This is a genomic window from Sphingosinicella soli, from assembly GCF_014199685.1.
Taxonomy (GTDB): domain Bacteria; phylum Pseudomonadota; class Alphaproteobacteria; order Sphingomonadales; family Sphingomonadaceae; genus Sphingosinicella; species Sphingosinicella soli.
Map to the genome: position 1 here is coordinate 1 of NZ_JACHNZ010000026.1, position 54881 is coordinate 54881.

Below are 54881 nucleotides of genomic sequence, written 5' to 3' on the forward strand. Positions count from 1 at the left end.
CTGCTCTTCCGTAAACCTCAGTCGCTTCATCGTCCGTCCTTCCATCAGGGCCGGACTCTAATCACGCGTGGAGGAAAATCAGGGGGTCACGTCACACACTTATTCAATTGTAGCTACAAAGTCACGGATATTAGGTTGTTGCTTCTCAAGTTGAGATTGATTCACAACTTGACTCCGTCCTGCAAACATTTTCGGACCCGCCTTAAGGTTGCAGATAGGAATGCCTATTGCACCAGATACAACAGATGCGGTGTTCGCATCATTTATTTGCTCCTCAAACATTGCCCGAAAAGTTTGGCGATTTACAGGTGCTTGAGCAGTCCCTGGGTGTATTGCGAAGAGACCAGGATTGGCTTGATAGACTCGATAAACCTCTGAAAAAATCTCAAGAACAACATTTTTGAAAGCACTTGCAGAACTGTTGTTCATCTGGGTTAATCGATTTCCAACGTAGGAGTATATCTGCGGAAGCGCCATCCGAAACTGCTGGATATTACGATAGAATAACGATTGCACCTGACCAGGACGGCGAGAGATGCCATACACGAGAGACAAAACTGATCGCACAGCCCTTTTTGATGATCCATCAGCGGAGAATGGAATTATTAATCGATCGGCGGCAGATAGGGCTAACTCGGTATAAACGGTAAAACTCGGATTACAGTCAATGAAAACTGTAATACTATCTTGGTTCCAAGATTTTCGAACATCTTCTGTGAGATTTCGGATCCATGTGTGAACTATTTGCCAAGAGTTTCCCGGACCTGCAGTGCAGGCCAGTTGAATACTAGATGACTGTAACTCAAGATCTTCATCGCCGCAGATAAGATAGAGGTTCCCCGGTATGTAGGGGTTGATAGTCTTGACGTGGGTGAGATAGTTCGCACCAGTGTGTGTCCAAGTATGGGCTGACAATTCGATCGGCAATGTATCCGGATATCGTGCGGGGGGGGAGTCGCCCCAGACAGGCCTTCTAACGCTGCTTCGCCACGCTCTATACCCCCCAGAAGCATGCATGATGAGTTGGATTGCGGGCACAGGTCGATAACTAAAACCTTTTGGTCGCGGTGCGTCCTTGCGTACTCAGACGCGACTTGGAATGTCAGGTAACTCTTCCCGACCCCTCCTTTGTTATTCCAGAGTGCATAAACCGACATGCCGTGCCCCTTGAACTTCGCTGTGTTAAACATCCTTGCCATAGGCGTGCATGTTAGTGGTAAAAATTCTTTTCGAGCGCTCGGGGCATGCACATCCCCAAGCTAAGCAGATAGAACGCAATTTTATCACGTCGGCTTCGGCTACACCCCCAATACAAAGAGAATAGCGTCATTCACGTGTTGCTGAACGATTACAAACGGCCTTCTGGACTCATATCTGCCAAAGGCGCGTCCGCAACTGGATCGCAAAAAAGCTTAAACGCTCGTCAATGGACGAGCGTGAAGGGCTTTTTTGTTTCGTTAAAAGTCCCCTCAAACCGGCACCGCCGTCTTGTACACAATCGGCCGCAGCGCAAAACTCGTCGTCACCTGCGCCACCCCCTCGATACGCGTGAGCCGCCGCAGCACGTCCTCGAAATCCGAGAGCGAGGGGACGAGGACGCGGAGCTGGTAGTCGGCTTCGCCGGTCATCAGGTAGCATTCCATCACCTCCGGGAAATCGGCGACGGCGGTTTCGAAGATGGCGAGGTGTTTTTCGTCCTGCTGGTTCAGCCGCACGCGCACGAAGGCGCTGATCGTGAGGCCGACATGATCGGGGCTGACCAGCGCGACATAGCCGGTGATGATGCCCGCCGCCTCCAGCTGGCGCACGCGGCGCAGGCACGGGCTCGGCGACAGGCCGACCTTCTCCGAAAGCTCCTGATTGGTGATGCGCCCGTCTGCCTGCAGGCATTCGAGGATTTTGACATCAAGCGCGTCGAGCGGCGGGGTTGGCATAAAATTTCTTCCTGACGGTTTCGGGCATTCGTTTCTGCCAAAACAGGCCGCCTGTCGAGCCCATTTCGCAAGGACCGCGCGGCCTTCGGCGTAATATACGGATAGCCGGCACAGTGCGCGGAGCGACAAGATGACGGTGACGGTTTCCAGCCCCGATACGGTGAGCACGCTCGAAGACCTGGAGGCGCGGCTGCGCTGGCTCGCCGCGTGGACGATCCACAACGCCAACCACATCCGCGAGAACGTGGACGGCATCAAGGTGGGCGGGCATCAGGCGAGCTGCGCTTCGATGAGCGCGATCATGGCGGCGCTGTATTTCCATGCGCTGGGGCCCAACGACCGCGTGGCGGTGAAGCCGCACGCCGGGCCGCTGCTCCACGCGATCCACTACATGCTGGGGAACGAAAGCCTCGACAAATTGAAGGCGTTTCGCGGGCTCGGCGGCGTGCAATCCTACCCTTCGCGCACCAAGGACGTGATCCCGGTGGATTTCTCGACCGGATCGGTGGGGCTCGGCGTTGCGATCACCGCGTTCGCCAGCCTGGTGCAGGACTATATGGTCGCGCACGGGCTGATGGCGGAGGCCGACACGGGCCGCATGATCGCGCTGATGGGCGACGCGGAACTCGACGAGGGCAATATTTATGAATGCCTGATCGAAGCGTACAAGCACGACATCCGCAACTGCTGGTGGATCGTGGACTACAACCGCCAGTCGCTCGATGCGACCACCGCCGACCGCATGTTCCGCCGCTTCGACGACATCTTCGAAACCTGCGGCTGGCGCGTCATCACGCTGAAGCACGGGCGGCACCAGCGCGCGGCCTTCAAGGAGCCGGGCGGGCAGGCGCTCGCGGACTGGATCGACAATTGCCCCAACGCCGAATATGCCGCGCTCACCTATCAGGGCGGGGCGGCGTGGCGCGCGCGGCTGGAGGCGGACATCGGCAGCGTGCGCGGCGTGAAGGCGCTGCTTTCCAGGCGCGACGACGCGGGCCTTGCCGAGCTGATGACGAACCTGGGCGGGCATTGCCTCGAAACGCTGACGGACGCGTTCGACGGGGCGCAGGACGACCGGCCGACGATTTTCATCGCCTACACGATCAAGGGCTACGGCCTGCCGCTCGCTGGGCACAAGGACAACCATTCCGGGCTGATGACGCCGGGGCAGATCGCCGAACTGCGCAGCCGCCTCGGCATCGCGGAGGGCGAGGAGTGGGAACCTTGGGCGGGGCTCGGCGGCAATGCTGCCGCAGCGGCGAAGGCGATGCTGGAGGCCGCGCCGATCCGGCAGAGCAAGGACGCGCGGCCGATCGATTCGGTGCCCGTGCCGACGCTGGAGGCGCCGCGCGAGGCGGAGCAATCGACGCAGGCGGCGTTCGGGAAGATCCTGTTCGAGCTTTCCAAATCCGGGCACCCGCTTGCCGCGCGGATCGTGACGACGTCACCCGACGTGACGGTCTCCACGAACCTCGGCGGATGGGTGAACCAGCGCGGGCTGTTCCGGCGGCAGGATCTCGCCGACGTGTTCCAGAAGGCGAAGATCCCTTCCGCGCAGAAATGGTCCGGCGCGCCCGCCGGGCAGCATATCGAACTGGGCATCGCGGAGAACAACCTGTTCCTCGTGCTCGCCGCGCTCGGGCTTGCGGGCGATCTGTTCGGGGAGCAGCTGATGCCGGTGGGCACGGTGTACGACCCCTTCATCGCGCGCGGGCTCGATGCGCTGAACTACGCCTGCTATCAGGACGCGCGCTTCATGCTGGTCGCGACGCCGTCGGGCGTGACGCTGGGGGCCGAAGGCGGGGCGCACCAATCGATCAACCCGCCGCTGATCGCGATGGGCCAGCCGGGGCTGACGCACTACGAACCCGCGTTTGCCGACGAGCTGGCGCTGATGATGGAACACGGTTTCCGCCACATGCAGGCGGCGGACGGCGGATCGATCTATTTCCGCCTGACGACGCGCACCATCCTGCAGGCGCGGCGCGAGGACGATGCGTGGCAGGCCGACGCGCTGAAGGGCGCATACTGGCTGCGCGCGCCCGCCGAGGGCAGCGAGGCGGCGGTCGTGGCGATGGGCGCGGTGATGCCCGATGCGATCGCGGCGTGGGAATTGCTGGAAGCGGACCTGCCGGGGCTCGGGCTGCTCGCCGTGACATCCCCGACGCTGCTGCACCGCGACTGGAGCGCGGCGCGCGCGGCGCGCTGGCAGGGGCGCGCGAAAGAGACGTCGCACATCGAAACGCTGCTCGCCGCGCTGGCGCCGAACGCGGGGCTGGTGACGGTGCTCGACGGGTCTCCGGCGGCGCTGTCGTGGCTCGGCGGCGTGCGCGGCCACCGCGTCAGCCCGCTCGGCGTCGATCGCTTCGGGCAGACCGGCAACCTTGCCGATACGTATCGCATCCACCGCCTGGATGCGGACGCGATCGTGGAGGCGGCGGCGGAACTGTTTCTCTGAATCAGGCGGGCGCGCAGGTGCTGCGGCGGCGCAGCGCATCGATCGCGGCGAGATCGCGCGGGCTGGTGACGAGGATGCGGATGAGCGCGATGCCCTTGCCGCCCGGCACCGCGAGCGAACCGCCCGCGCCGTCTTTCGACAGCACGAGCGCATGGCGCCCGCCCTGCACGGCGCGGTCGTTCACCGAGAGGATGTTGTCGGTGTTCGCATCGAACACGGAAAGCGACCAGTAGCGCCGGGGCGGCACGAACGCATCGATCGCCACCTGCCCCTTCGCCAGATCGAACACGCAGAGGCTGTAGGCAAGATCGGGGCTGGGGCGCACGATCTGGCGGCTTTGCGCGCCGGGAAGCCCCTGATGCTGCATCGTGTTGATGCCGCCCGCGCCGAGCCTGTCCATCGCCTTCGCCATGATGACAGGGGGCGCTGCCCAAAGCGCCGCCACATAAGTACTCATGGCGACGAGCGCGGCGAGCGCGAGCGGACCGAGCCATCTCATGCGCACGCGACCTTCTCGATTTTCGGCAGGTTCGCGCGGTCCGGGCGGCCGATGATCGCGGGATCGGGGTTGTACGCGCGCAGCGTGAGCGCGAAGTGCGCCTGCCCGCCGGTCGGCAGCCAGCCCGCTCCCGCGCCCGTCGGCGCGACATCGAACGCGAACGCGTCCGGACCCGCGCGCGGCACATTGCGCATGTGGAAGCTGAAGCGCCGCTCCGCGTTCGCCACGAGGAAATGATCGGCGCCGTAAAGCGTGACGCTCCACCAGCGCGCCTGCGGATCCGCCCCGCTCACGCGGTAGCGGCAGCGCCCGTCGAGCGGTGCGCCCGCGCTGTCTTCCCCGGCGTTGAAGTAGACCGCTTCCTTCGCGGAGAGCGCGAGCAGCCCGGCGACGGCGACGCCCGCGCGCGTGCGCAGATCAGCGTCGGCGGAGCCGGTGAAGGCGGAGGTTTCCCACGGGCCCGATTTCGCGGCCCCGCTGCCGAGCCCGCCGCGCACGGAAAGCCACGCGCCGCCGAGGCCAAGCGCGACCCCCGCGACACCTGCCAGAAGCCATCTGCCCTGCCCCATCATGCCGCGCAGCATGACACGCGGCGGGGCGACGCCGAAACTGGCTTATTTGCTGGCCCGGAGCGCCGCCTGCGCCGCCGCGAGGCGTGCGATCGGCACGCGGTAGGGCGAGCAGCTGACGTAATCGAGCCCGACCTTTTCGCAGAAGTGGATCGACGCCGGATCGCCGCCATGCTCGCCGCAGATGCCGAGCTTGAGCCCGTCGCGCGCCGCGCGGCCGCGCTCGGCGGCCATGCTGACAAGCTGCCCGACGCCGTCGATATCGATGCTGACGAACGGATCCTTGGGCAGCACGCCCTTGTCCACATAGGTGGAGAGGAACTTGCCCGCATCGTCGCGGCTGATGCCGAGCGTGGTCTGCGTGAGATCGTTGGTGCCGAACGAGAAGAACTCGGCCTGCTGCGCAATCTCGCCCGCCATCAGCGCCGCGCGCGGCAGCTCGATCATCGTGCCGACGAGATAGTCGAGCCGCTTGCCACCCGCTGCGAAAACGGCCTCGGCAGCCTTGTCGACCACAGCCTTCATCAGCTCGAACTCGCGCGTCGTCATCACGAGCGGGATCATGATTTCCGGCACGACCGCTTCGCCCGTCTCACCGGCGACGGTGAGCGCCGCCTCGATGATGGCGCGCGCCTGCATCTCGTAGATTTCCGGGTAGGTGATGCCGAGACGGCAGCCGCGATGGCCGAGCATCGGGTTGAACTCGTGAAGCTCCGAAACGCGGCGCTTGAGCACGTCGATGGAGACGCCGGAGGCCTGCGCGACCTCCTGATAATCTTCCTCGCGGTGCGGCAGGAATTCGTGCAGCGGCGGATCGAGCAGGCGGATCGTGACGGGGAGCCCCGCCATGATGCGGAAGATCTCGATGAAGTCGCTGCGTTGCTCGGGGAGCAGCCGTTCGAGCGCGGCGCGGCGACCCTTTTCGTTTTCCGACAGGATCATCTGACGCACGGCGGTGATGCGCGCGGGATCGAAGAACATGTGCTCGGTGCGGCACAGCCCGATGCCCTCCGCGCCGAATTCGCGCGCCACGGCGCAGTCGGCGGGGGTTTCGGCGTTGGTGCGCACCTTCATGCGGCGGCCCTTGTCGGCCCACACCATCAGCGTGCCGAAATCGCCCGCGAGCTGCGGCTGGATCGTGGCGACCTTGCCCGCCATCACCTCGCCGGTGCCGCCGTCGATGGTGAGCGTATCGCCTTCGTTGAAGCTGCGCCCGCCCACACGCATGACGCGCGATTCCATATCGATGCTGAGCGCGCCCGCGCCCGAAACGCAGGGCCGCCCCATGCCGCGCGCGACCACCGCCGCGTGGCTGGTCATGCCGCCGCGCGCCGTCAGGATGCCGCGCGCCGCGTGCATGCCGTGAATGTCTTCAGGCGAGGTTTCGACGCGCACGAGGATGACATCCTCGCCGAGCGCGGCCAGACGCTCCGCCTCGTCGGCATCGAACGCCATGATGCCCGACGCCGCGCCGGGGCTCGCCGGGAGGCCGGTCGTCACCACGTCGCGCACCGCCGAAGGATCGAGCGTCGGGTGCAGCAGCTGATCGAGCGCGCCGGGCTCGACGCGCAGGATGGCTTCTTCCTGCGTGATGAGGCCTTCCTCGGCCATGTCGACGGCGATCTTCAGCGCCGCCTTCGCGGTGCGCTTGCCGCTGCGCGTCTGCAGCATCCACAGCTTGCCGCGCTCCACGGTGAACTCGATATCCTGCATGTCGCGGTAGTGCGTTTCGAGCAGATCGAAGACGTTCGCGAGTTCGGTGAACGTCTCGGGCATCGCCTCTTCCATCGATGCCGCCCGCGCGCCCGCCGCCTCGCGCGCGGCTTTCGTCAGATACTGCGGCGTGCGGATGCCCGCGACGACATCCTCGCCCTGCGCGTTGATGAGATATTCGCCGTAGTAGGCGCGCGTGCCGATGGCGGGGTCGCGGGTGAACGCCACGCCGGTCGCCGAGGTGTCGCCCATATTGCCGAACACCATCGCCTGCACGTTCACCGCCGTGCCCCAGTCCGCCGGGATATCGTTCAGGCGGCGATAGACCTTCGCGCGCTCCGACTGCCACGAGCCGAACACGGCGGCGACGGCGCCCCAGAGCTGCTCCATCGGATCCTGCGGGAAGGGCTTGCCCAGCGCCTCTTCCACCTTCGCCTTGTAGACGCCGACGAGCGTGCGCCAGTCTTCCGCATCCAGATCGGTATCAAGGCTGACGCCTTTGTCTTCCTTGGCGATCTCCAGCGCGTCTTCGAAGATGTAGTGATCGATGCCGAGCACGACATCCGAATACATCTGCACGAACCGGCGATAGCTGTCCCACGCGAAACGGGCGTCGCCCGACGACGCGGCCAGCCCTTCGACGGTGGTGTCGTTGAGGCCGAGATTGAGCACGGTATCCATCATGCCCGGCATCGAAACGCGCGCGCCCGAGCGCACCGAGACGAGCAGCGGATCGCCGGGATCGCCGAAGCGCTTGCCGGTGATGCCCTCGATATGCGCGAGGCCGCTCGCGACCTGTTCGCGCAGGCTGTCGGGGAAGTTCTCGCCCGCCTCGTAATAATGCGCGCACATCGGCGTGGAGATGGTGAAGCCCGGCGGCACCGGCAGGCCGATCGAGGCCATGCCGTCGAGATTCGCGCCCTTGCCGCCCAGCAGATTCTTGTCGCCCTTTCCGCCATCGGAAACGCCGCCGCCGAACCTGTAAACCCACTGCGTCATGATCGCTCGCTTCCTTGTTTATCGTCGGCAGGAGAAGAAGTGCCTGCCGCTACCCCTCAATCCTTGAGAAATCGGCAACCCGGTGCACCGCAGCGCGCACCCGCTCAAGCAGCGCGAGACGAAACGCGCGCCGGGCGGGATCGGCATCGTTGACGGTGACGGTTTCGAAAAACGCGTCGATCGGCGCGCGCAGCAGCGCAAGCGCCGCCATCGCGCCTTCGAAATCCTCGTCGGCGACAGCGGCCTCCGCCTTCGGCGCGGCGGCGGCGAGCGCTGCGATGAGCGCGGCTTCGGCGGGTTCGGGCGGGTAGGCGGGCGCGTCCGCGCCCCCCTCGTCCTTCCGGCGAAGGCCGGAATCCATGCCCACGGCCCCATGGGCCCCGGCCTGCGCCGGGGTGACGGGGAGCGAACCCTTCTTCGCCTCGGCCTTCAGAATGTTGGCAGCACGCTTGTATCCCGCGAGGAGATTGGCGCCGTCATCGGCGCCAAGAAACGCTGACAAAGCATTCGCGCGTGCAGCCACACGATCCAATCGTCCATCGTCGCGGGCTTCCCACCGACGCGACGCTTGAACGAAATCATGTCTGACACCTTTCTCTCGTTGCTGAACTGCGAGGCGTTCAAGGAGAAAATCGAGTGCGATTGTTATCAACTTTCGGCGCTCAATCTGGGGGTCTGAGAGCTTTTGCGACGGATCGCTTTGACCCAACCAAAACTCAATCGGCGCATCAGTCAGTATTCTGAGATTATTGTTCAATACGAGATTGATAATGGCCAGCGCAGCACGTCTCAATGCGAACGGGTCTTTAGAACCCGTTGGCAGTTCTCCGATGTCGAAGAACGCCAGCAACGTATCCAGCTTGTCCGCCAAGCTCACCGCCACCGTTACCGGCGCAGTGGGCACCTCGTCGCCCTGCCCGACCGGCTTGTAGTGGTCGCGGATGGCGGCGGCGATTTGGGGGTCCAGACCCTCTTCGCGGGCGTAGTAGCCGCCCATCAGGCCCTGCAGTTCGGGAAACTCGCCGACCATGCCGGTGGTGAGGTCGGCCTTGCAGAGACGCGCGGCCTGCTCGGCGAGATCGGCCAGTGATGAGCGGGTCTGCCCCTCCCCTTCAGGGGAGGGGTTGGGGTGGGGCGTGGACGGGTTCGTCGACGATGGCGTTTGAGGCGCTGCCCCACCCCCGGCCCCTCCCCTGAAGGGGAGGGGGGAGGCGGAAACGATGCCCTCTTCGACGAGCCAGCGCGCGAGCTTCGCCACGCGGTCCACCTTGTCCGCCACCGTGCCCAGCTTTTCGTGGAACACGATCTCGGAGAGCTTCTCCGCGTGGCTCTCCAGCGATTTTTTCTTGTCCTGCTCCCAGAAGAAGCGCGCATCGGAAAGCCGCGCGGCGAGCACTTTCCGGTTGCCCGCGACGATCGACGCGCCGCCGTCGCTCGCGACGATGTTCGCGGTGCAGACGAACGCGGGAGCGAGCTTGCCGCCCGTGTCGCGGCAGACGAAATACTTCTGGTTCTTCGCGGCGGTGAGCTGGATCACCTCGGGCGGCACGTCGAGGAACGCGGGATCGAAGTGGCCGAGCAGCGGCACCGGCCATTCGGTGAGGCCCGCATTCTCCTCCGCGAGCGCGGCGTCTTCGACGAGCGCGAGGCCCGCGTCCGCCGCGAGGCGCCTGGCGCCCTGCGCGATGATTTCGGCGCGCTCTTCCGACGAGACGATCACATGCGCGGCGCGCAGCTTTGCGGCGTAATCGTCCGCATCCGCGATCTCGATCGCGCCCGACGACAGGAAGCGGTGGCCGAGCGTCGTGCGGCCCGACGCAACGCCCGCGATTTCCAGCGGCACGACCTCGCCGCCGAAGAGCGCGACGATGCCCTTCAAGGGCCGCACCCAGCGCAGCGATTCGGTGGAAAGGCTCGCCGCGCCCCAGCGCATCGATTTGGGCCACGGGAACGCGCGGACGACGGCGGGCACGGCCTCGGCGAGCACGTCCGCCGTCTTGCGGCCGGGCTTGGCGATGACGGCGAAAAACACGTCGCCGCGCTCTTCAAGCTGCTCGCGCGTCAGGCCCGTTTTGCGCAGGAAACCTTCGAGCGCCTGCGGCGGCGCGGAGGTGCGCGGGCCTTTCAGCTCTTCGGAGACGGCATCGGTCTCGGCGGGGAGCCCGCGCGCGATGAGCGCGAGGCGGCGCGGCGTGACGAAGGTTTCGATGCCCTCTGCCTTCAGCCCCGCGCCCGCGATTTCGGCGGCAAACAGCCGCGCAAGATCAGCGGCGGCCTGCCGCTGCATGCGCGCGGGGATTTCCTCGCTGAACAGTTCGAGCAGGAAGTCGGCCATCATGCCGTCTCCAGCCAGTTATTTGTCTTCATCCAGCTTTCGCACGCGCCCTTGGCGAGATCGCGGACGCGGCCGATGTAGGCCTGGCGCTCGGCCACGGAGATGACGCCGCGCGCATTCAGCAGGTTGAAGATGTGGCTCGCCTTAATCGCCTGTTCGTAGGCGGGGAGCGGCAGATCGTTATCCAGCAGCGTCCGGCACATGCCCTGCGCGTCCTTGAACTGGCGCAGCAGCGCATCGGTATCGGCATGTTCGAAGTTGTAGGCGCTCTGCTGCTTCTCGTTGGCGAGGAACACATCGCCGTAGGTGACGCCGGCATCGTTGAAGGCGAGATCGTAGACGTTGTCGACGCCCTGAATGTACATGGCGAGGCGTTCGAGCCCGTAGGTGATCTCGCCCGCCACGGGCTTGCAGTCAAACCCGCCGACCTGCTGGAAGTAAGTGAACTGCGTCACCTCCATGCCGTCGCACCAGACTTCCCAGCCGAGGCCCCACGCACCGAGCGTCGGGCTTTCCCAATCGTCCTCCACGAAGCGGATGTCGTGCTTGGCGAGGTCGACGCCGATGGCGCGCAGACTGTCGAGATAGGCATCCTGAATGTCCGCCGGGCTCGGCTTCAGGATCACCTGGAACTGGTAGTAGTGCTGCAAGCGGTTCGGGTTCTCGCCGTAGCGGCCGTCGGTGGGGCGGCGCGATGGCTGCACATAGGCGGCGTTCCACGCATCGGGCCCGAGCGCGCGCAGCGTGGTGGCGGGATGAAACGTGCCCGCACCCATTTCCATGTCGTAGGGCTGCAGGATCACACAGCCCCGATCACCCCAAAAACGCTGAAGCGTAAGGATGATGTCCTGAAAACTGAGTGCCACGCGCGTCCGCCCTTCGCAGGTGCAAAAAAGTCGGGTCGCGTCTAACCGGCGCGGGCCGTTCCGGCAAGCATCACGGTCTTCAGAAGTGCATGGCCAGCGACATGGTGAGCGCATCGTTGGCGTAACCTGAGCCGCCCTCGCGGTCGTAGTTGACACCGAGCGCCGTGCGCCCCCCGACGTAGTTCGCACTTGCACCCGCGCGCCAGCCGCTGTCGAGCGAGGACTTCGATTCGAGGTAGAACGCCGTGCCGGTCGCCAGGAACTGCCCCTCGGTGGCGATCGTCGTGTCACCCGCGAGGCGGTAGATGTACGCGCCGCGCATCTCCAGCCACAGCTCGCCGTCGCCGAGCGGGATGCCGTAGCCGAGCGCCAGCTTCGAGGTGCCGCGCACCAGATCGAACGACACGCTCTCGATATCCAGATTGAGCGCATCGGCGCCGTCTTCGGTGTAACCGTCCTGCTTCACCTTCAGGACATTGATGTTGTTGCTTGGCGTGACGCGCAGGCGCCCGCCGAGCGGCATTTCGTAGCCGACGGTGAGGTTGCCCGAAATCTGCGAGCCCGAGAACTTCGCCCCCGCCTCGCGGTCCAGCCCGCCGAAATTGATGACGCGGCGGCTGCGATAGTCGTTCATCGCATAGCCGGCGGTCGCATCCACGAACAGGCGGCCGAACTTGATCGTCGTGTAGATATCGCCCTGCAGATTCTTGACGACGAGCGGACTGTCGGAGAGCCCGTCCGGCTTCACTTCGCTGGAAATGAAGCTGAGCCCGCCGCCCAGCGCCGCGCGCTCGCCGATCAGATAGTCGCCGCCCGCCGTGAGGCCGTAGGAATTGCCGTCGAAGCCCGGATCGCTCTCGCGGTCCTTCTTGCTGAAGAAGTTGCCGGTCTGCTGGATCCACACGCCGAAGCGCGCGCGCTCCACCGCATCGACACCGCCGCCTTGGAACGACTGGCGGATCGTCTGCATGCGGTGGCCGAGCACGCCGAAACCGGCGTCCTGATTGGCGATCAGCACGCGCGCCGCCGCGCTGCCGAACGTCGTGGGCGTCAGCTGGCGCACGGCGGCCTGCACCGAGGCTTCGTCGCGCAGGTTGTTGACCGCGGTGGTCAGCGCCTGCTCCGAGGCGAGCGCGCCGATCGAGGCTTCGTAGATCTTGCTGTATTCGGCGCCGAGCCCCAGCTCGCTGCCCGCCTTGCGCCGCAGATCGAGGCTGATCGCGTTGGCGCCGACGGTCACGTCGTCGACGGCGTAGATATAGGGCACGCTGTCGGCCGTGAGGATCGTATCGGGATGATCGGTGGTGATGCCGCCGCCGGCCGTCACGACATTGATCGTCCGTTCACCGGCCAGAAGATCGGTGATGTTCAGCTCGATCGTGCTCGTGCCCGTGAAATTCGCCGCGCCCGCGACGTCGAGCCCGGTGAAATCGGTGCCAACATCGAGAATGATCCGCGATGCGCCCGAAGCGTTCAGGCTCTGGAGCGAAAGCCCGTCCTGGCTGGAGAGATCGAGCGTGCCGCCGGTCATGCCGAGCGCGAGCGTGCCGCCGGTCGCCGAGAGCCCGCCGGACACCGTACCGCCGCTGATGTTGAGCGCATTCGCGCCACCGCCGAAGCTGATCGCCCCGGTGATCGTGCCGCCCGAGACGTTCATCGTGTCGCTGCCCGCGCCGAGGCGCACCGCGCCCTGGATCGTGCCGGAATTGTTCACCGTGACCCCCACCGCGCTTGCCGAGGTGTCGATCGCATAGGCCGAAACATTCTCGCCGCTGCCCGCGACGGCCTGGATCGTGCCGCTGTTGGTGATCGAGGAGATGCCCGCCGCCGAATAGATGCCGTACGCCGTGCGGTTGTCGCCGTTCGAGGACGCCTGGATGGTGCCGCTGTTCGTCACCGAACTGACCGACGCGCCGGAATCGAGGCGGATGCCGTAGGCATTGCCGCCCGCGCCGAATGTGCCGTCGCTGTTCGCGGTGCGGCTGCCGCGCACGGTGATGCGCCCGCCGTTCACGATTTCCGGCGCGATGCCGCCGTCGCCGACGCGGATGCCGCTTGCCGCCGCGTCGATCGCCGAGGCGGTGATGCCCGCGCCCGCCTGGTTGCTGATGCCGCCGCCGACGCTTGCCGTGAAGCCGTTGCCGCCCGTGACGCGGATCGCATCGGTCTCGCGGCCCGCCGTGCTGCCGCTGACCGTGATCGACGAGCGGTTGATGATGCCGTAGGCGTCCGCGCCCGTGCCGACATTGCCGACGACGGTGTTCGCCGTGCCGGTCGCGCCGGGGGACACGAGGATCGCAGGCGCGCCGCCGAGCGCGGTGATGTTGCCCGCGACCAGCGTATGCACGGCGGTGTCGACATCGGCCGGAGCGACGCGATCGCCGTCTTCATCGACATAATAGCGATCGTTGACGAAGCCGCCGCCGACGCTGCCCGAGATGAGAACGCTGGCCTTGCCTGCCACCGCCGGGACAACATCGCCTTCCGAATCGGTGGTTTGCGCCTGCCCGGTGCCGATGGTGCCGGTATTCGCGATACCGCCGCCGACGATGCCGGACACGGCAAGCCCGCTGCCGTCCGCGCCGGTGGCGGACACGCCGCCCGTCAGCGTGACGTCGCCGGTTACTTCGCCGGAAATCGAAACCGCGGTCGAGCGCGCGCCCGTGACCGAAACGCCGTTCAGATCGAGGTCGCCGTCGAGCCGAGAGGTGACTGAAACGCCCTGGGAATCGGTGCCGCTGACGGTGATCGTGCTGCCGCTGCCGCTGACGACATTGCCGGTGAACGTGCCCGCCCCGCCGATCAGCAGGCCGACATTGTTGCTGCCGGGCGTTTCATCCTCTTCAACGGCCGCGATCGTGATCGCACCGTTGTTGGTGATCGTGCCCGAAAGCCCGCCGCCGGGTGCGACGACGGCGATGCCCGTGCTGTTCGACAGCGCCTCCACCGCGACCGTCCGGCTCGCGTTCACCGTCACGCTGTGGCTCGAATCGACCGTGATCGCCGTGCCGCTCGGCACCTCGACCGTGCCGTCGACGATGACATTGCCGGGGCCGCTGCTAGCGTTCGACGTGACGATCGGCGTGTTGCGCGTGCCCGTGACGGTAAGGTCTGCAGCCGCTGCGGGTCCGGCGGCAAGCGCGATCAGGGAAACGCCGGCAATGAAAGGCGTGGCGCGGAAGGTGCTGCGAAACGTGCTCATGGGGCCCTTTCAGATACTGCCGACGGCGCTGTGCATACCATCGGGCCACCCCCATTCGGGCCGGACGGAACGCCGCACAACACCGCCTGCCCGGCGCTTTTGGAACGCTAATGGCCGATAGTGCCAAGCCCTGCCGTCGTCAATGGTCCGGCCCCTGCCCGCCTACCTGACGAAGCCGCCAGCGTGTCTTTGTGCAACAGGTTTTGATAGCTTCGGCGCGGGAGGACCAGAACCGCCATGCATCCACATGTTTTTGCCGAGAAGACCCCCGACAAGCCCGCGATCATCATCGCCGAAACCGGGGAAACGCTGACCTACCGGGCGCTCGAGGCGCTTTCGAACCGGGTCGCGCAGCTGATCCGCGCGCACGGGCTGAAACGCGGCGACGTGATCGCGCTGATGATGGAAAACAGCCTGGAGTTCATTCCGATCTGCTGGGGGGCGCAGCGCTCCGGCATCGTTTTCACCGCCATGTCGACCAAGCTGGGGCTGAGCGAAGCGCAGTACATCCTATCGGATTCCGGCGCGAAGATGCTGTTTGCAAGCCCCGGCCTCGCCGACGTCGCGGCCCGGCTGGAGGTGCCGGGGCCGCGCTTTGCCGTGGGCGGCGCAATCGCGGGGTTCGCGGATTTCGGGCCCGCCGTCGCGGCGCTGCCGGAGACGCGGATCAGCGACGAATCGCAGGGCCGCGACATGCTGTATTCGTCCGGCACGACGGGTCGCCCCAAGGGCGTCACCGGGCCGCTGCCCCAGGGCCCGATCGACGAGGCGACCCCCCTCTTCATGCTGACGAAGGCGCTCTACGGCTTCGGCGAGACCATGATCTACCTTTCGCCCGCGCCGCTCTATCACGCCGCGCCGCTGCGCTATTCGATGGCGGTGCACCGATCGGGCGGGACGCTGGTGGTGATGAAGACGTTCGAGCCGGAGCGTTATCTCGCGCTCGTCGCGCAGTATCGTATCACGCACACGCAGCTTGTGCCGACGATGTTCGTGCGCATGCTGAAGCTGCCCGACGACATCCGCGCGCGCTGCGATCTTTCAAGCCTGAAGGTGGCGATCCATGCCGCCGCGCCCTGCCCGGTGGAGGTCAAGCGCCGGATGATCGACTGGTGGGGCGAAACCATCCACGAATATTATGCCTCCACCGAAGGCACCGGGTTCTGCGCGGTCGGCCCGCAGGAGTGGCTGAAGAAGCCCGGCACGGTGGGCCGCTCGCTTCTGGGAGAGATCCGCATCCTCGATGCGGACGACCAGCCGCTGCCGCCGGGCCGCGAGGGCCGCATCTATTTCGCGGGCGGCGGCGGGTTCAGCTATCACAACGACCCCGAGAAGACGAAGGACGCCCAGCATCCCGATCACGGCGCCACCTTCGGCGACATCGGCTATGTCGACGAGGACGGCTATCTGTTCCTGACCGACCGCGCCGCCTACATGATCATCACCGGCGGTGTGAACGTCTATCCGCAGGAGGCCGAGAACGTGCTCGTCATGCACCCCAAGGTTGCGGATGTCGCGGTGTTCGGCATCCCCCACGAGGAGATGGGCGAGGAGGTGAAGGCCGTCGTCCAGCCGCGCGACTGGGCGGACGCGGGCCCGGCGCTGGAGGCGGAACTGATCGCCTTCGCGCGCGCGCAGCTGAGCCACGTGAAATGCCCGCGCTCCATCGATTTCGACCCGGCACTGCCGCGCCACGACACCGGCAAGCTGTACAAGCGCCTGCTGAAAGACCGTTACCGGCAAGCGCAATAGAAAAGGGGCGCCCGCAAGGACGCCCCTCTCTTCACATGTTCGCGTGTCGCTATTTCCGGCGACGACGCAGCATGCCCACACCCACGAGGCCGACACCCAGCAGCCCGAGCATGCCCGGTTCCGGCACGTCGATCACCGGCGGTTCGGGATCGGGGTCCGGCGCGACATCTTCCGTAATGCCCGCATAGAGCACCATGCTCTGGCTGTAGTTGTAGAAACCGAAGGAGCCGTTGTCGAAGGACGCCAGACCCGCTTCCGCAGCGGTCAGGCTGATCTCGATATTGCCGTCCACCTTCACCTGGATGAGGTCGGGCAGGAAGATCAGGTCGAACGTGTATTCGGTGTTGTCGTCCCAGCCCGTCGATCCGAGCGTGGTCGCGCGTTTCAGCTCGTTCACGACGCCGACGTGTCCCCAGAAATCATATTCCGAAGCCGCAGCGGCGTTGCCCGACACATGCGAGATCGAAAGGCCTTCATAGGCCTGATTGCCGGAGAACTGGTCGAACTGCTTCCAGTCGATCAGCATGAAATCGGCGCTCGACGAATTGATCTCGCCGTCGCTGTAGCCCAGCACGAAGCCGACATAGTCGTCATCGCCCGTGGTCGTGACCGTGATCGTCCCGGAAAGCGCCAGGCCCTGAGCATTCGCGCCGTCCTGGAAGAAGATCGTGGGCAGTCCGTTGACGGTCTGCAAAACCGCATCGTTGCCGGGCTGCACGATCCAGTTGGAGTTGCCGGGCGCATCGTCCTGCACGTCGGCCTGCCAGCCTGTCAGATCGACCGGCGCGGCCATCGCCGGTGACGCCGCGAGCAAGGCGGCCCCTGCCAAAATTCCAAAACGCATCTTACGTCCCCTTACAGTTTACCCGCGAACCAGCACGCGCGCCGCTCTCGCGCTGCAGGATCGATGCCAGTTCAGGGAATTTGGCGAATTTTCAATATGAAAATCCAATTCCGCAACGAAGCCAGGATTTCGATTTGTAAAGAATCCCGACACCGCTGGTTATGCGCGGGGCGCACCCCTATGTACCCAATATGCTAGCCAGATTGTTCACGGCGCTCGGCGCCCTCTTCCTCATGGCCTGCAACGGTGAAACGTCGCAGGCTCAAAACGAAACCGCGAGCGCACCGGTGGCTGCAGCCGCCGCCGCAAGCAACGGAAACGGTCCGGGACTGTGGCGGGTGAAGGACGACGACACCACCATCTATCTGTTCGGCACGATCCACATGCTTCCCGACGGCACGGACTGGCTGAAGCCCGTGATCGCCAAGGCGTTCGACGCCTCCGACACGCTCGTGCTCGAAGTGCTCGGCACCACCGACCCGAAGGTGACAACGCCGATCATCATGGAAATGGGCTACACGCCCGGCCTGCCGCCGCTCGCCGAGCGCGTGCCGGAGGACGACCGCGACGAGCTTGCCGCGGCGATCACGCACGCGGGCGTACCGCCGCAGGCGCTCGATGCGATGGAAACCTGGCTCGCCACGATGTCGCTTTCCACCGCGCGTATCCAGAAGCTCGGCTACGGCATCGAAGGCGGCGTCGAATATCGGCTTTCCACGCGCGCCGCCGCGCAGCGCAAACGCATCGAGGCGCTGGAGACGATGACCGAGCAGCTCGGCTTCTTCGATACGCTGCCCGAGGCGGAGCAGCGCACGCTCCTCGTCAACTCGCTCGACGACATCGAAGAGATCGACCGCGTCATCAAAAGCGCGGTCAACAGCTGGCTGACGGGCGACGTCGACGGGGTCGCCGAACTGCTGGAAGACGACACGCGCGATTCGCCCGGCCTTGCCAAGCGCCTGCTCACGGACCGCAATCTCAACTGGTCCAACTGGATCGAAAAGCGGCTCGAATCGACACCCGGCACCGTGTTCGTCGCCGTCGGCACCGGGCACCTTGCGGGCAAGGACAGCGTGCAGTCCATGCTGGAGGCCAAAGGGCTGAAGGTCGAGCGGCTCAACTAGCGCCGAATCCCTTGCTTTTCCGGGCTTCGGCGTGTACGGGCACCGCTTCCCGAGCGGCTGGTCATCCCTGGAGGCGGCCGCAAGGGATTGAACACATGGAGAGATACAAATGAGTGAAGCGCTGAAGCTCGCGGCTGAAGCGCGCGACCGGGCTGGCAAGGGAGCCTCCCGTGCAATCCGTCGCGAAGGCCGCGTACCCGCCGTGATTTACGGCAACAACAAGGAACCCGTGCAGGTGCATGTCGAGGCGAAGGCCCTCGTCAAGATGCTGCAGACCGGGCACTTCCTGAACTCGGTCGTCGAGGTCGAGGTCGGCGGAAAGTCCGAACGCACGCTGCCCCGCGACGTGCAGTTCCACCCCGTCACCGACCGCCCGATCCACGTCGATTTCCTTCGCCTGTCGAAGAATGCGACCGTCACGGTCGCGGTTCCGGTGCGCTTCACCGACGAAGAAGAATCGCCCGGCATCAAGCGCGGCGCGGTGCTCAACATCGTGCGCCATGAAGTCGAGCTGATCTGCCGTGCCGACGCGATCCCCGACGATCTCGTCGCCTCGCTCAAAGGCCTCGACGTGGGCGAATCGATCCACATCTCGGCGTTCACGCTGCCGGCCGGCGCCAAGACCGTGATCGACGACCGCGACTTCACCGTCGCAACGATCGTCGCACCGTCTGCGCTGCGCTCGACCGAAGACAACGAAGCGGCAACCGCCGAAGACGCCGCGGCCTGACCTTAGAACGCCCGGCGCTCGCGCCGGGCGTTTCTTCACGCGATGCAGCTTTTCGTCGGCCTCGGCAATCCGGGGAGCGACTATGCGCTCCACCGGCACAACGTCGGCTTCATGGCCGCCGACACGATCGCCGATGTCTACCGGTTTCCGCCCTGGATGAAGAAGTTCAAGGGGCTGATCTCCGACGGCCGCATCGGCGACGCGCGCATCCTGCTGCTGAAGCCGCAGACCTTCATGAACGACAGCGGCCGCAGCGTCGGCGAGGCGATGCGCTTCTACAAGCTCGCGCCCGGCGACGTGACGGTGTTCTACGACGAACTCGATCTCGCGCCGATGAAGGTGAAGGTGAAGACCGGCGGCGGCGCGGCGGGGCACAACGGCATCCGCTCGATCGCCCAGCACATCGGCGAAGACTTTCGCCGCGTGCGCATCGGCATCGGCCACCCCGGCGACAAGGCGCGGGTGACGGGTTACGTGCTCGGCAACTATGCGAAGGCGGAAATGGAGCCGCTCGCCGACCTGCTCGGCGCGGTCGCGCACGAGGCGAAGTGGCTGGCGGCGGGCGACGATGCGCGCTTCATGAGCGACGTGGCGCTCGCCCTTCAAACGAACGGAAAGGCCTGATCTGATGGGTTTCAAATGCGGTATCGTGGGCCTGCCCAATGTCGGCAAATCGACGCTGTTCAACGCGCTGACCGAAACGGCGGCGGCGGCGGCGGCGAACTTTCCGTTTTGCACGATCGAGCCCAACGTGGGCCAGGTGCCCGTGCCCGATCCCCGGCTCTACATGCTCGCGAAGATCGCCGGATCGCAGAAGATCATCGAAACGCAGCTTGGCTTCGTCGATATCGCCGGCCTCGTGCGCGGCGCCTCGAAGGGCGAGGGGCTCGGCAACCAGTTCCTCGGCAACATCCGCGAAGTGGACGCGGTGATCCACGTGCTGCGCTGCTTCGAGAACGGCGACATCACGCATGTCGACGGCCGCGTCGATCCGATCTCCGACGCCGAGACCGTCGAGACGGAGCTGATGCTCTCCGACATCGAGAGCCTTGAGCGCCGCGTGCCCGCGCTCGTCAAGAAGGGCCAGGGCGGCGACAAGGAGGCGAAGGTCGCCGGGGTCGTGCTCGGCCGCGCGCTCGACGTGCTGAAGGAAGGCAAGCCCGCACGCGTCGTGGAGACGAAAGACGAGGAAGAGGCCCGCGTGCTCGCGCAGGCGCAGCTGCTCACCGCCAAGCCCGTGCTCTACGTGTGCAACGTCGGCGAGGACGAAGCCGCGACGGGCAACGCGCTTTCCGAAAAAGTCGCCGCCAAGGCGAAGGCCGAAGGCGCGGCGAGCGTCGTCATCTCCGCCGCGATCGAGGCGGAGATCAGCCAGATGGACCCGGCCGACCGCCCCGACTTCCTCTCCGATCTCGGGCTCACCGAAACCGGCCTCGCCCGCGTGATCCGCGCCGGCTACGACCTGCTGCATCTTATCACCTTCTTCACCGTCGGCCCCAAGGAAGCCCGCGCCTGGACAGTCGAAACCGGCGCCACCGCCCCCAATGCCGCAGGCGCCATCCACACCGATTTCGAAAAAGGCTTCATCCGCGCCGAAACCATCGCCTACGATGATTTCGTAAACTTCAACGGCGAGCAGGGCGCGAAGGAAGTGGGCAAGCTGCGCCTTGAAGGCAAGGAGTATCTGGTGAAGGACGGCGACGTCCTCCATTTCCGCTTCAACGTCTGACCAAAGGACGAGCCGTGACGAACGCCGTGAAATACCTGGACGACATGAAGGTCGGCGACCGCGCCGCCTTCGGCAGCTACCCGGTGACGCGCGAGGAGGTGCTGGACTTCGCCGCGAAGTACGATCCGCAAGCCTTCCACCTCGATGACGCCGCTGCCGCGAAGACGCATTTCGGGCGCCTGTCGGCAAGCGGCTGGCACACCTGCGCGATGACGATGCGGATGATGGTGGAAGGCCTCACCGTCGGCGGCCAGGCCTCGCTCGGCTCGCCGGGCATCGACCAGATCCGTTGGTTGAAACCGGTCTACCCCGGCGACACGCTGCGCGTGGAAACCGTCATCACGGAGATCCGCCCGTCGCGCAGCAAGCCCGACATCGGAACGGTGCACAGCGATATCACCGTGTTCAACCAGTCGGACGCGCCGGTGATGACGATGAAATCGATCGGCCTGCTGAAGCGCCGCCCTGCCGAAGCATAGCACGGCGAGAGCAGCGATGGCCCATCGACGACTGCAAAGTGCTCCGATCGTCGTACCGGCGTTCGGTGGGATTACGGGCGCTGTGGCCGCTGTCATTGTGAAATCCGTCCTCGCCTCATAAGGTGGTGCTATGGCAGGAAATTCCACTAGACTTCTTGCAATGGCCGCAGCTGTCGCGCTGGCAGGATGTTCCGTACAATATCCATTTGATGGCGCGCGATTTTGCTTTGCTTCAATGGACGAAGCGGACAAGTTAAAGAGCGTCCTGAACAGTGTTTCGAAAACACACGAGCTTTCTTTCGTAGATGATTCGATTGGCGTCAGGAAAGATCTTGTTATGCTTGAAAGTCCGCTTGCCGATCAGCCCATTATTTACCTTTTAATAGATGACGACGCTTGGTTTCCGGCGAGTGGTCCAATCATGATAAGTAACCTTGGCGCATCGTCGCCACGAGATGTTCGTGTCAGCTTTTTCCAAATGACTTCGTGGTTTGGCTCCAACGCAAAGACAGATGAAATTGCGAGCGATGTGAAAACCGCCCTTTCGAAGAACTGGACACTGGCAGGTTACACAGGTTCCAAACCTGAAGATGAAGCACCGCGGTGTTAGGGTCCGCTATCGGGTCGTAAGCAGACCTGATCTTACCGCGCTCATGCCTGCGGGAAACAAGCGCCGTCGCCGCAACCCGCCGCTCCTAGTCGCCTTGGAATTCCATCAGCGCCACCGGCTCTACCCCTGCGGCGCGCAAGCGATCGGCGCCGCCCAGAGCAGGCAAGTCGATCACGAACGCCGCCTGCGCGACGATGCCGCCCGCGCGGCGGATGAGTTCGGTGCCGGCAAGCGCCGTGCCGCCGGTGGCGATGAGATCGTCGACCAGAAGGATACGCGCGCCCGGCGCGCAGGCGTCCGCGTGCATCTCCACCCGGTCCTCACCGTATTCGAGCGCGTAGTTGACGCCGATCACTGCGCCGGGAAGCTTGTTGCGTTTCCGGATGAGCAGCACGCCCGCATTCAGGCGCGGCGCCAGTGCGGCGGCGAAGACGAAGCCGCGCGCCTCGATACCCGCAATGAGATCGAAGGGGCCGCTGACAGCCGCCGCCATCCTGTCGATGGTCGCCGCGAAGCCCGCAGGATCGAGCAGCAGCGTGGTGATGTCGCGAAACAGGATGCCGGGCTTGGGGTGATCGGGAATGGTGCGGACGAGCGCGCGGAGATCGGCGTTCGCGGTCATTTCATCACCCGGCCCGCCACGCCGCGCAGCCTCTCGACCGTCGGCTGCGGCCAGAGCGCAGGATCGGTGATGAGCGCGTGGTCGAGCGCATGGTCGCAGCCCTGCGGGCATGCGGACACGGGGCGCCATGCCGCCGCGATCGCAGCGACGAGAGCACTCGCGTTCGCGCTGTTGCCGTGCATGACCTCCAGAATATCCGCGACGTTGGCGCCTTCTTCCGCAGGGCGCCAGCTGTCGTAGTCGGTGACCATCGCGACGCTCGCGTAGCAAAGCTCCGCCTCGCGGGCGAGCGCGGCTTCGGGCATGTTGGTCATCCCGATCACATCGAAGCCCGCCGCGACATAGGCGCGCGATTCGGCGCGCGTTGAGAATTGCGGGCCTTCCATCGCGAGGTAGGTGCCGCCCGACACGAACGGGATGCCGAGCGTTTCCGCCGCCGCCGCAACCCGCGCGCCGAGCGGGCCGCACACCGGATCGGCGAGGCTGACGTGCGCGACGATGCCGTCGCCGAAGAACGACTTCGCCCGGCCGCGCGTGCGATCGACGAACTGATCGACGAGCACGAAGGTGCCGGGGCTGAGCGCTTCCTTGAAGGAGCCGCAGGCCGAGAGCGAGAGCACATGCGTGCAGCCCGCCGCCTTCAGCGCGGCGATGTTCGCGCGGTAGGGAACCTCGGACGGCGTCAGCCGGTGGCCGCGACCGTGGCGCGGCAGGAAGACGAGATCGACCTGCCCGAGCCGCCCGAACAGCAATTCGTCGGAAGGTGCGCCGAAGGGCGTTTCGACGGGGCGCTGCTCGACATCGGTGAGCGACCCCAGGGCATAGAGCCCGCTGCCGCCGATGATGCCGAGCTTGTCTCCCATCGCCCGGCCCCGTGCTAGTGCTTCAACCCGGCCCAGACCCGGCGGTAGCTCATGTAGGCGAGGCCGGTGAGGAAGAGCAGGAACACGATCACACCGACGCCTGCCCGCTTGCGCGATTCCATCTTCGGCTCGGCCGCCCAGGTGAGGAACGCCGCGACGTCCTGCGACATCTGATCGACGGTCGGTTCGGGCTGGCCTTCCGCGTATGTCACCTGGCCGTCGCTGAGCGGCGGCGCCATCGCGATGGCAAGGCTGTGGAAGTACGGGTTGTAGTGCAGCGGCGCTTCGGGGCGGCGATCCGCCGGGAAGTTCGCCGGAACGTCCGCATAGCCGCTGAGGAGCGAATAGAGGTAGTTCGAACCGTCGTGGCGCGCCTTGGTGATGAGCGAAAGATCGGGCGGCAGCGCGTTGTTGTTCGCGGCGCGCGCAGCGACTTCATTCGCATACACCAGCGGAATCTTGTCGGACGGGATTCCGGGACGCGTCGCGGCCTCGCCCGTGTCCGGGTTGATCATCGGCACTTCGATCACCCAGTTCTTGGCGATCGCCTTCACCTCGGGCTCCGAGAAGCCGATCTCGGCGAGGTTGCGGAATGCGATGCGGTTCAGGCTGTGGCAGGAGGCGCACACCTCTTTGTAAACCTGGAAACCGCGCTGCAGCTGAACGCGGTCGTAGGTGCCGAAGATGCCGGCCGACGACCATTTCACCTGCTTGGGGTCCTTGTGAAAGGCGTAGGTCGGATCGACCTCGACAGCCTCGCGCGGCGCGAGCGCCGCGAACAGCAGGACCGCGCAGAAAACGGCGCCGATAGCGATTCCGAAAAGACGAACCATGACGTCGTGTCCCTTATTCGGCCGGCTGCGCCGCGGTCGCGGCGGGCGTTTCATTTTTCTTGCTGAGCACCGCTTCGGCGATCGAGTTGGGCAGCGGCAGCGGCCGCTCGATGCGCGAGACGATCGGCAGGATGATGAGGAAGTGCGCGAAGTAGTACATCGACGCGATCTGGCTGATCCGCACGTAGGGCTCTTCCGCAGGCGCGCCGCCGACCCAGCCGAGAATGGCGAGATCGAGCATCAGCACCCAGAACAGCTGCTTGGAGACCGGCTTGTAGCGGTTCGACTTGACGTTCGAACCATCGAGCCACGGCAGGAAGAACAGCAGCAGGATCGCCGCGAACATCGCGAGCACGCCCCACAGTTTCGCCGGCAGGATGAAGTCGATCGTGAAGGCGCGCAGGATCGCGTAGAACGGCCAGAAATACCATTCGGGAACGATGTGCGCCGGAGTCGAGATCGGGTTCGCCGGGATGTAGTTGTCCGGGTGGCCGAGGAAATTCGGCAGGAAGAACACGAACACCGAGAAGGCGATCAGGTACACGCCCGCGCCGAACAAATCCTTCGAGGTGAAATACGGGTGGAACGGCAGCGTATCGGCCGGCCCCTTCACGTCGATGCCCGTCGGGTTGTTCGAACCCGGAATGTGCAGCGACCAGATCTTCAGGATGACGACGCCCGCGATCACGAACGGCAGCAGGTAGTGCAGGCTGAAGAAGCGGTTGAGCGTGGCGTTATCCACCGCGAAGCCGCCGAGCAGCAGCGTCACGATGCTCTCGCCGACCAGCGGAATGGCCGAGAACAGGTTGGTGATGACGGTCGCGCCCCAGAAGCTCATCTGGCCCCACGGCAGCACGTAGCCCATGAAACCCGTGGCCATCATGAGCAGCAGGATGACGACGCCCAGCATCCAGACCAGCTCGCGCGGCGCCTTGTAGCTGCCGTAGTAGAGCCCGCGGAAGATGTGGATGTAGACCACGATGAAGAAGAAGCTCGCCCCGTTGGCGTGCGCATAGCGCATCAGCCAGCCGTAGTTCACGTCGCGCATGATATGCTCGACCGAATCGAAGGCGACGAGCGTGTTCGCGCCGTAGTGCATCGCCAGCACGATGCCAGTGACGATCTGGATCAGCAGCGCGAGACCGGAGAGAACGCCGAAGTTCCAAAGGTAGTTGATGTTGCGCGGCACCGGATAGCCCGCGCCCACGCTGTTGTAGACGAGACGCGGCAGCGGCAGGCGCGAATCCAGCCACTGCATGAACGGGTTCTTCGGCTGATAATGGTTGGCCCAGGGAAAGCTCATCGCCGGTTATCCAATCTGAACGCGCGTGTCGGACATGAAGGCATACTCGGGCACCTCGAGGTTCGTCGGAGCCGGGCCTTTGCGGATGCGCGCCGCGGTGTCGTAGTGCGAACCGTGGCAGGGGCAGAAGTAGCCGCCGTAGTCGCCGCGATTCTCGCCTTCCGCCGCGCCGAGCGGGACGCAGCCGAGGTGCGTGCAGACGCCCAGCGTAATGAGCCAGTTCGCCTTGCCTTCCTTGGTCCGCTCGGCCAGCGTCTGCGGATCGCGCAGATCCGAAACGGGCACCTTGTTGGCCTCCGCGATCTCGACGGGGGTCAGGTTGCGCACGAACACGGGCTTGCCGCGCCAGTTGAGCTTGATCGCCTGCCCGACCGCGACCGGCGCGAGATCGACCTCGACCGAGGCGAGCGCCAGCACGTCGGCGGACGGATTCATCTGGTCAACGAGCGGCCATACGGCCGCCGCAGCGCCGACGCCGACAAAGGCGCCGGTTGCGACATGGATGAAGTCGCGGCGACGCACGCCTTCATCGGTGATCGGATGACCGGTGGTGTCTTCGACTGTCGTCATTCACTAACCCCGCGAGCGGGAGAAATTCGGGCATGCTCCGCCCGAACGCCCCCTTAGGTTCGATGCTTGCGGGCCTGATAGCCGCCGAGAGGCCCAAACCGCAATGGGCAAAATTGGCGCATTGCTGTCGCGGCGTGCCTGAGCTAGCGGACAGCGCCATGCGCATCGCCCTGTTCGAGCCCGATCTGCCGCCCAATGTCGGCACGCTGGTGCGGTTTGGCGCGTGTCTCGGCCTTGCCGTCGACATCATCCGCCCGTGCGGCTTTCCGCTGGGACGTGAGGCACTCCGCCGCAGTGCGATGGACTATTTCGACCTGGCCGATATCCATATCCATGCCGATTGGGCCGCGTTCCAGCGCGATGTGCCGGGCCGGCGCGTGCTGCTGACCACGAAAGCCTCGCAGCCGTTCCATGCCGCGCGCTATGAAGCGGAGGACGTCTTGCTGCTCGGGCGGGAATCGGCGGGCGTGCCGGATTTCGTGCACGACGCGGCGGCGCTGCGCGTGTGCATCCCCATGCGCGCCGGGCTGCGGTCGCTGAACGTCGCGCTCGCCGCCGCGATGGTGGCGGGCGAAGCGCTGAAACAGACAGGACTTTACCCGCGATGACGACCTTCGATGCCCGCCAGACCGCCGCCGCAGACTGGTTCCGAGACCTGCGCGACCGAATCTGCGCGGCGTTCGAGGCGATCGAGGACGATCTGGGCGGCGAGGCCGCGCCGGGCCGCTTCGAACGCAAGAGCTGGGACCGCGCGGACCACAGCGGCGCGGCGGGTGGCGGCGGCACGATGTCGGTGATGAAGGGCCGCGTGTTCGAGAAGGTCGGTGTCAACATCTCCACCGTCCACGGCGCGTTCGACCCGGAGTTCGCGAAAACCATTCCCGGCGCCGCAGACGACCCGCGCTTTTTCGCCGCAGGCATCAGCCTCGTCGCGCACATGGTGAATCCGCGTGTGCCGGCCGTTCACATGAACACGCGCTACCTCGTCACCACCAGGGCGTGGTTCGGCGGCGGGGCGGACCTCAATCCCCCGATTCCCGTGGAAGCGGACACCGCCGACTGGCACGCGGCGTTCCAAGCCTGCTGCGACCGGCACGATCCCGCATACTTCCCGCGCTTCAAGGCCTGGTGCGACGACTATTTCTTCATCAAGCACCGCGGTGTGTCGCGCGGCGTGGGCGGCATCTTCTACGACCAGCTCGCGAGCGGCGACTGGGATGCGGACTTCGCCTTCACGCGCGACGTGGGCGAAACCTTCCTGAACACCTATCCGAACCTCGTGCGCCGCCACATGCACGACGAATGGACGGCGGAAGACCGCGCGCGCCAGCTTGCCTACCGGGGGCTCTATACGGAGTTCAACCTCGTCTACGACCGCGGCACGCTGTTCGGGCTCAAGACCGGCGGCAACATCGACGCGATCCTGATGAGCCTGCCGCCCGTCGCGACCTGGAGCTAAGCGGCCAGCTGGCGGTAGATATTGGCCGACAGCACCGACACGAAGACGCTGAACACCGCGCCGACGATCGAAATCAGCAGTTCGGTGGGGAACGACGGATCTTCGGGGCTGCCGCCTGTCGCGGCAAGCCCGAGCGCACCGACGAGGCCGCTCAGAATCGCGAAGATCAGCACGAAAATCGCAAAAATCGCGAAGATGCGCCCGACATTTCCCGCCGTCAGCGCCCAGCTGCGGCGCAGCGCATCGACCGCGCGCGCATCTTCGGAAATGATGATGGCGGCCAGCAGCGACAGACGCAGCGCGACATAAACGGCAATCGCCGTGAGCAGAAGCAGCAGCACCGACGCCCCGGCCGACGCCTGCGCCCCGATCGACGTGTAGAAGACCGCGACGGGCATGAAGACGACGAGCACCGCGAGACTGGCAAGGATGATTCGCGGCGCCAGACGGGCCGCGCGGCGTATCGCTCCGCCCGGGTCGATACCGGGAAACAGCACCAGCAGCACGATCGCGGCCTGCCCGATCACACCGATCAGCCCGCCGACAGCCTGCGCGATCTGCGCATTCTGATCGCCGAGCGCATTCGCATCCGCAAAGCGCGCAATGAGCAGCGACGGCATGAACACGAACGCAGCCGCGGGCAGCGCGAACTCGCCGAAGCGGCGCTGCACGTCAGAGACCGTATCGGTCCAGGCCTTGCCGATCATCAGCGCCACGCATCACCCCCTTGAAAAATCGCCGTTTCAGGCGGCGTGCTGAACGCCCTTCTCGGCGAGCAGTTCGTGGAGTTCGCCCGATTCGAACATCTCCATCATGATGTCGCTGCCGCCCACGAATTCACCCTTCACGTAAAGCTGGGGAACCGTCGGCCAGTCGCTGAACACCTTAATGCCCTGGCGCAGCTCGGCGTCCTGCAGAACGTCGGCGCTGTCGTATTCGACGCCGAGATGCTCCAGAATCGCGATGGCGCGGCTGGAAAAGCCGCACTGCGGAAACAGCGGCGTGCCCTTCATGAACAGCACCACGTCGCTGCCGTTCACCTTCTCGGCGATTCGCGTGTTGATATCGGTCATGTCTTGCTCCTCGTCCGGTTCAGGCCGGAACCTCGGTGGTCAGCTGCAAGGCGTGCAGTTCGCCGCCCATGCGGCCGCCGAGCGCCGCATAGACCATCTGGTGCTGGCGAACGCGCGTCACGCCCCGGAATGTCTCCGAAACCACGCGCGCCGCATAATGGTCGCCGTCCCCGGCAAGGTCGGTGATCTCGACCACGGCGTCCGGCAGCGCCGCCCGGATCATGCCCTCGATCGCGCCTGCATCCATCGGCATGGCGGCGTCCTCAGACTTCTTCGATGAACTGGCGGCGCGCCTCGACGAGCTTGTCTTCCATCGCGCGGCGCACTTCGTGCTCGGTGACCTCGACGCCTTTGGCGGTGAGATCTCCGTAGACCTTGCGGAACACGTCGTCGTCGCCAACTTCCTCGAAGTCGGCGGCCACAACCTCGCGTGCGTAGGCATCCGCCTCGGCCGTCGTCAGGCCCAGCTTTTCCGCCGCCCAGTTGCCGAGCAAGCGGTTGCGCCGCGCCGTGACCTTGAACTGCAGCTCGGCATCGCGCGCGAAGCGGTTCTCGAAAGCCTTCTCGCGGTCGTTGAGATTGGTCATGAGGGGCGTCTGTCCTTCCTTGGCTGACGAGCCGGGTTGTCGGGGCTTAGATAGAGGCGCACCGTGCCCGGTTCAACTGCAAGCCGCATGCGTGATGGTTGAAGCTTTTACGGCCCGACCTCGGGCGTCCTTGCATTGTCAGCCCCGCAGCCTTCCGCTATGGCGGGTGGTGTGTTTCCCCGCCTCGGGCGCGCGCCGATCCAGGTGCGAACCGGGGCGGTGCTTTTTCAAGACCCCGAATCGAGAAGGTCCGCCGATGTCCCGCCGCCGCCAGATCTATGAAGGCAAGGCCAAAATTCTGTACGAGGGGCCGGAACCCGGCACCATCATCCAGTATTTCAAGGACGACGCGACCGCGTTCAACGCCCAGAAAAAGGGCACGATCAGCGGCAAGGGCGTACTCAACAACCGGATATCCGAGCATATCTTCACGCTTCTCGGGCAGATCGGCATTCCCACGCACTTCATCCGCCGCCTCAACATGCGCGAGCAGCTGGTGCGGCAGGTCGAGATCATCCCGGTCGAGGTGGTGATCCGCAACGTCGCCGCCGGTTCGATCTCGAAGCGGCTCGGCATCGAGGAAGGCACGGCGCTGCCCCGCACCATTCTTGAATATTACTACAAGGACGACGCGCTCGGCGATCCGATGATCACCGACGAGCACATCGCGTGCTTCGGCTGGGCGAGCCAGGAAGAGATGCACGACGTCGCCGACATGGCGATCCGCATCAACGACTTCATGTGCGGCCTGTTTGCGGGCGTCGGCATTCGCCTGATCGACTTCAAGCTGGAATTCGGCCGTCTTTGGGACGGCGACTACAGCCGTGTCATTCTTGCCGACGAGATCAGCCCCGACGGCTGCCGCCTGTGGGACAGCACCACGAACGAAAAGCTGGACAAGGACCGTTTCCGCCAGGATCTGGGCGGCGAGGTGGAAGCCTATCAGGAAGTCGCCCGCCGCTTCGGCCTGCTGCCGGAAGGCTCGGTCTCCACCGTCCTCGACCTCGACGAGCACCGCAAGGCGCGCGGCAAGAAAGACAGCTGACGCCCTGACCTTTCAGGGGGTTCAGCGGCGTTTAGCGCGCTTCTTCTTGACCTGATAGCCGCAGATGATGCCGAACAGGAACGCGCAGAACAGCGCGATGTGCAGGTTCGTGCCGCGCATCTGGCCGAGGACATCCTCGTAGTAGACGAACAGCGCCACGAACATGGAGGCGGCGATAAGGCCCATCAGCCGTCCTTTCTCCATGCGGATATGATGCCGAACAGAAACGAGGCGACAAGCGTAAGCTGAACTTCCTGATCGTGCGTCAGCCACGGAAAGATGGAACCGCCGACGAACGTCTCGGCGGTTGCGAACAGCAGCACGAACAAGGCAATGGCAAGATAGTCCACGCGCCCCAGACCCCGAACTGAAAATGACCCGACGCTCATCATAGGCGCACAGGCTTAACAAAACCCTCATCTGCGCCCGCACACGCCCTATTTGGGCGTTGCGGCGCGGCGCGCGGAGCGTCATAAGGCGCGCCATGAAGGCCAAAGTCTATGTCACGCTGAAAAACGGCGTCCTCGATCCTCAGGGCAAGGCGATCAGCCATGCGCTCGAATCCCTCGGCTTCGATGAAGCCCGGGATGTGCGGCAGGGCAAGTTCATTGAGCTGGAGCTTGCCGACGGCACCAGCGAAGCGCGCATCGAGGAGATGTGCCGCAAGCTGCTCGCCAACACCGTGATCGAGAACTACCGGATCGAGATCGCCTGAGATGAAGAGCGCGGTCATCGTCTTCCCGGGCAGCAACTGCGATCGCGACATGGCGGTCGCCCTGCGCGAAACGACGGGACGCGCGCCCGCGATGGTCTGGCACCGCGAAACCGAACTGCCGGATGTCGATGTGATCGCGCTGCCCGGCGGCTTCTCCTACGGCGACTATCTGCGCACGGGCGCCATTTCCGCGCAATCGCCGATCATGGCCGCCGTGAAACAGGCCGCCGCGCAGGGCCGCTTCGTGCTTGGCGTCTGCAACGGCTTCCAGGTTCTTACCGAAACCGGCCTGCTGCCGGGCGCGCTGATGCGCAACGCCGGCCTGGACTTCGTCTGCCGCGACGTGCCGCTGACGGTGGAGAACGCACAAACGGCGTTCACGTCGGCTTACAAGGCGGGCGAGACGATCCGCATTCCGGTTGCGCACCACGACGGCAATTATTTTGCCGACGCCGCCACGCTCGACCGGCTCGAGGGCGAAGGCCGCATCGTCTTCCGCTACGGCGAAGACGTGAACGGGGCGCAGCGCCGCATCGCGGGCATCGTCAACGAAACCGGCAAAGTGCTCGGCATGATGCCGCACCCGGAACGCGCCATCGAGGCCGTGCAGGGCGGAACCGACGGCCGCCGCCTGTTCGAAGGCCTTGTGCAGGCGTTCGTCGCCGCGTGAGCGGAGCGGGCAATATGGCCGGCCCGCTGATGATTTTCGGCAGTCCGCGGTCCGGCACGACCTGGGTCGGCTCGCTGTTCGATTCGCACCCCCGTACGCTTTACCTCCACGAGCCGGACGTCATCGAGAAGGAGCCCCGGCTTCCGTTCGTTCCCTACGGAGAGCTGCCGACCGATATCGACCGGATCACGCGCGACTATTTCGAGCGGCTGGCGCATAATCGTTCGCTGCGCAGCGTTCACACGCCGACGCTGTTTCCCAAGACCTACCGCAGCGGTATCGCCGATCAGGCGCGCGCCGCGATCGTGCGGGTGATGCGTGCGGTCGATGCCGTGCTTCCGGCCGTCGGTCGCAGCCGCAGTCTGCAGGTTCCCGACTTCACCGCCGAGGGCGACGCCCCGTTTCTAGTGATGAAATCGGTTGATTCGATTCCCCGCCTGCCCGTGTTCGCCCGCGCGCTGCCCGGCGTCAAATTCATCTACATCGTGCGTCATCCGTGCGGCGTCGTCTCTTCGAAGCGGCGCGGCGCGGAACTCGGCAAGATGGGATCAGCGACGCTCTATTCGGATGTTCTGGCCTTGCCGCCCGCCCGCGCCGCCGGGCTCGACAAGGCTCGCGCCGACGCCATGACCGATATCGAGAAGCTGGCGTGGGATTGGCTTATCACCAACGAATGGGTTTACAGCGAGGTCGCCGCGCTCCCCAACGTCTATACGCTGGTCTACGATCGGCTTGCCGCCGATCTCGACACTGAATCGGTGCTGCTCTTCGATTGGGTGGGCCTCGACCGGCCGGCGCAGGTGCAAGCCTACTTCGATCGCCTGCGCGGCATCGACGGCACCGGCGACCGCTATTTCAGCCTCAATCAGAACCCCGCCAAGTCGGCATCCAAGTGGCGACAGGAATTGAACGCCGAGGCACAGGAAACGGTCGGTTCAATCGTCGCGGGTTCCGCTGTCGGCAAGCTGTTCGGCTACTGATCCGTCTCACACTGCGTCATGGCCCCACTGGCGCTCTATGCGTCCGTCGATGTGCCGCACCGCGACCCAGTCCCCGCCCGCGAGCGTATCGTCTTCGATCAGATCGATGACGGCGTCGGCGATGTCTTCCGGCTGGCACATGGCGTTTCCCGCCAGGATCGGCGCCATCCACGGCGCATAATCGCCGTCTGCCCCGGTCTTCCTGAGGATCGGGGTGTTGGTGAGGCCGGGGAGGACGCCCGCAACGCGTACGTTCCAGTCTGCCTTCAGCGGCGCGCAGCAGCGCGTGAACATCATCACGCCCGCCTTGGCCGTCGCATAAAGCGCATCGCTGAACCCCGTGCCGAGCGCGACGGTCGATACCGTGTTGATGATGACGCCGCCGCCGCGCACGCGCATGGCCTGCGCGGCAAGCTGCGTGGCGATCACGAGCGACGACAGGTTCACGTCGATCATCCGCCGCAGTCCGCGCACGTCTGCCTCGGGAAACTGCGGCGCGCCTGAAACAATGCCGGCGTTGTTGAACAGGATGTCGCAGCCGCCCCGCGCCATCAGGCTGCCGAACCAGCGTTCCACGGCAAAGAGATCGGAAAGTTCGAGGCGCACGGTGTCGGCAGCGGCCCCTGCGGCGCGCACGCGCGCCTCGGTTTCGGCCATGCCCTCCGCGTCCACATCAACAATAAGGATGCGGGCCGCGCCCTTCCGGGCCAGCTGCACCGCCGCAGCCTGCCCGATTCCCGCCGCGCCGCCCGTGACGATCGCCGTCTTGCCCCTGATCTCCACGCAATTCTCCCCGTTTCGCCCCCGGTCCGCCATCGGATTTGACAACGGCGGCAATATACATAGATATCTAAGTAAATGCGAAAGCATATTGGGAGGGAAAACTATTGGCGGACGCGGCAGCGCCAGCTCCAGAGCCACCGATCACGGAGGCCAAGCTCGCAAGACAGCGCCTCGTCGCGCTGTGGATGCTCACGATCATCGGCACGATCAACTTCATCGACCGGCAGATCCTTTCGGTCCTGATCGAGCCGATCCGCGCCGAGATGCAGTTCACCGATACCCAGTTCGGACTGCTGACGGGGCTCGCCTTCGCGCTCTTCTACGCCATCGTCGGCCTGCCGATCGCGATGATCGCGGACCGCTGGCACCGGATCCGCCTGATCGCCGTATCGTGCTTCGTGTGGAGCGGCTTCACCGCGCTCTGCGGCATGGCGAACTCGTTCGGTCAGCTCGCGGCGGCGCGGTTCGGTGTCGGGATCGGCGAGGCGGGCGGCACCGCGCCCTCACTGTCGGTGCTTGCCGACTATTATCCGCCCGAAAGGCGCCCGCTCATCATCGGCATCTTCACGGCGAACGGCCCGCTCGGCGTGTTCATCGGCGCGACGTTCGGCGCGTGGGCCGCAGTGCATATCGGCTGGCGCGGCGCGTTCTTCGCGGTTGGAATCATCGGCCTCGTCGCGGCGCCGCTTCTGCTGCTGCTCGTGCGCGAACCGGCACGCGGGCGCTCCGATGCCCCCCATGCGGACACCGCCGCCCCGTCGTTCAAGGCGAGCATGACATTGTTCTTCCGGCACCGCAGCCTTCGCCTGCTGCTCTTCGCGAGCGGCCTCGCCGCCTTCGTCAGCTACGGGATGCTGAACTGGATACCGGCCTTCCTGATGCGCACGCAGGGCATGCCTCTTGAATCGCTTGCCGTATGGTTCGGTCCGGCGGCGGGGTTTTCGATGGCACTGGGCATCTGGGGCGGCGGCGCGCTTGTGAACCGGGCCGCGCGAACGAGCGCGCGCGCCTATGCGCTTATTCCCTGCGCCGCGACGGTGGTGATGATCCCCACGTTCATCGCAGCGCTGCTGGCACCGGGCTGGGAATGGTCGCTGGCGCTGATGATCGTGCCGATGATCTGCTGCACGATCTATGTCGCGCCCGCGATCGCGCTCGTTCAGAACCTCACGCCGCCGCGCGCCCGCGCGACGGCGGCGGCGATCCTGCTGCTGGTGTTCAATCTGGTCGGGCTGGGCGGCGGGCCGCTGTTCATCGGCATGATTTCCGACGCCGTCACGCCGACGATGGGGACCGAAAGCCTGCGCATCGCGCTGCTCTGCGTGATGCCCGCCGCCGCAATCGCCGCAATCGCCCAGTTCGCCGTCTCGCGTGCCGTGGCCGAGGATTTCAGAACGATGCAGGCATGAAGGATATCGCGGGCAAAACCGCGTTCATCACGGGCGGCGGCAGCGGCATCGGGCTGGCAATGGCCCGTGCCCTCGCGCGCGAGGGCGCCCGCATCGTGATCGCCGACATCGACGAGGGACGGCTTCAGGCGGGCGCCGACACGCTCGCCGCCGACGGGGCGGAGGTACTGCCGGTTCGGCTCGACGTCACCGATCCGGCATCCTGGACCGCCGCGAAAACCCGGACCGATGCGTTCGGGCCGGTCAGCATCCTGTGCAGCAACGCCGGTGTCGGCGGCGGCAGCGGCGTCTTCGAAACCTACGACCCGGCCGTGTGGCGCTGGAACTACGCCGTCAATGCCGACGCGCATCTTCACGCCTGCCGCACGTTTCTGGGCGACATGAAGACGCGCGGGGACGCGGCGCACCTGGTCATCACCGTTTCGATGGTCGCCATCGTGCCGCCGCCGATTTCGGCCGCTTACATAAGCTCCAAATATGCCGCGCTCGGCATCGGCATGGCGCTGAGGAACGAGCTTGCGGGCACGAACGTGGGCATTTCGGTGCTCTGCCCCGGCATGGCCGCCACCGCGATCGTCGAGACGACGCGCGCGCTCCGCCCGGCTCTGCGCGAAGCGGGCGATGCTGCAGCGACCTCGCAGGCGATGCAGGCCGTGCTCGCGGGCGGTATGCCGCCCGGACCGATCGGCGACCATGTCGTCCGCGCGGTCCGCGCCGGGGAGTTCTTCATCTTCACGCATCCCGAATGGAAACCGCTCGTGGAGCGGGAGCATGCGATGATGCTCGCGGCCTTCGGCGCTTCGGCGGATCCGCGCTACGCAGGCGACGACATCGAGGCCGTGGTCGCCGCCAACCGCCGAACACCACATCCTCAGGAGACCGGCCAATGACCGACGATGACATGCGCACGCTCGCCAAGCACTTCTTCGACGCCGTGGAACGGGGCGACGTGGCGACGCTCCGCAGCTTTTATTCCGACGATGCCCGCATCTGGCACAACACCGACGAGGCCGAGCAGACAGCCGATGAAAACGCCGAGGCGCTTTCGGGCTTCACAAAACGCATTACCGACCGCGTTTATGCGGACCGCCGCGTGAATATATATTCTCCGGCGGGTTCGTGCAGCAGCACACGCTCTACGGCACCCGGCAGGACGGCGAGCGCCTGACGCTGCCCGCGTGCATGGTCTGCCGGGTCGAGAACGGGAAGATCACGCGGCTCGACGAATATTTCGATTCGGCGCGGGTCGCCGAATTCCGCAAGTTCGCTATCTGAGCGGGCATAACCGTCAATTTAGTTGACGATTATGCCCGCATATGGTAGTCATGCAAAAGAAATCAGGAGGATCGACATGTCCACCGACACCACTGCACCGTTCGAGTTTCGCGGCGTCAATCATCTGGCGCTGGTCTGCAAGGATATGGCGCGCACTGTCGAATTCTACCGCGATATCCTGGGGATGCCGCTTCTCAAGACGCTCGATCTGCCCGGTAACCGGGGCCAGCACTTCTTCTTCGATATCGGCAACGGCGACAGCCTGGCCTTCTTCTGGTTCCCCGATGCGCCCGAAGCCGCGCCCGGTATCGCCGCACCGGCAGCACTTCCGACGCAGGGTTCGTTCATGTCCGCGCACGGATCGATGAACCACATCGCCTTCAACATCCCCGCAGAGCGCTTCGACGAGTATTACGAGCGGCTGAAGGAAAAGGGCGTCAGCGTCACCAAGGTGCTGAACCACGATGATTCCGAAACGCAATCGTCCGACACGCTGCACAAGGGCGTCTATGTGCGCTCGGTCTATTTCTTCGATCCCGACGGCGTCTGCCTCGAATTCGCGGCCTGGACGCATGAGGGCTTCACCGAAGCGGATCTCGCGCACGATCCGGCGCGTGCGGACGGCAGCCGTGCGAAAGGCATGATCGTCGCGGCGGCGCGCAATGATGAAGAGGTGATGGTTCCGGCGGAGTAAGCGCCGCCCGCGTCAGCCGACCGCCCGGCCCCGACCTTCCCAGTACGGTCGGCGCAGTTCGCGCCGCAGCACCTTCCCCGCCGCGTTGCGGGGCAGCGTTTCCACGATATCGACGCTCTTGGGCACCTTGTAGCCCGCGATACGGCTGCGCGCCCACGCGATCACGTCCTCTGCGGCAGGCGGGGCGCCGTTCGCCACGACCAGCGCCTTCACCGCTTCGCCCCAGCGCGCATCGGGCACGCCGATGACGGCGACGTCGGCAACGCCGGGACAGCCCAGGATCGCGTTTTCCACCTCCGCCGGATAGACGTTCTCGCCGCCCGATACGATCATGTCCTTGATGCGGTCGTGGACATAGAAATAGCCGTGTTCATCGGCATATCCGGCATCGCCCGTGTGCAGCCATCCCCCCGCCAGCGTCTCCGACGTCGCTTCGGGGCGGTTCCAGTAGCCCTTCATCACGATATCGCCGCGTATGGCGATCTCGCCGATCTCGCCGGGGGCAAGACTTGCGCCGTCCGGGCCGAGAATCGCGACCTCCACATCGGGCCAGGGCCGGCCGCACGATTTGAGCCGCTCCGAAACCTCATGCCCGGCGGGCGAGAGATAGGAGCCTGCTCCGGTCGTTTCGGTCATCCCGTAGAATTGCACGAAACCGCAGCCGAACGCGGCGCGGGCGCGCACGAGCACATCCTCGGCGATCGGCGAGGCGCCGTAGGCGATGGTCTGCAGCGCATCGAAGCGCGCCGCCGACATCGCCGCCGTCTGCAGCATCATCCGGATCATCGCGGGCGCGAGGAAGGTGTGCGACACGCTTTCCCGCTGCATCATTTCCACGGCAGCATCGGCGTCGAAATCGCGGACGAGAACGAGGCGGCATCCCTGCGCCAATCCCGCTAAGCTGACGTTCGTGCCCGCCACGTGGAACAGCGGCATCACGATCATCACGGTTTCGGATTCGCTATAGGAGAAGCCGTCCACCTTCGCCGCCATTTCCATGAAGCGCCGATAGTTGCGGTTGCCGAGCACGACGCCCTTCGGCCGCCCCGTGGTGCCGCTGGTGTAGAGTTGCAGCACATCGTCGTCGGCTTCGGGCGCACCGGGAAGCGCAGCTCTTCCGCCGTTTTCCAGCCAGACGTTGAACGGTTCGAAACTGAAGTGTGCGCCGTGGAGCGCGATGAGCCGAGGCGGATCGGCAAGGCCCGCGATCGCCTCCAGCGCGGTTTCGAAAAGCCCCTCACCCACGAACAGCAGCTTCGGCGCGGCGTCGCCGATGATGAAGGCGATCTCCCCCGCAACGAGTCGGCAGTTGACCGGCGTGAGGCAGGCGCGGGCGCGGGCGGCCCCGAAGAACAGCGGATACCAGGCGTCGTGGTTGCGGGTCAGCACCGCCACACGGTCGCCGGGCGCTATGCCGCTCGCGACGAGCGCCCGCGCCACGGCGGCCTGCCGCTCCGCAAGCTGCGCGAACGTCGTCTCGCGCGCGCCGAACAGGACCGCGACCTCGCCGCCCCGCGCCTTCGCCTGCGCAGCCGGGATGTCGGACAGGCAGCGGATGGCTTCCAGATCGATCATCGTCCCCCCCTCGTTCTTGTTAATACTAAGAATACTAACTAATACGGGGATTATAAACAATCCGGAGCGACTCCACCCGTGTTCAAACACCCTATCCTGCCGACCACGATTGTCGGCAGCTATCCGCAGCCGGACTGGCTGATCGACCGCGAGCGCCTGAAGAAAAGCCTGCCCCCGCGCGTGCGCGCCGCAGAGCTGTGGCGGGTGTCGGAGCCGTGGCTGGCGGACGCGCAGGAGCACGCGACACTGATGGCGATTCGCGATCAGGAGGAGCTGGGCATCGACATCGTCGGCGACGGCGAGATGCGGCGCGAAAGCTATTCGAACCGACTGGCGACGGCGCTGTCGGGCATCGACACCGACACGCATGGCACCGCCATCGATCGCACCGGCAAGGCCAATCCCGTGCCGCGCGTCACCGGCCCCATCCGCCGCCTTTCGCCGATCGAATCGCAGGACGCCGCCTTTCTGAAGCGCCATGCGCGCGGGCCGGTGAAGCTCACCCTGCCCGGCCCGTTCACGATGACGCAGCAGGCGCAGAACGATCATTACCCGACAAGCGAAGCGCTCGCGATGGACTATGCGCACGCGGTGAACGCGGAAATTCGCGACCTGTTCGCCGCCGGGGTCGATGTCGTGCAGCTCGACGAGCCCTATCTTCAGGCCCGCGCCGACGCCGCGCAGGACTATGCGCTCGCCGCCATCGACCGCGCGCTCGAAGGCGTCGAAGGCATGACCGCGCTCCACATCTGCTTCGGCTACGCGCTTGTCCACGGCAGCCATGTCGCGAAACCCAAGGCCTACGACTTCCTCGCCGAACTCAACCGTTCGCGCGTCGACGTGATCTCGATCGAGGCTGCGCAGCCGCGCCTCGACCCGGCGATCCTCGCGGAGCTTCCCGACAAGATCATCATGTACGGCGTGCTCGATCTTGCCGACCCTGCCGTGGAAACGCCCGAGACGGTCGCCGCGCGCATCCGCGATGCGCTGCGCTATGTCTCCACCGACCGACTGTGGATCGCACCCGATTGCGGCATGAAATACCATTCGCGCGAACTCGCACAGGCAAAGCTGCGCGCGATGGTGGAGGGTACGGCGATCGTGCGGCGGGAACTGGGGGCCTGAGGCTTCAGGCTTCGGCCAGCCAGAGCGCGATCGTGTCCGATACGGCTTTTGGAGCTTCGAGCGTCAAAAGGTGCCCGATACCCGGCAGCACGTCGAAGCGGGCGTTCGGGATGCCTGCCGCCAACTCGTCCTGGTGCGCGCGCGTGGTGATGCCGTCGGCGTCGCCCCAGAGGATCAGCGTCGGCACGCGGATTTGCTCGAGCGAAGGGCGGCTGTCGGCGCGGCTCATGATCGCGCGCTGCTGGCGCAGGAACGTCTCCGCGCCCGTCTCCGCCGCCATGCGCCGCACGGCATCGACGAGCGCCGGGTCTTCACTCCGCGCGGGCGAAAGCAGCATCGGGATGCGCTCTTGCGCCACCTGCTGAAAGTGCCCTGCCTCGACGAGATCGATATAGCCCTGCCGCCGCGCGGTCTGCGCCGGGCCGTCGGCGGGCGCGAGCGTCGCGAGCAAGGCCAGCCGCGCCACGCGCTCCGGCGCCTGCCGCATCACTTCGAACGCGGTGAACCCGCCCATCGCATGCGCGGCGAGCGCGAAGCGCGGGGGCGCGGCATCGAGCAGCCGCTGCGCCATGCCCGCGATCGTCTCATCCTGCGTATGATCCGCGACGATCACCTCGCGCTCGGCCGACCATGCCGCGATCTGCGGCGCCCAGACCTCTCGCGTGAGAAGCTGCCCGCAGGCAAGCACGACGGGAAGCGGATCAGACATCAGACAACCCTGTTCAACAGCGGCTCGCCTGCAGCGAGCCTTCGGACATTCTCTTGGGCGATCGCGAGGCAGCGCCCCAGCGTCTCGGGCGTCAGCCAGGCGATGTGCGGGCTGAGGACCACCTGAGGCAGCGCGAACAGGGGGTTGTCCGCCCCCGCCGGTTCGGCCGCGAACACATCGAGCCCGGCGCCGCGCAGATGCCCGGCGCGCAGCGCATCGGCGAGCGCGGCCTCATCGACGAGCTCGCCGCGCGCCGTGTTGATGAGGATCGCGCCCGGCTTCATCGCCGCGATCGTGCCGCGCCCGATCATACCCTGCGTCTCTTCGGTGAGCGGCGCGTGGAGCGACACGACATCGGCCTCTGCCAGCAGATCGGCGAGCGGGAGATACGCATAAGGGACATCGGCCTTGGCTGCGCGCGCCGTATAGACGACACGCGCGCCGAGCGCTTCGAGCGCGCGCGCCAGCCGCGCGGCGGTGTTGCCGAAGCCGACCAGCCCCACGGTGCGGCCCGCGATCTCGCCGACGCCGTCGAGCACGGCGGAGTCCGCCTCCCAGCCCCGCCCCGCGCGCGTCATCGCATCGAAATACGGCGTGCGGCGCAGCACCGACAGGAGCAGCGCCAGAGCCATTTCGGCGACGGCCTGCGCATTGACGCCGGGCATGTTGCACACCGCGACGCCCGCGTCTTTCGCAGCATCAAGCGCGATCGTATTGACGCCCACGCCGAGCTTCTGAACGAGCTTCAGCTTCGGCGCGGCGGCGATATGATAGGGCCGCACCGGTGTCAGCACGTGGAGCAGCACCTCCGTATCCGCCATCTCGCGCCGGAAACCCGCGTCATCGGCTTCATCGACAATGGTAATGCCGCTGCCGAAGACAGCGTCCACCTGCGCGCGAAACCCCGCGCTCGGGCGCGCGTGGAGCAGGATCTTCACGTCATCAGCCTCGCCGCCACAGGCGCCGCGAAGGCGGATGCGCCCGCGAAGACCGCATCGCCGCCCATCGCCTCCTCGATGCGCAGCACCTCGTTCCACTTCGCCATGCGCTCCGATCGCGTGAACGAACCGACCTTGAGCTGGCCCGCATCCCACCCCACGGAAAGGTGCGCGATGGTCACGTCCTCGGTTTCGCCCGAGCGCGCCGAAACGATCGTGCCCCAGCCCTTCGCGCGCGCCGCATCGAGCGCCGCCTTCGCCTCCGTCACCGTGCCGACCTGATTGACCTTGATGAGAGCGGCGTTGCACGCGCCGTGTGCGGCGGCGATTTCGACACGCGCGGCGTTTGTGACCAACACATCGTCGCCGATGATCTGCACGCTGTCTCCGATGCGCGCAGTGACGTTCGCCATCGCGGCGAAATCGTCCTGCCCGGCGGGGTCTTCGATCGACAGGATCGGGTATTGCTTCGCCCAGCCCACGACGAGGTCCGCCATCGCCTCGCCCGACAGGCGATGCCCATCGAGCGCGAGGCGATAACCGCTTGCATCGCCAAGCTCGTTCGCGGCGATATCGAGCGAGATGAACACGTCCTCGCCGGGGCGGAAGCCCGCAGTCTCGATCGCCTTCGTCAGCGTACCGAGGGCATCTTCATTGGACTCGAAATTGGGCCACCAGCCGCCCTCGTCGGCAACGCCCGCTATCGCGCCTTTCGCCGCCATCAGCCGCCCGGCCGCGCGGTAGACCGCGTCGGTGATCTCCAGCGCGCGGCGGAACGAACCCGCATGGGGCGCCATCACCATGAAATCCTGCACGTCGGTGCGCCGCCCGGCGTGCGCGCCGCCGCCGAAGATCTGAATTTCGGGAAGCGGAATCCGCACCGGCCTGCCGCCCGAAAGCCAGCGCCACACCGGTTCGCCCGCTGCTGCGGCCGCCGCGTGCAGCACCGCCATCGACACGGCGACGAGCGCGTTGGCGCCGATCTCCCCCCGGTTCGGCGACGCATCGAGCGCGACGAGCGCAGCATCGACCGCCGCCTGATCCGCAGCATCGCGCCCGACGAGCGCAGGCGCGACCTTGCCGACGATATTGGCGACGGCGCGCGCGACGCCCATGCCGCCGAACGCCTCGCCGCCGTCGCGCAGGTCGATCGCCTCGTGCGCGCCGCGCGACGCGCCCGCAGGCGCTATGGCCCTGCCGATCACGCCGCCCGCAAGCACCACCTCCGCCTCCACGGTCGGGCGGCCGCGCGAATCCCAGAGCTGGCGGCCCTTGATGCCGATGATTTCGCTGTTCATTCCCGTCCTTCCCGCCATGCGGCGATAATCTGTTCGAGGTCTGTGCCGGACTCTGCATCAGGGCCGGCAAGCAGAGCCTTCGCCCGGCTTCGGATTTCAATCCGGTCCGCATCATCGGTGAGGTACGGCGCGGGCGATTTGCCGTCGACGCGCGCGAGGAGCAGCGCGGCCGTGAGCGCGCCCGCACGCTGCATGAACGCGTCCGCATCTTCCCAGTCGATGCCCGCGCGGTAGGCCGCCGCCATTGCTGCGGCAGATGCCGTCAGCCGCGCTGCGTTCGGCTTCAGCCACACCGCCTTCAGCAGCAGGTGCGTGGTGCAGAACGCGAGGTCGAACGCCGGGTCGCCGTACACCGCGCATTCGGCATCGAGAAATACCGGGCCGCCCGGCCCGACGAGAATATTCTTCGGGCTGACATCACCGTGAACGAGCGCGACGTGCCGCGCTTCGAGATCGTCCGCGAGCGTCTGCAGCCGCTGCGCGACGTCCGCGTGATGCTGCGCAACATAAAGCAGGAAGGGCTCCACCCGCAGCGCATGGAACAGCGCGCCCGTATCGAAGTCACGGGCAATCGCGGGATCGTTCGCGGTCGCCGCGTGAATGCCGACGAGCGCGGCGCCGACCTTTGCGGCAAACGCCGGATCGACGCGCCCGGCGATCATCTCGTCCTTCCAGACCGGATGCTGCGCCGGTTCCAGAAAGCCCATCGCGAACAGATGCGCTTCGGGCACCTCCGCCAGGATCGCGGGCACGATATCGGGGGCCAGCGCGCCAACACGCCGCAGCCAGCGCACCTCGCTTTCGGCGCGCTCGACCGGCGCGAACCAGTCCGCCTCGACGCGAAGCTTGGGAAGCGCGCGCTTCACCGCGAAGCTGCCCTTCGCCGTATCAACGCGCCACACGTCGCAGGAAACGCCGCCCGACAGCGCCGTCATCTCCGGCGTCTCTCCCGGCGCGACGAGGCCGCTAGCGCGCAGGTGTTCGATGACCGTTTCGTCCCGCACTGCGCGCCATCCCCTTCAGAGCTTTTCGCGAATCCAGCCCGCCATCAGGTCTGCGGCATCGTCGCGGTGCTTCGTCGAGTCCTCGAAATAGTGCGCGCCGGGAAGCATCTCCAGCCGCTTGTCAGCCGATCCGATGAAATCGAAGATTTTCTTCGCGTCGCTCGGGAAGACGCCCGTATCCGCCGAGCCCTGCACGACGAGCGCGGGCATATCGAACTTGCTGAGGTGCGGCTGCCCCATGCACTTCGAGGTTTCGAGGCTCCACATCGACAGCCACGTCTTGATCGTATTGAAGCGGCCGATGCTCGGTGAGCGGTTGGCGACCGCAGGATCGCCGCGATAGCACTGGCCGGGGGCGCGGTCGGAGGGGTCGATCGCCGGGTCCATGAAGCGCAGGTCTCCCCACACACGGAACAGCGGGAACAGGCGGTCGGGAATGCCCGCAGCGTTGAGGCGCGCAAGCTCGGCCTTCGCCCAGTCGGTGATGCGCTGGTTGCGCGCGCGCTGCGCGGCCCGGTAGCGGTCGATGAATTCGGCCGAATACGGAGGCCCGTTGTCGGGGTTGAAGGGATCGAGCGCCGGATCGGTCGCCACCGGATCGGTCTCGTCGATCACCGAGGCGTCCATCCAGTCGGTGAGCACCTCGGGGCGGCCCTGATGCGCGTTGAGCGAAATGTAGAGGTCCGCGCCCGGCAGGTTCGCAAGCACGTCGTGGCCCGCGCCGGTGAGCGCGGTGTGCATCGTCGGCTTTATCGCCTCGGCGAGATAGGCGCCCATCAGCGAGCCGCCGCCCGAATTTCCGAGGATGACGATCCGCTCCACGCCCGCCTCTTCGCGCAGCCAGCGCATGCCGACGCTGATATCGATGAGCGCGTGCTCCAGCAGGAACTGGTCTTCAAAGCCGCGATAGCGCGTGTTCCACCCAAGGAAGCCGAAGCCGCGCCGCGCGAAATAGGGCGCGATATAATGCTCGGCGAAATCGACATTGTAGTGCACGGCGATCACCGCAACCTTCGGCCGCGCGCCCTTCGCCGTCCAGTAGATGCCCTGGCACGGATGCCCCCCCGCCTGGATGCGCGGCGCGGTGGCCGATGCGCGGCCGATGAAGACGGCATCGAGCCCTTCGCTACCGTTCGGGTCCATCATCTCTCCCCCTTCGATAAATTACTTAGCTATCGAAGTATATACCGCGCATCTCCGGCGGGTCCAGCCCCTCATCGCTCCGCGCTCGAGAATGGCAGCGAATAGCCTTCGAGCCGTGTGCGCAGGATTTTCTTGTCGACCTTGCCCGTGGGACCGAGCGGGATTTCATCGACGATCAGCACGTCGTCGGGCACCCACCATTTCGCGACCTTGCCGTCGAGCCAAGTGAGGAATTCGCTGCCGTCGGACGCCTCGCCGTCCTTGAGTTGCACGAGCAGGATCGGCCGCTCGTCCCACTTGGGATGCGTGACGCCGATCACCGCCGCGTACTGCGCCTTCGGGTGGCCCACGACGATGTTTTCGATATCGATCGAGGAAATCCATTCACCGCCGGATTTCACGATGTCCTTCGCGCGGTCGGTGATCTGAACGTAGCCGCGCGCGTCGATCGTGGAGACGTCGCCGGTGTCAAAAAAGCCTTCGCTGTCGAGCACATTGCCGCCCGCGCCCGCGTAGTAGCCGCTTGCGACGGTCGCGCCCTTGACCTTGAGCCGCCCCGGCGTGCGCCCGTCGTGCGGAAGGCGGTTGCCGTCATCATCGGTGAGCTTCAGTTCGATGCCGCAGAGCGCCCGCCCCTGCTTCAGCTTGTGCGCGATCTGTGCGTCCTCATCCATCGCCGCGACTTCGGCGGTGGGGACGGAGATGGTGGCGAGCGGCGACGTTTCGGTCATGCCCCAGCCCTGGATCACATCGACACCGTAGTCGCGGAACGCGCGGATGATCGATTCCGGGCACGCCGAACCGCCGATCGTGGCGCGTTCCAGCGTCGTGAAGCGTGCGCCCGTCGTCTGCACATGCTGGAGCAGCGCCTGCCACACCGTCGGCACCCCGCCCGCATAAGTGACCCCTTCGCTTTCGATCAGTTCGTAAAGCGAGGCGCCGTCGAGATTCTGCCCCGGTAGCACGAGCTTCGCGCCCGCCGCCGGCGCCGCATAAACGACGCCCCACGCATTGGCGTGATACATCGGCACCACGAGCAAGGCCGTATCGCGCGCCGAAAGCGCCAGCGCATCACGCTGCAACGCCATCAGCGCGTGGAGGTAGTTGGAACGGTGCGCATAGAGCACGCCCTTGGGATTTCCGGTCGTCCCCGACGTGTAGCAAAGCCCGCACGCAGTGCGTTCATCGAAATCGCCCCATTGAAAATCGGCGGATTCGCCTGCGATCCAGTCGTCGAAGGCGATCGCTTCGAAATCGGCCGCAGGCAGACCCGCGCGGTCGCAGAGGAAAACCACCAGTTCGATCGACGGCACGCTTGCAAGCAGCGCCGGGATCAGCGCCGCGCACGCCGGATCGGCGATCAGCACGCGGTCTTCGGCTTCCCCCGCGATATAGGCGAGCTGTTCGGGGAACAGGCGGGGGTTGAGCGTGTGGCAGACCGCGCCCATCCCCGCGATCCCGTACCATGCCGCAAGGTGCCGCGCGCCGTTCCAGCCGAGCGTCGCGACCCGGTCGCCGAGCCTGATCCCGGCGCGCGCCAGCGCATTCGACACGCGCTTGGCATCGGCATGCACCTGCGCATAGCTGCTGCGCGTGACAAGCCCCTGCGCATCGCGCGAAACGATCTCGCGCGCGCCGTGCCACGCGGCGGCGTGGTCCAGCAGGCGGTCAACCGTAAGCGGCCAGTCCTGCATCAATCCCAGCATCAATATCCTCCCCGGATTTTGTTTATCGATTCAACATGCCTAGTAATCTAAGCATAAAGGCCGAACAAGAATGTACGGCGCTGCGCGCCTGTGCAACCGCTCTGCCTTCCGCTATCCCGACCAAGAGATCAACGTCCGGCGGGCACAATGCGCGACAACCAGCTCATCATGCACCTGTTCCAGCGCTTCTGCTGGCTCGACGACGGGCTGCAGGCGCGCCTGCACGATCGCGGCTGGCCCGATGTCAGCCGCGCGCAATCGATGGTGATGGTGAACGTCCTCAGCGGCTTCGTGCGCCCCGCCGAGATCGCGCGTCGCATGGGCGTTTCGCGCCAGGCGATCCACACGACGATCGCGCAGCTGGTCGAAATCGGCATCCTGACGCTGGAGCCCGATCCGCACGACAAGCGGCAGCGCCGCGTCGCCGTGACGGCGTACGGCGCGCGCATGCGCAGCGACGCGCAGCAGGCGATGGATGCCGTGTCCGCCGCCGTGAAGAATGCGATCGGCGCGGCCAGCTATGATGCGTTGCTCAGCGCGCTGGAAGCGGATTGGGGCCCGGTGCCCACGGGCCGCCCGCCGGGTTGACGCGTGTCCGGGCAAATGGTTAGGTTTCGAAGTATTTTTATCGGAACCGGTGCATGGCGTTCGACATCCTCGTTTCTCCCGCCGCGCGGCTGCCGCTGGCCGATGTGGATACCGATCGCATCCTCCCCGCAAAGCGCATGAAGGGGCTGACGCGGGGCGGCCTCGGCGGGTTCCTGTTCGAACGCATGCGCTACGACGCGCAGGGCCGGGAGCGGCGCGAATTCGTTCTCAACCAGCCCGAATTTCGCAATGCGCGCATCCTGATCGCAGGCGCCAACTTCGGCTGCGGCTCCTCGCGCGAACACGCCGTCTGGGCGCTGCTCGACCACGGCATCCGCTGCATCATCGCGCCGAGCTTCGGCAGCATCTTCACGGGCAACTGCCGCGAAAACGGTATCCTGCTCATCGCGCTTCCCGAAGACGCGCTCGCCGCGCTCGATGCGCGGCTCGACGATGCGCCGACGGCACCGCTCACCATCGATCTGCCGAAGCAGACGATCAGCGTGACAGGGGATCCGCCGATCCCGTTCGACATCAATCCCTCCGTCCGCCGCCACTTGATCGACGGCCGCGATTCGGTGGAACGCACGCTGGCACTCGCGGACGCGATCGAGGACTACGAGAGGCGCAGCGCTTCAGAGATCGCGTAGATCGACGATCCGGCCCGTAACCGCCGCCGCTGCGGCCATCGCCGGGCTCATCAGATGCGTGCGGCCGTTTCGGCCCTGCCGGTGTTCGAAGTTTCGGTTGGAGGTGGAGGCGCAGCGTTCGCCGGGGTCGAGGCGATCCGGGTTCATGCCGACGCACAGCGAGCAGCCCGGCTCGCGCCAGTCAAAGCCTGCCGCCACGAGAATCCGGTCGAGCCCTTCCGATTCGGCCTGCTTGCGGACGAGCCCCGACCCCGGCACCACCATCGCGCGCACGCCCTGCGCGATACGCCTGCCCCGGGCGATGGCGGCGGCGGCGCGAATATCCTCTATGCGGCTGTTAGTGCACGATCCGATGAAGACGCGGTCGATGGGCAGGCCCGCAATCGCCGTCCCCGGCCGCAGATCCATGTAGGCGAGCGCGCGCTCGGCAACGATCCGCTGCGCGGCATCGGCAATCGCTGCCGGATCGGGGACGCGCCCGTCGATGGCTATCGTTTGCGCCGGGGTGATGCCCCAGCTCACCATCGGCGGGATCGCGGACCCGTCCAGCCGGATATCGCGCGCGAACACGGCGTCCGCATCGCTCGCCAGCGCCGCCCAGCGGTCCACGGCGTGCCTCCAATCCTCGCCGCGCGGCGCGGCGGGACGGCCTTCGAGATAGGCGAGCGTCGTCGCATCGGGCGCGATCAGTCCGGCGCGCGCACCCATCTCGATGCTGAGATTGCAGAGCGTCATGCGCCCTTCCATCGAAAGCGCGCGCACCGCGCTTCCGGCGAACTCCACGACATGCCCCGACGCGCCGTCGACACCGATGCGCGCAAGGACGGCAAGCGCCATGTCCTTTGCGGTAACGCCGGGCGCGAGCGTGCCGTCGATGCTGATCCGCATCGTTTTCGCCTTCTCCGCGCGGATCGTCTGGGTCGCGAGCACATGCTCGATCTCCGAGGTGCCGATGCCGAAGGCGAGCGCGCCGAACGCGCCGTGCGTGGAGGTGTGACTGTCCCCGCACACGATGGTCATGCCCGGATGCGTGCGGCCCTGCTCGGGCGCAACGACATGCACGATGCCGTTGCGCGGATCGCCCATGTCGAACCGCACGATGCCGAACGCCTCGCTGTTCGCGGTCAGCATCTCGATCTGCGCGCGCGCCTCGGGATCGCGGACGGCACCGGCCCCTGCCTGCTGGTTTTCCGTCGGCACACCGTGGTCGAAGAGCGCCAGCGCCCGTTCCGGGCGGCGCACGCTCAGTCGGCGCGCGGCGAGCCCGGCAAACGCCTGCGGCGAGGTGACTTCATGCAGAAGATGCAGATCGACATACAGCAGCGCCTCGCCCTCATCCTCGGCGACCAGACGGCTGTCCCAGATTTTTTCGTAGAGCGTGCGTCCCCGCTCCGCAACGATCAGCCCTTCAAGCGGCCACGCCACGCCCGTCTCCCTGAAATTTAATTAGTATTCTAATTATTATTCGGGGAGAAGGAAAGGGCCTCTCAGCCGGAAAGCGCTTCGGCGGTGCGCGCCAGCCGCGCCGTCATCTGATCGAGAAGCGTCGCGGGAAGCGGCTCGGCAAACTTGCCCTCCGCATCGAAGGCCCGGTCGGCGAAGGGCACGGAGACCTGCTCGGGCAACAACAGCAGCTGCACGGTGCCGAGCGTCTGGCGAAGCTGGATGAGCGCGCGCAGACCGCCGAACGGGCTGACCGAGGCGGACATGATCGCGGCGACCTTGCCCCGGTATGCGGAGAGCGCGACGGGGCTCTCGCCGTCCGTCGGTCGCGACGCCCAATCGATGGCATTCTTGAGCAGACTTGATATCGATCCGTTGTGCTCGGGGGTCGCGATCAGCAGACCCTGCTGCGCGCGCAGCACGCTCTTGAGCGCGAGCGCGGCAGCGGGAAACGCATCGGACTCGGTATCCTGGCAATAGATCGGAAGGTCGTAATCGCGCAGGTCGATCTCGGTCACTTCGGCACCGTGCGCGCGCAGTCGCTCGGCGCCGAGCGCCGCGAGCCTGCCGTTGAACGAACCCTTGCGGGTGCTGCCTGCCAGCACTGCGATCTTCGCGACCATGCGTTTTCCTTCTTTAAAAGATTAGATATCTAATCGTTTCGGCGGGAACGCGGCAAGTCCGTTCAGACCCTGAGATCGCTGAGCACCGGCGTATCCTGCGATTCCCCGGCAAGGTTGCCGATCACCCGGCGCAGCAGCGCCTGCAGCGTCTCCACCTCTTCGTCGGAAAGCCCCTTCGTCGCGAGATCGTGAACCTCCGCATTCATCGGCGCGAGCGTGTCCTCGAGCGCCTTGGCGTGATCGGTGAGGTAGATGTAGATCTTGCGGCGATCGATCTTGCTCTTTTCGCGGCGCACCAGGTCGGCGGCTTCCAGGCCTTTCAGCGCGACCACCGTGGTGGGCTCGCGCATTCCCACGCGCGTGCTCAGCTCGCGCTGCGTAATGCCGTCCTCGCGCCACAGCTGGCGAAGAAACCGCCACTGCCCCGCTGAAACATTATATTCCAGCGTGCGCCGTTCGAGCGCGCGCGAAAACGACCGAAATGTAACGCGTGAGAGATAGCCGAGGCTGTTCTCGGGAATCCGGTAATATTCAGCGGGCTGACGTGCGGCCTTGCGTTTCGTCAACGTGCGGTTCTCCCCTGTGCCGGGCCCCTGTGCCGGGCCGTGTTTACGATCCGGGAACGGGCATGACGCCGGTTAGCAAACTTGGCGCGCTTCGTCCCGTTTGAATTTGCCGTCAAATCCTGAAGGCTTCGAAACATTCCGGCGCGAACAGCTCCTCGACCGTCAGCAAGCGGGACGAAAGCCCCTGCGCGTGGTGGTAGCGCAGGAACGTCTCGATCGCCGTGCGGTTCGCCGCAACGCCGTAGGGCCACCAGTCGTCGCCCATAAGCGCCGTGGCCTCCTCGACCGCAGCGATCTGCCAGGGCAGCATCGTGCGCAGGGATGCGGTAACGCGCAGTTCCGCCTCCACCAACGCCTTTGCCGCCTCGAACGCCTTGTAGAGCGCGCGCGCCGCCCAGCGGTTCGCTTCGTAAACGTCGCGGCGGATCACCACGGCATGCATGATCGGAAAGATGCCGGTGCGCCGGTAATAATCCTGCTCCACCGCCGGGAAGTCGGGGAAAAGGCGGCGGACGGCATCGGGCCGCGTGTAAAAGGTCGAAGGTGTGCGCGCCGTGTGCAGCGCATCGATGCGTCCGTCCGCGAGCATCGCGGAGAGCGTGTCATCGGGGCCGATGCGCTCGACCCGGAAACGCTCCGGCAGATCCAGCTTCAGCTTCTCCTCGCGCCCCGGCTGCTCCTCGCCTCCGGTCACGTAGGTCACGTCCGCCGGATCGATGCCGTATTCGTCGGCAAGCACGCCGCGTATCCAGACCGGCGCGGTCATCTGGTATTCGGGTACGCCGATGCGCTTGCCCCGCAGATCCTCCGGCCGCGTGATGCCGCTCGCCGCCGACACGAAGATGCAGCTGTGGCGGAACAGCCGCGAGGGGAAGACCGGCAGCGCGATGAACGGCGGATCATCCCGTGTCAGCGTGACGCAATAGGACGACAGCGACATCTCGGCGACGTCGAATTCCCGGTGCCGCAGCATGCGGAAGAAGGTCTCCTCCACCTCCAGCATCTGGACGTTGAGATCGATGCCGTCGGGCCGGACGCGGCCGTCGACGAGCGCCTGCGTGCGATCGTAGTTCCAGCAGGCAAGCGTCAGCGGCAGGCGGGTCATGGCATACTCCTCTCGGCATCGATGAGATCGGCGGGGCTGATATCGCGGCCCTCGACCGCCGACTTCAGCAGGGCATGCAGAACGGCCAGCGTTTCAAGGCCCCATGCGCCGTCGAACAGCGGCCTTTCCCCGTCCAGCACCGCACGCGCGAACGCATCCGCGACGCCGTAGCGGCGGACCGGCGGGAGCGGCGCCATACGCAGTTCCGGCCCGGCATCGCCGTGCACGACGACGCCTTCGGGCGTGAGTTCGAGGTCGGCATTCGCGCAGCAGGCGATCACCGATCCGAGCCGCTCGTGGTACGGCGCCCGCACCGCCTCCGCCCCCGCCGCAAAGCCGCGCGCCGTTTTCGCGGCGCCTTCGTTTCCCGCCGCCAGCGCGGCGCGGGTGCGCGCTTGCGTGCCGGGTGTTTTGGGCATGCCGAGTTCGCCCGCCCAGCCCGCGCGCGCGTCGCTGTCGTAGCGCGCGTAACCTGAATAGACGAGGCCGGCAGCGGCGCCGTTCTCGAACGTCAGCAGCGCGGTGAACGCACCGTCTGCGCGGCGCGCGGCATCCCAGTCACCGACCCACGCGCGCACGGTTTTCACGCGGCTGCCCGCGAGCCTGCGCACCACATCGACCTGGTGGCTACCCTGGCTCAGCACGACGCCGCCGCCCTCCGCGCGCAGAAGCTCGGCCGGGCGGCGCGGGCGATAGAGGAAATCCGTGTAGGCGAAGGCGTGGATCATGTGCGCCGCGCCCGCCGTCCCGTCCGCGATCAGGTCCGCCGCAAGCGCGACCGGCGCGTCGTAGCCGTGGCTCGGCCCCACCATCAGCACCGTGCCCGCCGCGCGCGCGGCCTCCGCCATCCGCGCGGCATTGGCCAGCGTTACCGCCATCGGCTTTTCGACCAGCACATGCTTCCCCGCGCGGGCCGCCGCGACGGTGTGCGCGGCATGAGATTCGTGCGGCGAGGCGATGTAGACAGCGTCGATCTCCGGGTCGCAGAGCAGCGTTTCGAGGTCCGCGTAGCTCCGCGCCTTCATCTGCGCCGCGAAGCCCGCCCGCGCGTCCGCACCCGGATCGCAGCCCGCAACAATCTCGATCCGGGGATGCGCGGCAAGCGCAGGCGCCGTGAGCACCGCGCCGCGTCCAAGCCCAACGATACCCAGCCGCAGCACCTGTAAACGCCCCTCCTCCGGCCAACACCGATCTTGTAATCGCGAATGCTTAGTTATAAAAGTATTTTCGCGACAACAGGGGAAATGCCCGCAACATGACACCCGAGCAGAACGACCTCATGTGCCGCGTCGAAGGCGGCGCGCCGATGGGACGTGTGATGCGGCAGGTGTGGCTTCCCGCCTGCATGAGCGAGGAAATCGCCGAACCCGACAGTGCGCCCGTGCGTGTGCGCCTGCTGGGTGAAAACATGGTCGCCTTTCGCGATACCAGCGGCCGCGTCGGCATCCTCGACGAGCAATGCCCGCACCGCCGCGCCTCGCTTTACTACGGTCGCAACGAAGGCTGCGGCCTGCGCTGCCTGTATCACGGCTGGAAGTTCGACGTGGACGGAAACGCGGTCGATATGTCTTCGGAACCTGCGGGCGCAAAGTTGCGTGAATCCATGCGCACGCGCGCATATCCCGTGCAGGAATCCGGCGGCTTCGTGTGGGTATGGATGGGTGATCCCGCCGCGCCCGCGCCGTTCATGCCGCCCGTATGGTCGGCGGCTCCCGATGAGCGGATCGCGATCGTGAAGATGCACGCCGCCTGCAACTGGGCGCAGGTGCTCGAAGGCGCGATCGATTCGGCGCACAGTTCCAGCCTCCATTCCACCAACATGCCGACCGCGACCGATGTTTCGGGTTCGACCGCGACCGACAGCCAGTGGCTGCGCCCGTCCGCCGACAAGTCGCCGCGCCTGCAGGTCGATCGCACGCCCTACGGCTTCCGCTACGCCGCGATCCGCACGCCGATCCGCGATCCCGGCACGCAGGACTATATCCGCACGACGCTCTACATCGCGCCGTTTACCGTGATGATTCCGCCGACCGACCGCTACAAGCTGATCCAGATGCTGGTGCCGATCGACGACGAGAACTGCATGTTCTACTGGATCGCGTGGCACGAGACGCAGGGCATCTCGGCCCAGGCCTGGCGCAGCTTCTGCGGCGCGGTGCCGGGCGAGGATGTTGATCCGGTGACCTTCGAAAAGGTGCGCAACGCGCGTAACAATTACCTGCAGGATCGCGCGGCGATGAAGGCCGGAGACTTCACCGGCATCTACGGCATCCCGGCGCAGGACATGGCGATGTGGGAATCGATGGGACCGCTCGCCGATCGCTCGGAAGACCGGCTGGGATCAAGCGACAAGGCGATCTTCGAATTCCGCAAGCTCGCGCTGTCGATGGCGAGTGCGGCCGCCGAAGGCCGCGTGCCGAATCTGCCTGGCTTCACCGCCCGCGACGCACCGAGCTTCGAACAGCTCGTGCCCAAGACGGTGGACTGGCGCGACGTCGGCAAACCCGCCGCCTGATCTCAGTTCCCGGGGATCGGCGTCCCCGAACTTTTCAGCATGTTTTCGCCGAACAGGTTGGACCACTGCTCCGCCGTCAGCACCGGACGCGCGCTCGATGCGTTGGCGGAATTCTTGACCGCCGTGCCCCGCTCCACGGCAGGCCGCGCGGCGATGCTGTCGAACCAGGCCGGAATCGCCCGAAACCCTGACACGTCGATGCCGATGACCGACGCCGCGCGCACCCACGGCCAGCACGCCATATCCGCGATCGAATAGTCCCCGGCAAGATAGGCGGCGTCTTGCAGCCGCCGATCACCGCAAGCAGCCGCAGCGCTTCCTTGCGATAGCGTTCGATCGCGTAATCGATGGCGGCCGGCGCATAACGGATGAAATGATGCGCCTGTCCGTGCATGGGGCCGAGACCTGCCATCTGCCAGACCAGCCATTGCTGCGCGAGACTGCGCCCGCGCGGATCGGCGGGCATGAAACGCCCCGTCTTTTCGGCGAGATAGAGCAGGATCGCACCGGATTCGAACACCGGAAGCGGCGGGCCTCCGTCGGCCGGATCATGATCGACGATGGCGGGCAGACGGCCGTTTGGATTTATGGCGCGGAACGCAGGCTGCAGATGTTCGCCGCCCAGCATGTCATAGCCGATCAGCCGGTGCGGAAGATCGATCTCCTCCAGCATGATGCTGACCTTGTGGCCGTTCGGCGTGGGCGTGAAGTGCACGTCGATCATGCCGGGCACCTTCCGCCTGCAAACCGCGCCATGACTAGAAACGAACCCCCGCTTCCACAGAAATGCTGCGCGCCGGCTCGACATACAGGATCGCGCGCGGCGCCGCCGTGATCGGCGAGGGCAGGTTGAACGAACTGCCCGTCGTCAGCTTGTTCGTCAGGTTCTTGCCGATGACGGCGACGTGCCAGCGATCATCCTGCGGCGCGACCTGGATGCGCGCGTCAACCTTCGCATAGCCTTTCTGCACGCCGAACGTCGGGCTCTGGTTGTCCGAATTGAAATATTTCGAACGCCCGCCGACAATGCCGGTCACGTCCAGCTTCATATCGCTCGGCAGGTCGAAGCGCGCGTGCGCCTGAATGTTACCGGAAAACTTCGAATAGAGCGCCGGCGAATACCCCGCGAGATTGTTCGCCGCGATGCTCGCCGGAACCGCCGGGTTGCA

At 65.8% G+C, this 54881-nt stretch carries 58 protein-coding genes and 1 pseudogene (1 of these 59 running past the window's edge); 23 read left to right on the top strand and 36 right to left on the bottom strand.

Annotated features, from left to right (window positions below):
• Positions 1-99: 99 nt before the first annotated feature.
• The 3 genes and pseudogenes from GGQ98_RS11535 to GGQ98_RS11540 form a co-directional block, all read right to left on the bottom strand.
• A complete protein-coding gene (locus tag GGQ98_RS11535) occupies positions 100-927 on the bottom strand; it encodes a P-loop NTPase family protein (protein ID WP_243451845.1) in 828 nt (275 codons plus the stop codon).
• A gap of 77 nt (positions 928-1004) precedes the next feature.
• Positions 1005-1199 (bottom strand): annotated as a pseudogene (locus GGQ98_RS18940) (ParA family protein); the annotation flags it as partial.
• 270 nt (positions 1200-1469) lie between these two features.
• The gene (locus GGQ98_RS11540) at positions 1470-1934 is read right to left on the bottom strand and encodes an Lrp/AsnC family transcriptional regulator (RefSeq protein ID WP_184069636.1); all 465 of its coding nucleotides are present in this window, start codon (positions 1932-1934) and stop codon (positions 1470-1472) included.
• Positions 1935-2064: 130 nt separating this feature from the next.
• Between GGQ98_RS11540 and GGQ98_RS11545 the strand changes: the two genes are divergently transcribed.
• Positions 2065-4392: a transketolase gene (locus GGQ98_RS11545; RefSeq protein WP_184069638.1), complete on the top strand. Its 2328-nt coding sequence runs from the start codon at positions 2065-2067 to the stop codon at positions 4390-4392.
• A gap of 1 nt (position 4393) precedes the next feature.
• On the opposite strand, the gene GGQ98_RS11550 is transcribed toward GGQ98_RS11545, so the two are convergent.
• The 6 genes from GGQ98_RS11550 to GGQ98_RS11575 are packed head-to-tail and all read right to left on the bottom strand — an operon-like array spanning position 4394 to position 14575.
• A complete protein-coding gene (locus GGQ98_RS11550) occupies positions 4394-4891 on the bottom strand; it encodes a DUF1254 domain-containing protein (protein WP_184069640.1) in 498 nt (165 codons plus the stop codon).
• On the bottom strand, positions 4888-5475 hold the full coding sequence (locus tag GGQ98_RS11555) for a DUF1214 domain-containing protein (protein WP_184069642.1): 588 nt from the start codon (positions 5473-5475) through the stop codon (positions 4888-4890). The genes GGQ98_RS11550 and GGQ98_RS11555 overlap by 4 nt, the downstream gene beginning before the upstream one ends.
• 30 nt (positions 5476-5505) lie before the next feature.
• Positions 5506-8172, bottom strand: a complete 2667-nt coding sequence (ppdK, locus tag GGQ98_RS11560; RefSeq protein WP_184069644.1) for a pyruvate, phosphate dikinase — start codon at positions 8170-8172, stop codon at positions 5506-5508.
• A 49-nt stretch (positions 8173-8221) separates the two neighbouring features.
• The gene (gene glyS / locus GGQ98_RS11565; protein WP_184069736.1) at positions 8222-10507 is read right to left on the bottom strand and encodes a glycine--tRNA ligase subunit beta; all 2286 of its coding nucleotides are present in this window, start codon (positions 10505-10507) and stop codon (positions 8222-8224) included.
• Entirely contained in the window at positions 10507-11487 is a 981-nt protein-coding gene (locus GGQ98_RS11570) for a glycine--tRNA ligase subunit alpha (RefSeq protein ID WP_184069646.1), read from the bottom strand. Before GGQ98_RS11570 ends, glyS begins: the two co-directional genes overlap by 1 nt.
• A complete protein-coding gene (locus GGQ98_RS11575; RefSeq protein WP_184069648.1) occupies positions 11453-14575 on the bottom strand; it encodes an autotransporter outer membrane beta-barrel domain-containing protein in 3123 nt (1040 codons plus the stop codon). Before GGQ98_RS11575 ends, GGQ98_RS11570 begins: the two co-directional genes overlap by 35 nt.
• A 237-nt stretch (positions 14576-14812) precedes the next feature.
• On the opposite strand from GGQ98_RS11575, the gene GGQ98_RS11580 reads away from it, so the two are divergent.
• Positions 14813-16327, top strand: coding sequence for an AMP-binding protein (locus GGQ98_RS11580; protein WP_184069650.1), 1515 nt, complete (start codon positions 14813-14815; stop codon positions 16325-16327).
• A gap of 49 nt (positions 16328-16376) precedes the next feature.
• On the opposite strand, the gene GGQ98_RS11585 is transcribed toward GGQ98_RS11580, so the two are convergent.
• Entirely contained in the window at positions 16377-17171 is a 795-nt protein-coding gene (locus GGQ98_RS11585) for a PEP-CTERM sorting domain-containing protein (protein WP_207791374.1), read from the bottom strand.
• 287 nt (positions 17172-17458) lie between these two features.
• On the opposite strand from GGQ98_RS11585, the gene GGQ98_RS11590 reads away from it, so the two are divergent.
• The 6 genes from GGQ98_RS11590 to GGQ98_RS11615 all read left to right on the top strand — a co-directional run bounded on the left by GGQ98_RS11590 (position 17459) and on the right by GGQ98_RS11615 (position 21843).
• On the top strand, positions 17459-18295 hold the full coding sequence (locus GGQ98_RS11590) for a TraB/GumN family protein (protein WP_184069652.1): 837 nt from the start codon (positions 17459-17461) through the stop codon (positions 18293-18295).
• Positions 18296-18404: 109 nt separating this feature from the next.
• Positions 18405-19025 carry a 50S ribosomal protein L25/general stress protein Ctc gene (locus tag GGQ98_RS11595; RefSeq protein WP_184069654.1) on the top strand — a complete coding sequence of 207 codons (621 nt, stop codon included), beginning with the start codon at positions 18405-18407 and terminating at the stop codon, positions 19023-19025.
• 42 nt (positions 19026-19067) lie between these two features.
• On the top strand, positions 19068-19649 hold the full coding sequence (pth, locus tag GGQ98_RS11600) for an aminoacyl-tRNA hydrolase (RefSeq protein WP_184069656.1): 582 nt from the start codon (positions 19068-19070) through the stop codon (positions 19647-19649).
• A 4-nt stretch (positions 19650-19653) separates the two neighbouring features.
• Complete coding sequence (ychF, locus tag GGQ98_RS11605; RefSeq protein WP_184069658.1) at positions 19654-20754, top strand: redox-regulated ATPase YchF; 1101 nt, start codon at positions 19654-19656, stop codon at positions 20752-20754.
• A gap of 26 nt (positions 20755-20780) precedes the next feature.
• Positions 20781-21233 carry a MaoC/PaaZ C-terminal domain-containing protein gene (locus GGQ98_RS11610; protein ID WP_184069740.1) on the top strand — a complete coding sequence of 151 codons (453 nt, stop codon included), beginning with the start codon at positions 20781-20783 and terminating at the stop codon, positions 21231-21233.
• A gap of 160 nt (positions 21234-21393) precedes the next feature.
• On the top strand, positions 21394-21843 hold the full coding sequence (locus tag GGQ98_RS11615) for a hypothetical protein (RefSeq protein WP_184069660.1): 450 nt from the start codon (positions 21394-21396) through the stop codon (positions 21841-21843).
• 85 nt (positions 21844-21928) lie between these two features.
• On the opposite strand, the gene GGQ98_RS11620 is transcribed toward GGQ98_RS11615, so the two are convergent.
• Genes GGQ98_RS11620 through petA form a run of 5 tightly spaced genes read right to left on the bottom strand, consistent with a single transcriptional unit; the run spans position 21929 to position 26034 of the window.
• Positions 21929-22465, bottom strand: a complete 537-nt coding sequence (locus GGQ98_RS11620) for an adenine phosphoribosyltransferase (RefSeq protein WP_184069662.1) — start codon at positions 22463-22465, stop codon at positions 21929-21931.
• Positions 22462-23328 carry an S-methyl-5'-thioadenosine phosphorylase gene (gene mtnP, locus GGQ98_RS11625; protein WP_184069665.1) on the bottom strand — a complete coding sequence of 289 codons (867 nt, stop codon included), beginning with the start codon at positions 23326-23328 and terminating at the stop codon, positions 22462-22464. The genes GGQ98_RS11620 and mtnP overlap by 4 nt, the downstream gene beginning before the upstream one ends.
• A 14-nt stretch (positions 23329-23342) precedes the next feature.
• Positions 23343-24161: a cytochrome c1 gene (locus GGQ98_RS11630; protein WP_184069667.1), complete on the bottom strand. Its 819-nt coding sequence runs from the start codon at positions 24159-24161 to the stop codon at positions 23343-23345.
• 13 nt (positions 24162-24174) lie between these two features.
• Positions 24175-25464 (bottom strand): cytochrome b, encoded by a 1290-nt coding sequence (locus GGQ98_RS11635; RefSeq protein WP_184069669.1) that lies wholly within the window; start codon positions 25462-25464, stop codon positions 24175-24177.
• Between the two features lie 6 nt (positions 25465-25470).
• A complete protein-coding gene (gene petA, locus GGQ98_RS11640; RefSeq protein WP_184069671.1) occupies positions 25471-26034 on the bottom strand; it encodes a ubiquinol-cytochrome c reductase iron-sulfur subunit in 564 nt (187 codons plus the stop codon).
• Positions 26035-26192: 158 nt separating this feature from the next.
• On the opposite strand from petA, the gene GGQ98_RS11645 reads away from it, so the two are divergent.
• The gene (locus GGQ98_RS11645; RefSeq protein ID WP_184069673.1) at positions 26193-26642 is read left to right on the top strand and encodes a tRNA (cytidine(34)-2'-O)-methyltransferase; all 450 of its coding nucleotides are present in this window, start codon (positions 26193-26195) and stop codon (positions 26640-26642) included.
• Positions 26639-27493 carry an oxygen-dependent coproporphyrinogen oxidase gene (gene hemF, locus GGQ98_RS11650; protein ID WP_184069675.1) on the top strand — a complete coding sequence of 285 codons (855 nt, stop codon included), beginning with the start codon at positions 26639-26641 and terminating at the stop codon, positions 27491-27493. The genes GGQ98_RS11645 and hemF overlap by 4 nt, the downstream gene beginning before the upstream one ends.
• Here the strand turns inward: hemF and GGQ98_RS11655 are convergent.
• Genes GGQ98_RS11655 through GGQ98_RS11670 form a run of 4 tightly spaced genes read right to left on the bottom strand, consistent with a single transcriptional unit; the run spans position 27490 to position 29153 of the window.
• Positions 27490-28200, bottom strand: coding sequence for a DUF7847 domain-containing protein (locus GGQ98_RS11655; RefSeq protein WP_243451849.1), 711 nt, complete (start codon positions 28198-28200; stop codon positions 27490-27492). The genes hemF and GGQ98_RS11655 overlap by 4 nt on opposite strands.
• A gap of 36 nt (positions 28201-28236) precedes the next feature.
• The gene (grxD, locus tag GGQ98_RS11660) at positions 28237-28566 is read right to left on the bottom strand and encodes a Grx4 family monothiol glutaredoxin (RefSeq protein ID WP_184069679.1); all 330 of its coding nucleotides are present in this window, start codon (positions 28564-28566) and stop codon (positions 28237-28239) included.
• 19 nt (positions 28567-28585) lie between these two features.
• The gene (locus GGQ98_RS11665) at positions 28586-28819 is read right to left on the bottom strand and encodes a BolA family protein (protein ID WP_184069681.1); all 234 of its coding nucleotides are present in this window, start codon (positions 28817-28819) and stop codon (positions 28586-28588) included.
• Between the two features lie 10 nt (positions 28820-28829).
• On the bottom strand, positions 28830-29153 hold the full coding sequence (locus GGQ98_RS11670; protein WP_184069683.1) for a DUF1476 domain-containing protein: 324 nt from the start codon (positions 29151-29153) through the stop codon (positions 28830-28832).
• Positions 29154-29409: 256 nt separating this feature from the next.
• Here GGQ98_RS11670 and purC point away from each other — a divergent pair, with 256 nt between their 5' ends.
• Positions 29410-30198, top strand: a complete 789-nt coding sequence (gene purC / locus GGQ98_RS11675; RefSeq protein ID WP_184069684.1) for a phosphoribosylaminoimidazolesuccinocarboxamide synthase — start codon at positions 29410-29412, stop codon at positions 30196-30198.
• Between the two features lie 21 nt (positions 30199-30219).
• On the opposite strand, the gene GGQ98_RS11680 is transcribed toward purC, so the two are convergent.
• Positions 30220-30384 carry a hypothetical protein gene (locus tag GGQ98_RS11680; RefSeq protein ID WP_184069686.1) on the bottom strand — a complete coding sequence of 55 codons (165 nt, stop codon included), beginning with the start codon at positions 30382-30384 and terminating at the stop codon, positions 30220-30222.
• Positions 30384-30548: a hypothetical protein gene (locus GGQ98_RS11685; protein ID WP_184069688.1), complete on the bottom strand. Its 165-nt coding sequence runs from the start codon at positions 30546-30548 to the stop codon at positions 30384-30386. Before GGQ98_RS11685 ends, GGQ98_RS11680 begins: the two co-directional genes overlap by 1 nt.
• A gap of 134 nt (positions 30549-30682) precedes the next feature.
• On the opposite strand from GGQ98_RS11685, the gene purS reads away from it, so the two are divergent.
• The 3 genes from purS to GGQ98_RS11700 are packed head-to-tail and all read left to right on the top strand — an operon-like array spanning position 30683 to position 32563.
• Positions 30683-30913, top strand: coding sequence for a phosphoribosylformylglycinamidine synthase subunit PurS (gene purS, locus GGQ98_RS11690; RefSeq protein ID WP_184069690.1), 231 nt, complete (start codon positions 30683-30685; stop codon positions 30911-30913).
• A 1-nt stretch (position 30914) separates the two neighbouring features.
• Positions 30915-31583 (top strand): phosphoribosylformylglycinamidine synthase subunit PurQ, encoded by a 669-nt coding sequence (gene purQ, locus GGQ98_RS11695; RefSeq protein ID WP_184069691.1) that lies wholly within the window; start codon positions 30915-30917, stop codon positions 31581-31583.
• 14 nt (positions 31584-31597) lie between these two features.
• Positions 31598-32563, top strand: coding sequence for a sulfotransferase (locus tag GGQ98_RS11700; protein ID WP_184069693.1), 966 nt, complete (start codon positions 31598-31600; stop codon positions 32561-32563).
• A 6-nt stretch (positions 32564-32569) separates the two neighbouring features.
• Here GGQ98_RS11700 and GGQ98_RS11705 read toward each other — a convergent pair whose 3' ends face one another.
• Positions 32570-33346: an SDR family NAD(P)-dependent oxidoreductase gene (locus GGQ98_RS11705; protein WP_184069695.1), complete on the bottom strand. Its 777-nt coding sequence runs from the start codon at positions 33344-33346 to the stop codon at positions 32570-32572.
• A 104-nt stretch (positions 33347-33450) separates the two neighbouring features.
• Between GGQ98_RS11705 and GGQ98_RS11710 the strand changes: the two genes are divergently transcribed.
• The 5 genes from GGQ98_RS11710 to GGQ98_RS11725 all read left to right on the top strand — a co-directional run bounded on the left by GGQ98_RS11710 (position 33451) and on the right by GGQ98_RS11725 (position 36724).
• Positions 33451-34755: a spinster family MFS transporter gene (locus GGQ98_RS11710; RefSeq protein WP_184069697.1), complete on the top strand. Its 1305-nt coding sequence runs from the start codon at positions 33451-33453 to the stop codon at positions 34753-34755.
• Positions 34752-35645, top strand: a complete 894-nt coding sequence (locus GGQ98_RS11715; protein ID WP_184069699.1) for an SDR family NAD(P)-dependent oxidoreductase — start codon at positions 34752-34754, stop codon at positions 35643-35645. The genes GGQ98_RS11710 and GGQ98_RS11715 overlap by 4 nt, the downstream gene beginning before the upstream one ends.
• Positions 35642-35923: a DUF4440 domain-containing protein gene (locus GGQ98_RS11720; protein WP_207791375.1), complete on the top strand. Its 282-nt coding sequence runs from the start codon at positions 35642-35644 to the stop codon at positions 35921-35923. Before GGQ98_RS11715 ends, GGQ98_RS11720 begins: the two co-directional genes overlap by 4 nt.
• Positions 35875-36030, top strand: a complete 156-nt coding sequence (locus tag GGQ98_RS18155; protein ID WP_207791376.1) for a nuclear transport factor 2 family protein — start codon at positions 35875-35877, stop codon at positions 36028-36030. The genes GGQ98_RS11720 and GGQ98_RS18155 overlap by 49 nt, the downstream gene beginning before the upstream one ends.
• A 76-nt stretch (positions 36031-36106) precedes the next feature.
• The gene (locus GGQ98_RS11725; protein WP_184069702.1) at positions 36107-36724 is read left to right on the top strand and encodes a VOC family protein; all 618 of its coding nucleotides are present in this window, start codon (positions 36107-36109) and stop codon (positions 36722-36724) included.
• 12 nt (positions 36725-36736) lie between these two features.
• On the opposite strand, the gene GGQ98_RS11730 is transcribed toward GGQ98_RS11725, so the two are convergent.
• Positions 36737-38299 (bottom strand): long-chain-fatty-acid--CoA ligase, encoded by a 1563-nt coding sequence (locus GGQ98_RS11730; RefSeq protein ID WP_184069704.1) that lies wholly within the window; start codon positions 38297-38299, stop codon positions 36737-36739.
• 78 nt (positions 38300-38377) lie between these two features.
• On the opposite strand from GGQ98_RS11730, the gene GGQ98_RS11735 reads away from it, so the two are divergent.
• Positions 38378-39424, top strand: coding sequence for a 5-methyltetrahydropteroyltriglutamate--homocysteine methyltransferase (locus GGQ98_RS11735; protein WP_184069706.1), 1047 nt, complete (start codon positions 38378-38380; stop codon positions 39422-39424).
• A gap of 4 nt (positions 39425-39428) precedes the next feature.
• Here GGQ98_RS11735 and GGQ98_RS11740 read toward each other — a convergent pair whose 3' ends face one another.
• The 6 genes from GGQ98_RS11740 to GGQ98_RS11765 form a co-directional block, all read right to left on the bottom strand.
• Positions 39429-40133, bottom strand: coding sequence for an alpha/beta fold hydrolase (locus tag GGQ98_RS11740; protein ID WP_184069708.1), 705 nt, complete (start codon positions 40131-40133; stop codon positions 39429-39431).
• Positions 40133-41071, bottom strand: coding sequence for an NAD(P)-dependent oxidoreductase (locus GGQ98_RS11745; RefSeq protein ID WP_341534201.1), 939 nt, complete (start codon positions 41069-41071; stop codon positions 40133-40135). Before GGQ98_RS11745 ends, GGQ98_RS11740 begins: the two co-directional genes overlap by 1 nt.
• Positions 41068-42369 (bottom strand): phosphopyruvate hydratase, encoded by a 1302-nt coding sequence (gene eno, locus GGQ98_RS11750; RefSeq protein WP_184069710.1) that lies wholly within the window; start codon positions 42367-42369, stop codon positions 41068-41070. The genes GGQ98_RS11745 and eno overlap by 4 nt, the downstream gene beginning before the upstream one ends.
• Positions 42366-43373, bottom strand: a complete 1008-nt coding sequence (locus GGQ98_RS11755; RefSeq protein WP_341534202.1) for a phosphotransferase family protein — start codon at positions 43371-43373, stop codon at positions 42366-42368. Before GGQ98_RS11755 ends, eno begins: the two co-directional genes overlap by 4 nt.
• Positions 43374-43388: 15 nt before the next feature.
• Positions 43389-44516 (bottom strand): alpha/beta hydrolase, encoded by a 1128-nt coding sequence (locus GGQ98_RS11760; RefSeq protein ID WP_184069712.1) that lies wholly within the window; start codon positions 44514-44516, stop codon positions 43389-43391.
• Positions 44517-44587: 71 nt separating this feature from the next.
• A complete protein-coding gene (locus GGQ98_RS11765) occupies positions 44588-46222 on the bottom strand; it encodes a long-chain-fatty-acid--CoA ligase (RefSeq protein ID WP_184069714.1) in 1635 nt (544 codons plus the stop codon).
• A gap of 147 nt (positions 46223-46369) precedes the next feature.
• On the opposite strand from GGQ98_RS11765, the gene GGQ98_RS11770 reads away from it, so the two are divergent.
• Together GGQ98_RS11770 and leuD are read left to right on the top strand one after the other, a co-directional pair.
• Complete coding sequence (locus GGQ98_RS11770) at positions 46370-46810, top strand: MarR family winged helix-turn-helix transcriptional regulator (protein WP_184069716.1); 441 nt, start codon at positions 46370-46372, stop codon at positions 46808-46810.
• Positions 46811-46863: 53 nt separating this feature from the next.
• Positions 46864-47460, top strand: coding sequence for a 3-isopropylmalate dehydratase small subunit (gene leuD / locus GGQ98_RS11775; RefSeq protein WP_184069718.1), 597 nt, complete (start codon positions 46864-46866; stop codon positions 47458-47460).
• Here leuD and leuC read toward each other — a convergent pair.
• From leuC to GGQ98_RS11800, 5 genes are all read right to left on the bottom strand, one after another.
• A complete protein-coding gene (gene leuC, locus GGQ98_RS11780) occupies positions 47446-48885 on the bottom strand; it encodes a 3-isopropylmalate dehydratase large subunit (protein WP_341534203.1) in 1440 nt (479 codons plus the stop codon). The genes leuD and leuC overlap by 15 nt on opposite strands.
• A gap of 62 nt (positions 48886-48947) precedes the next feature.
• Positions 48948-49526: an NADPH-dependent FMN reductase gene (locus GGQ98_RS11785; RefSeq protein WP_184069720.1), complete on the bottom strand. Its 579-nt coding sequence runs from the start codon at positions 49524-49526 to the stop codon at positions 48948-48950.
• A 62-nt stretch (positions 49527-49588) separates the two neighbouring features.
• The gene (locus GGQ98_RS11790) at positions 49589-50092 is read right to left on the bottom strand and encodes a MarR family winged helix-turn-helix transcriptional regulator (RefSeq protein ID WP_184069722.1); all 504 of its coding nucleotides are present in this window, start codon (positions 50090-50092) and stop codon (positions 49589-49591) included.
• A gap of 112 nt (positions 50093-50204) precedes the next feature.
• Positions 50205-51197, bottom strand: a complete 993-nt coding sequence (locus GGQ98_RS11795) for an ABC transporter substrate-binding protein (RefSeq protein WP_184069724.1) — start codon at positions 51195-51197, stop codon at positions 50205-50207.
• The gene (locus tag GGQ98_RS11800; protein ID WP_184069726.1) at positions 51194-52357 is read right to left on the bottom strand and encodes a Gfo/Idh/MocA family oxidoreductase; all 1164 of its coding nucleotides are present in this window, start codon (positions 52355-52357) and stop codon (positions 51194-51196) included. The genes GGQ98_RS11795 and GGQ98_RS11800 overlap by 4 nt, the downstream gene beginning before the upstream one ends.
• A 95-nt stretch (positions 52358-52452) precedes the next feature.
• On the opposite strand from GGQ98_RS11800, the gene GGQ98_RS11805 reads away from it, so the two are divergent.
• The gene (locus GGQ98_RS11805) at positions 52453-53712 is read left to right on the top strand and encodes a Rieske 2Fe-2S domain-containing protein (RefSeq protein WP_184069728.1); all 1260 of its coding nucleotides are present in this window, start codon (positions 52453-52455) and stop codon (positions 53710-53712) included.
• A gap of 76 nt (positions 53713-53788) precedes the next feature.
• On the opposite strand, the gene GGQ98_RS18830 is transcribed toward GGQ98_RS11805, so the two are convergent.
• Positions 53789-54436: a glutathione S-transferase N-terminal domain-containing protein gene (locus GGQ98_RS18830; protein ID WP_341534204.1), complete on the bottom strand. Its 648-nt coding sequence runs from the start codon at positions 54434-54436 to the stop codon at positions 53789-53791.
• Positions 54437-54470: 34 nt separating this feature from the next.
• On the bottom strand, positions 54471-54881 hold the 3' portion of the coding sequence (locus GGQ98_RS11815; protein ID WP_184069730.1) for a TonB-dependent receptor. 1812 nt of this gene lie beyond the right edge of the window; only the last 411 of its 2223 coding nucleotides appear in the window; its start codon lies beyond the right edge, outside the window — the gene reads right to left on this strand; its stop codon occupies positions 54471-54473.

What these genes read in the sequence shown, in the direction of transcription:
- GGQ98_RS11540 (WP_184069636.1), bottom strand. Translation starts at nt 1,934, where the DNA reads ATGCCAACCCCGCCGCTCGACGCGCTTGATGTCAAAATCCTCGAATGC.
- GGQ98_RS11545 (WP_184069638.1), top strand. Translation starts at nt 2,065, where the DNA reads ATGACGGTGACGGTTTCCAGCCCCGATACGGTGAGCACGCTCGAAGAC.
- GGQ98_RS11550 (WP_184069640.1), bottom strand. Translation starts at nt 4,891, where the DNA reads ATGAGATGGCTCGGTCCGCTCGCGCTCGCCGCGCTCGTCGCCATGAGT.
- GGQ98_RS11555 (WP_184069642.1), bottom strand. Translation starts at nt 5,475, where the DNA reads ATGCTGCGCGGCATGATGGGGCAGGGCAGATGGCTTCTGGCAGGTGTC.
- ppdK (WP_184069644.1), bottom strand. Translation starts at nt 8,172, where the DNA reads ATGACGCAGTGGGTTTACAGGTTCGGCGGCGGCGTTTCCGATGGCGGA.
- glyS (WP_184069736.1), bottom strand. Translation starts at nt 10,507, where the DNA reads ATGGCCGACTTCCTGCTCGAACTGTTCAGCGAGGAAATCCCCGCGCGC.
- GGQ98_RS11570 (WP_184069646.1), bottom strand. Translation starts at nt 11,487, where the DNA reads ATGCGCTCACCATGTCGCTGGCCATGCACTTCTGAAGACCGTGATGCT.
- GGQ98_RS11575 (WP_184069648.1), bottom strand. Translation starts at nt 14,575, where the DNA reads ATGAGCACGTTTCGCAGCACCTTCCGCGCCACGCCTTTCATTGCCGGC.
- GGQ98_RS11580 (WP_184069650.1), top strand. Translation starts at nt 14,813, where the DNA reads ATGCATCCACATGTTTTTGCCGAGAAGACCCCCGACAAGCCCGCGATC.
- GGQ98_RS11585 (WP_207791374.1), bottom strand. Translation starts at nt 17,171, where the DNA reads ATGCGTTTTGGAATTTTGGCAGGGGCCGCCTTGCTCGCGGCGTCACCG.
- GGQ98_RS11595 (WP_184069654.1), top strand. Translation starts at nt 18,405, where the DNA reads ATGAGTGAAGCGCTGAAGCTCGCGGCTGAAGCGCGCGACCGGGCTGGC.
- pth (WP_184069656.1), top strand. Translation starts at nt 19,068, where the DNA reads ATGCAGCTTTTCGTCGGCCTCGGCAATCCGGGGAGCGACTATGCGCTC.
- ychF (WP_184069658.1), top strand. Translation starts at nt 19,654, where the DNA reads ATGGGTTTCAAATGCGGTATCGTGGGCCTGCCCAATGTCGGCAAATCG.
- GGQ98_RS11615 (WP_184069660.1), top strand. Translation starts at nt 21,394, where the DNA reads ATGGCCGCAGCTGTCGCGCTGGCAGGATGTTCCGTACAATATCCATTT.
- GGQ98_RS11620 (WP_184069662.1), bottom strand. Translation starts at nt 22,465, where the DNA reads ATGACCGCGAACGCCGATCTCCGCGCGCTCGTCCGCACCATTCCCGAT.
- mtnP (WP_184069665.1), bottom strand. Translation starts at nt 23,328, where the DNA reads ATGGGAGACAAGCTCGGCATCATCGGCGGCAGCGGGCTCTATGCCCTG.
- GGQ98_RS11630 (WP_184069667.1), bottom strand. Translation starts at nt 24,161, where the DNA reads ATGGTTCGTCTTTTCGGAATCGCTATCGGCGCCGTTTTCTGCGCGGTC.
- GGQ98_RS11635 (WP_184069669.1), bottom strand. Translation starts at nt 25,464, where the DNA reads ATGAGCTTTCCCTGGGCCAACCATTATCAGCCGAAGAACCCGTTCATG.
- petA (WP_184069671.1), bottom strand. Translation starts at nt 26,034, where the DNA reads ATGACGACAGTCGAAGACACCACCGGTCATCCGATCACCGATGAAGGC.
- GGQ98_RS11645 (WP_184069673.1), top strand. Translation starts at nt 26,193, where the DNA reads ATGCGCATCGCCCTGTTCGAGCCCGATCTGCCGCCCAATGTCGGCACG.
- hemF (WP_184069675.1), top strand. Translation starts at nt 26,639, where the DNA reads ATGACGACCTTCGATGCCCGCCAGACCGCCGCCGCAGACTGGTTCCGA.
- GGQ98_RS11655 (WP_243451849.1), bottom strand. Translation starts at nt 28,200, where the DNA reads ATGATCGGCAAGGCCTGGACCGATACGGTCTCTGACGTGCAGCGCCGC.
- grxD (WP_184069679.1), bottom strand. Translation starts at nt 28,566, where the DNA reads ATGACCGATATCAACACGCGAATCGCCGAGAAGGTGAACGGCAGCGAC.
- GGQ98_RS11665 (WP_184069681.1), bottom strand. Translation starts at nt 28,819, where the DNA reads ATGCCGATGGATGCAGGCGCGATCGAGGGCATGATCCGGGCGGCGCTG.
- GGQ98_RS11670 (WP_184069683.1), bottom strand. Translation starts at nt 29,153, where the DNA reads ATGACCAATCTCAACGACCGCGAGAAGGCTTTCGAGAACCGCTTCGCG.
- purC (WP_184069684.1), top strand. Translation starts at nt 29,410, where the DNA reads ATGTCCCGCCGCCGCCAGATCTATGAAGGCAAGGCCAAAATTCTGTAC.
- GGQ98_RS11680 (WP_184069686.1), bottom strand. Translation starts at nt 30,384, where the DNA reads ATGGGCCTTATCGCCGCCTCCATGTTCGTGGCGCTGTTCGTCTACTAC.
- purS (WP_184069690.1), top strand. Translation starts at nt 30,683, where the DNA reads ATGAAGGCCAAAGTCTATGTCACGCTGAAAAACGGCGTCCTCGATCCT.
- purQ (WP_184069691.1), top strand. Translation starts at nt 30,915, where the DNA reads ATGAAGAGCGCGGTCATCGTCTTCCCGGGCAGCAACTGCGATCGCGAC.
- GGQ98_RS11700 (WP_184069693.1), top strand. Translation starts at nt 31,598, where the DNA reads ATGGCCGGCCCGCTGATGATTTTCGGCAGTCCGCGGTCCGGCACGACC.
- GGQ98_RS11715 (WP_184069699.1), top strand. Translation starts at nt 34,752, where the DNA reads ATGAAGGATATCGCGGGCAAAACCGCGTTCATCACGGGCGGCGGCAGC.
- GGQ98_RS11720 (WP_207791375.1), top strand. Translation starts at nt 35,642, where the DNA reads ATGACCGACGATGACATGCGCACGCTCGCCAAGCACTTCTTCGACGCC.
- GGQ98_RS11725 (WP_184069702.1), top strand. Translation starts at nt 36,107, where the DNA reads ATGTCCACCGACACCACTGCACCGTTCGAGTTTCGCGGCGTCAATCAT.
- GGQ98_RS11730 (WP_184069704.1), bottom strand. Translation starts at nt 38,299, where the DNA reads ATGATCGATCTGGAAGCCATCCGCTGCCTGTCCGACATCCCGGCTGCG.
- GGQ98_RS11740 (WP_184069708.1), bottom strand. Translation starts at nt 40,133, where the DNA reads ATGTCTGATCCGCTTCCCGTCGTGCTTGCCTGCGGGCAGCTTCTCACG.
- eno (WP_184069710.1), bottom strand. Translation starts at nt 42,369, where the DNA reads ATGAACAGCGAAATCATCGGCATCAAGGGCCGCCAGCTCTGGGATTCG.
- GGQ98_RS11760 (WP_184069712.1), bottom strand. Translation starts at nt 44,516, where the DNA reads ATGGACCCGAACGGTAGCGAAGGGCTCGATGCCGTCTTCATCGGCCGC.
- GGQ98_RS11765 (WP_184069714.1), bottom strand. Translation starts at nt 46,222, where the DNA reads ATGCTGGGATTGATGCAGGACTGGCCGCTTACGGTTGACCGCCTGCTG.
- GGQ98_RS11770 (WP_184069716.1), top strand. Translation starts at nt 46,370, where the DNA reads ATGCGCGACAACCAGCTCATCATGCACCTGTTCCAGCGCTTCTGCTGG.
- leuD (WP_184069718.1), top strand. Translation starts at nt 46,864, where the DNA reads ATGGCGTTCGACATCCTCGTTTCTCCCGCCGCGCGGCTGCCGCTGGCC.
- GGQ98_RS11785 (WP_184069720.1), bottom strand. Translation starts at nt 49,526, where the DNA reads ATGGTCGCGAAGATCGCAGTGCTGGCAGGCAGCACCCGCAAGGGTTCG.
- GGQ98_RS11795 (WP_184069724.1), bottom strand. Translation starts at nt 51,197, where the DNA reads ATGACCCGCCTGCCGCTGACGCTTGCCTGCTGGAACTACGATCGCACG.
- GGQ98_RS11805 (WP_184069728.1), top strand. Translation starts at nt 52,453, where the DNA reads ATGACACCCGAGCAGAACGACCTCATGTGCCGCGTCGAAGGCGGCGCG.
- GGQ98_RS18830 (WP_341534204.1), bottom strand. Translation starts at nt 54,436, where the DNA reads ATGATCGACGTGCACTTCACGCCCACGCCGAACGGCCACAAGGTCAGC.